Origin of the sequence: Endozoicomonas sp. Mp262 (assembly GCF_025643335.1) — a bacterium.
In the GTDB taxonomy this organism is placed as follows: Bacteria; Pseudomonadota; Gammaproteobacteria; order Pseudomonadales; family Endozoicomonadaceae; genus Endonucleibacter.
On sequence record NZ_CP092489.1, the window covers coordinates 257,501 to 314,686 of the forward strand.

The 57,186-nt window shown below is 46.7% G+C and carries 60 protein-coding genes (2 of these 60 only partly in view); 17 read left to right on the plus strand and 43 right to left on the minus strand.

Features of this window, described 5'->3' with window-relative positions:
• Positions 1–894, minus strand: the 5' portion of a protein-coding gene (locus MJ595_RS00940; RefSeq protein ID WP_263322433.1) for an IS1380 family transposase. It extends 507 nt beyond the left edge of the window; the window shows 894 of its 1,401 coding nt (coding positions 1–894); it begins with the start codon at positions 892–894; its stop codon lies beyond the left edge, outside the window.
• A gap of 738 nt (positions 895–1,632) precedes the next feature.
• On the opposite strand from MJ595_RS00940, the gene MJ595_RS00945 reads away from it, so the two are divergent.
• A complete protein-coding gene (locus MJ595_RS00945) occupies positions 1,633–3,033 on the plus strand; it encodes an IS1380 family transposase (protein ID WP_263078773.1) in 1,401 nt (466 codons plus the stop codon).
• A 338-nt stretch (positions 3,034–3,371) separates the two neighbouring features.
• Here the strand turns inward: MJ595_RS00945 and rpoH are convergent, their stop codons facing one another.
• From rpoH to ftsY, 4 genes are all read right to left on the minus strand, one after another.
• Positions 3,372–4,226: an RNA polymerase sigma factor RpoH gene (rpoH, locus tag MJ595_RS00950; protein ID WP_263080650.1), complete on the minus strand. Its 855-nt coding sequence runs from the start codon at positions 4,224–4,226 to the stop codon at positions 3,372–3,374.
• Positions 4,227–4,366: 140 nt separating this feature from the next.
• Positions 4,367–5,401 carry a permease-like cell division protein FtsX gene (gene ftsX, locus MJ595_RS00955; RefSeq protein WP_263080651.1) on the minus strand — a complete coding sequence of 345 codons (1,035 nt, stop codon included), beginning with the start codon at positions 5,399–5,401 and terminating at the stop codon, positions 4,367–4,369.
• Entirely contained in the window at positions 5,398–6,066 is a 669-nt protein-coding gene (ftsE, locus tag MJ595_RS00960; RefSeq protein ID WP_263080652.1) for a cell division ATP-binding protein FtsE, read from the minus strand. The genes ftsX and ftsE overlap by 4 nt, the downstream gene beginning before the upstream one ends.
• A gap of 58 nt (positions 6,067–6,124) precedes the next feature.
• On the minus strand, positions 6,125–7,780 hold the full coding sequence (gene ftsY / locus MJ595_RS00965; RefSeq protein WP_263080653.1) for a signal recognition particle-docking protein FtsY: 1,656 nt from the start codon (positions 7,778–7,780) through the stop codon (positions 6,125–6,127).
• Between the two features lie 738 nt (positions 7,781–8,518).
• On the opposite strand from ftsY, the gene MJ595_RS00970 reads away from it, so the two are divergent.
• Both MJ595_RS00970 and MJ595_RS00975 read left to right on the plus strand, forming a co-directional pair.
• On the plus strand, positions 8,519–9,322 hold the full coding sequence (locus tag MJ595_RS00970) for a hypothetical protein (RefSeq protein WP_263080654.1): 804 nt from the start codon (positions 8,519–8,521) through the stop codon (positions 9,320–9,322).
• Between the two features lie 185 nt (positions 9,323–9,507).
• Positions 9,508–9,726: a DUF2835 family protein gene (locus MJ595_RS00975; RefSeq protein ID WP_263080655.1), complete on the plus strand. Its 219-nt coding sequence runs from the start codon at positions 9,508–9,510 to the stop codon at positions 9,724–9,726.
• Positions 9,727–9,883: 157 nt separating this feature from the next.
• Here MJ595_RS00975 and MJ595_RS00980 read toward each other — a convergent pair whose 3' ends face one another.
• The 6 genes from MJ595_RS00980 to def all read right to left on the minus strand — a co-directional run bounded on the left by MJ595_RS00980 (position 9,884) and on the right by def (position 15,297).
• Complete coding sequence (locus MJ595_RS00980; protein ID WP_263080656.1) at positions 9,884–10,135, minus strand: YfhL family 4Fe-4S dicluster ferredoxin; 252 nt, start codon at positions 10,133–10,135, stop codon at positions 9,884–9,886.
• Between the two features lie 30 nt (positions 10,136–10,165).
• Entirely contained in the window at positions 10,166–10,642 is a 477-nt protein-coding gene (gene coaD / locus MJ595_RS00985; protein ID WP_263322434.1) for a pantetheine-phosphate adenylyltransferase, read from the minus strand.
• Between the two features lie 336 nt (positions 10,643–10,978).
• Positions 10,979–12,463, minus strand: a complete 1,485-nt coding sequence (locus tag MJ595_RS00990) for a coniferyl aldehyde dehydrogenase (RefSeq protein ID WP_263080658.1) — start codon at positions 12,461–12,463, stop codon at positions 10,979–10,981.
• A gap of 252 nt (positions 12,464–12,715) precedes the next feature.
• Entirely contained in the window at positions 12,716–13,810 is a 1,095-nt protein-coding gene (locus tag MJ595_RS00995; protein ID WP_263080659.1) for a malate dehydrogenase, read from the minus strand.
• A 145-nt stretch (positions 13,811–13,955) separates the two neighbouring features.
• Positions 13,956–14,540 (minus strand): 16S rRNA (guanine(966)-N(2))-methyltransferase RsmD, encoded by a 585-nt coding sequence (gene rsmD / locus MJ595_RS01000; protein WP_263080660.1) that lies wholly within the window; start codon positions 14,538–14,540, stop codon positions 13,956–13,958.
• A gap of 88 nt (positions 14,541–14,628) precedes the next feature.
• Positions 14,629–15,297 carry a peptide deformylase gene (gene def, locus MJ595_RS01005; protein WP_263080661.1) on the minus strand — a complete coding sequence of 223 codons (669 nt, stop codon included), beginning with the start codon at positions 15,295–15,297 and terminating at the stop codon, positions 14,629–14,631.
• A 317-nt stretch (positions 15,298–15,614) separates the two neighbouring features.
• On the opposite strand from def, the gene mscS reads away from it, so the two are divergent.
• The 3 genes from mscS to MJ595_RS01020 all read left to right on the plus strand — a co-directional run bounded on the left by mscS (position 15,615) and on the right by MJ595_RS01020 (position 19,013).
• Positions 15,615–16,505 carry a small-conductance mechanosensitive channel MscS gene (gene mscS / locus MJ595_RS01010; RefSeq protein ID WP_263080662.1) on the plus strand — a complete coding sequence of 297 codons (891 nt, stop codon included), beginning with the start codon at positions 15,615–15,617 and terminating at the stop codon, positions 16,503–16,505.
• Between the two features lie 451 nt (positions 16,506–16,956).
• Positions 16,957–18,324, plus strand: a complete 1,368-nt coding sequence (locus tag MJ595_RS01015; RefSeq protein ID WP_263078002.1) for a transposase — start codon at positions 16,957–16,959, stop codon at positions 18,322–18,324.
• A gap of 311 nt (positions 18,325–18,635) precedes the next feature.
• Positions 18,636–19,013, plus strand: coding sequence for a DUF1800 domain-containing protein (locus MJ595_RS01020; RefSeq protein WP_263080663.1), 378 nt, complete (start codon positions 18,636–18,638; stop codon positions 19,011–19,013).
• A gap of 13 nt (positions 19,014–19,026) precedes the next feature.
• On the opposite strand, the gene MJ595_RS01025 is transcribed toward MJ595_RS01020, so the two are convergent.
• Positions 19,027–20,175: an IS4 family transposase gene (locus tag MJ595_RS01025; RefSeq protein ID WP_263079026.1), complete on the minus strand. Its 1,149-nt coding sequence runs from the start codon at positions 20,173–20,175 to the stop codon at positions 19,027–19,029.
• 30 nt (positions 20,176–20,205) lie between these two features.
• Here MJ595_RS01025 and MJ595_RS01030 point away from each other — a divergent pair, with 30 nt between their 5' ends.
• Together MJ595_RS01030 and MJ595_RS01035 are read left to right on the plus strand one after the other, a co-directional pair.
• On the plus strand, positions 20,206–21,387 hold the full coding sequence (locus tag MJ595_RS01030) for a DUF1800 domain-containing protein (RefSeq protein ID WP_263322435.1): 1,182 nt from the start codon (positions 20,206–20,208) through the stop codon (positions 21,385–21,387).
• Between the two features lie 133 nt (positions 21,388–21,520).
• Positions 21,521–21,967 (plus strand): acetyltransferase, encoded by a 447-nt coding sequence (locus MJ595_RS01035; protein WP_263080664.1) that lies wholly within the window; start codon positions 21,521–21,523, stop codon positions 21,965–21,967.
• 25 nt (positions 21,968–21,992) lie between these two features.
• Here the strand turns inward: MJ595_RS01035 and MJ595_RS01040 are convergent, their stop codons facing one another.
• Together MJ595_RS01040 and MJ595_RS01045 are read right to left on the minus strand one after the other, a co-directional pair.
• Entirely contained in the window at positions 21,993–23,150 is a 1,158-nt protein-coding gene (locus tag MJ595_RS01040) for a CAP-Gly domain-containing protein (RefSeq protein WP_263080665.1), read from the minus strand.
• A 40-nt stretch (positions 23,151–23,190) separates the two neighbouring features.
• Positions 23,191–23,325 carry a hypothetical protein gene (locus MJ595_RS01045; RefSeq protein WP_263080667.1) on the minus strand — a complete coding sequence of 45 codons (135 nt, stop codon included), beginning with the start codon at positions 23,323–23,325 and terminating at the stop codon, positions 23,191–23,193.
• A 228-nt stretch (positions 23,326–23,553) separates the two neighbouring features.
• Between MJ595_RS01045 and MJ595_RS01050 the strand changes: the two genes are divergently transcribed.
• Entirely contained in the window at positions 23,554–23,823 is a 270-nt protein-coding gene (locus MJ595_RS01050; protein ID WP_263080668.1) for a hypothetical protein, read from the plus strand.
• Between the two features lie 201 nt (positions 23,824–24,024).
• Here the strand turns inward: MJ595_RS01050 and MJ595_RS01055 are convergent, their stop codons facing one another.
• The 4 genes from MJ595_RS01055 to MJ595_RS01070 all read right to left on the minus strand — a co-directional run bounded on the left by MJ595_RS01055 (position 24,025) and on the right by MJ595_RS01070 (position 27,865).
• Positions 24,025–25,158 (minus strand): ISAs1 family transposase, encoded by a 1,134-nt coding sequence (locus MJ595_RS01055; protein ID WP_263080669.1) that lies wholly within the window; start codon positions 25,156–25,158, stop codon positions 24,025–24,027.
• 277 nt (positions 25,159–25,435) lie between these two features.
• Complete coding sequence (locus MJ595_RS01060) at positions 25,436–26,170, minus strand: hypothetical protein (RefSeq protein WP_263080670.1); 735 nt, start codon at positions 26,168–26,170, stop codon at positions 25,436–25,438.
• A gap of 753 nt (positions 26,171–26,923) precedes the next feature.
• Entirely contained in the window at positions 26,924–27,118 is a 195-nt protein-coding gene (locus MJ595_RS01065) for a hypothetical protein (protein ID WP_263080671.1), read from the minus strand.
• A 147-nt stretch (positions 27,119–27,265) separates the two neighbouring features.
• On the minus strand, positions 27,266–27,865 hold the full coding sequence (locus MJ595_RS01070) for a hypothetical protein (RefSeq protein WP_263080672.1): 600 nt from the start codon (positions 27,863–27,865) through the stop codon (positions 27,266–27,268).
• A gap of 170 nt (positions 27,866–28,035) precedes the next feature.
• Between MJ595_RS01070 and MJ595_RS01075 the strand changes: the two genes are divergently transcribed.
• Both MJ595_RS01075 and MJ595_RS01080 read left to right on the plus strand, forming a co-directional pair.
• Positions 28,036–28,359: a muconolactone Delta-isomerase family protein gene (locus MJ595_RS01075; protein ID WP_263080673.1), complete on the plus strand. Its 324-nt coding sequence runs from the start codon at positions 28,036–28,038 to the stop codon at positions 28,357–28,359.
• 123 nt (positions 28,360–28,482) lie between these two features.
• Positions 28,483–28,737 carry a hypothetical protein gene (locus MJ595_RS01080; RefSeq protein ID WP_263080674.1) on the plus strand — a complete coding sequence of 85 codons (255 nt, stop codon included), beginning with the start codon at positions 28,483–28,485 and terminating at the stop codon, positions 28,735–28,737.
• A 121-nt stretch (positions 28,738–28,858) separates the two neighbouring features.
• Here the strand turns inward: MJ595_RS01080 and MJ595_RS01085 are convergent, their stop codons facing one another.
• Entirely contained in the window at positions 28,859–30,226 is a 1,368-nt protein-coding gene (locus tag MJ595_RS01085; protein ID WP_263078002.1) for a transposase, read from the minus strand.
• Positions 30,227–30,505: 279 nt separating this feature from the next.
• Here MJ595_RS01085 and MJ595_RS01090 point away from each other — a divergent pair, with 279 nt between their 5' ends.
• From MJ595_RS01090 to MJ595_RS01100, 3 genes are all read left to right on the plus strand, one after another.
• Entirely contained in the window at positions 30,506–30,856 is a 351-nt protein-coding gene (locus MJ595_RS01090; RefSeq protein ID WP_263080675.1) for a hypothetical protein, read from the plus strand.
• A 127-nt stretch (positions 30,857–30,983) separates the two neighbouring features.
• The gene (locus tag MJ595_RS01095) at positions 30,984–31,709 is read left to right on the plus strand and encodes an NYN domain-containing protein (RefSeq protein ID WP_263080676.1); all 726 of its coding nucleotides are present in this window, start codon (positions 30,984–30,986) and stop codon (positions 31,707–31,709) included.
• 3 nt (positions 31,710–31,712) lie between these two features.
• Complete coding sequence (locus MJ595_RS01100; RefSeq protein ID WP_263080677.1) at positions 31,713–31,940, plus strand: hypothetical protein; 228 nt, start codon at positions 31,713–31,715, stop codon at positions 31,938–31,940.
• 18 nt (positions 31,941–31,958) lie between these two features.
• Here MJ595_RS01100 and MJ595_RS01105 read toward each other — a convergent pair whose 3' ends face one another.
• The 18 genes from MJ595_RS01105 to MJ595_RS01190 all read right to left on the minus strand — a co-directional run bounded on the left by MJ595_RS01105 (position 31,959) and on the right by MJ595_RS01190 (position 52,476).
• Positions 31,959–32,192 (minus strand): hypothetical protein, encoded by a 234-nt coding sequence (locus tag MJ595_RS01105; protein WP_263080678.1) that lies wholly within the window; start codon positions 32,190–32,192, stop codon positions 31,959–31,961.
• A gap of 341 nt (positions 32,193–32,533) precedes the next feature.
• A complete protein-coding gene (locus MJ595_RS01110; protein ID WP_263080679.1) occupies positions 32,534–34,375 on the minus strand; it encodes a hypothetical protein in 1,842 nt (613 codons plus the stop codon).
• Between the two features lie 4 nt (positions 34,376–34,379).
• Positions 34,380–35,588 (minus strand): hypothetical protein, encoded by a 1,209-nt coding sequence (locus MJ595_RS01115; RefSeq protein ID WP_263080119.1) that lies wholly within the window; start codon positions 35,586–35,588, stop codon positions 34,380–34,382.
• On the minus strand, positions 35,588–39,109 hold the full coding sequence (locus MJ595_RS01120) for a hypothetical protein (RefSeq protein WP_263080680.1): 3,522 nt from the start codon (positions 39,107–39,109) through the stop codon (positions 35,588–35,590). Before MJ595_RS01120 ends, MJ595_RS01115 begins: the two co-directional genes overlap by 1 nt.
• A gap of 27 nt (positions 39,110–39,136) precedes the next feature.
• Positions 39,137–39,517, minus strand: coding sequence for a hypothetical protein (locus tag MJ595_RS01125; RefSeq protein ID WP_263080681.1), 381 nt, complete (start codon positions 39,515–39,517; stop codon positions 39,137–39,139).
• Positions 39,517–42,312, minus strand: a complete 2,796-nt coding sequence (locus tag MJ595_RS01130; RefSeq protein WP_263080682.1) for a tape measure protein — start codon at positions 42,310–42,312, stop codon at positions 39,517–39,519. Before MJ595_RS01130 ends, MJ595_RS01125 begins: the two co-directional genes overlap by 1 nt.
• Positions 42,313–42,317: 5 nt before the next feature.
• Positions 42,318–43,058, minus strand: coding sequence for a hypothetical protein (locus MJ595_RS01135; RefSeq protein ID WP_263080683.1), 741 nt, complete (start codon positions 43,056–43,058; stop codon positions 42,318–42,320).
• Between the two features lie 36 nt (positions 43,059–43,094).
• The gene (locus MJ595_RS01140) at positions 43,095–43,502 is read right to left on the minus strand and encodes a hypothetical protein (protein WP_263080684.1); all 408 of its coding nucleotides are present in this window, start codon (positions 43,500–43,502) and stop codon (positions 43,095–43,097) included.
• Positions 43,483–43,977: a hypothetical protein gene (locus MJ595_RS01145; protein WP_263080686.1), complete on the minus strand. Its 495-nt coding sequence runs from the start codon at positions 43,975–43,977 to the stop codon at positions 43,483–43,485. The genes MJ595_RS01140 and MJ595_RS01145 overlap by 20 nt, the downstream gene beginning before the upstream one ends.
• 284 nt (positions 43,978–44,261) lie before the next feature.
• Positions 44,262–45,599: an IS1380 family transposase gene (locus MJ595_RS01150; RefSeq protein ID WP_263078015.1), complete on the minus strand. Its 1,338-nt coding sequence runs from the start codon at positions 45,597–45,599 to the stop codon at positions 44,262–44,264.
• A gap of 148 nt (positions 45,600–45,747) precedes the next feature.
• On the minus strand, positions 45,748–46,035 hold the full coding sequence (locus MJ595_RS01155) for a hypothetical protein (protein WP_263080687.1): 288 nt from the start codon (positions 46,033–46,035) through the stop codon (positions 45,748–45,750).
• Positions 46,032–47,027, minus strand: a complete 996-nt coding sequence (locus MJ595_RS01160) for a major capsid protein (protein WP_263080688.1) — start codon at positions 47,025–47,027, stop codon at positions 46,032–46,034. The genes MJ595_RS01155 and MJ595_RS01160 overlap by 4 nt, the downstream gene beginning before the upstream one ends.
• A 62-nt stretch (positions 47,028–47,089) precedes the next feature.
• On the minus strand, positions 47,090–47,443 hold the full coding sequence (locus tag MJ595_RS01165; RefSeq protein WP_263080689.1) for a head decoration protein: 354 nt from the start codon (positions 47,441–47,443) through the stop codon (positions 47,090–47,092).
• Between the two features lie 41 nt (positions 47,444–47,484).
• A complete protein-coding gene (locus MJ595_RS01170; RefSeq protein ID WP_263080690.1) occupies positions 47,485–48,465 on the minus strand; it encodes a Clp protease ClpP in 981 nt (326 codons plus the stop codon).
• Positions 48,452–49,921: a phage portal protein gene (locus MJ595_RS01175; RefSeq protein WP_263080691.1), complete on the minus strand. Its 1,470-nt coding sequence runs from the start codon at positions 49,919–49,921 to the stop codon at positions 48,452–48,454. Before MJ595_RS01175 ends, MJ595_RS01170 begins: the two co-directional genes overlap by 14 nt.
• 3 nt (positions 49,922–49,924) lie before the next feature.
• A complete protein-coding gene (locus MJ595_RS01180) occupies positions 49,925–50,125 on the minus strand; it encodes a hypothetical protein (protein WP_263080692.1) in 201 nt (66 codons plus the stop codon).
• Between the two features lie 6 nt (positions 50,126–50,131).
• Positions 50,132–51,997, minus strand: a complete 1,866-nt coding sequence (locus tag MJ595_RS01185; protein WP_263080693.1) for a phage terminase large subunit family protein — start codon at positions 51,995–51,997, stop codon at positions 50,132–50,134.
• A complete protein-coding gene (locus tag MJ595_RS01190) occupies positions 51,985–52,476 on the minus strand; it encodes a hypothetical protein (protein ID WP_263080694.1) in 492 nt (163 codons plus the stop codon). Before MJ595_RS01190 ends, MJ595_RS01185 begins: the two co-directional genes overlap by 13 nt.
• A gap of 128 nt (positions 52,477–52,604) precedes the next feature.
• Between MJ595_RS01190 and MJ595_RS01195 the strand changes: the two genes are divergently transcribed.
• The 3 genes from MJ595_RS01195 (at position 52,605) to MJ595_RS01205 (ending at position 53,767) form a co-directional block, all read left to right on the plus strand.
• Positions 52,605–53,081, plus strand: coding sequence for a DUF3489 domain-containing protein (locus MJ595_RS01195; protein WP_263080695.1), 477 nt, complete (start codon positions 52,605–52,607; stop codon positions 53,079–53,081).
• 108 nt (positions 53,082–53,189) lie between these two features.
• A complete protein-coding gene (locus tag MJ595_RS01200) occupies positions 53,190–53,393 on the plus strand; it encodes a hypothetical protein (protein WP_263080696.1) in 204 nt (67 codons plus the stop codon).
• 20 nt (positions 53,394–53,413) lie between these two features.
• A complete protein-coding gene (locus MJ595_RS01205) occupies positions 53,414–53,767 on the plus strand; it encodes a DUF3768 domain-containing protein (RefSeq protein ID WP_263080697.1) in 354 nt (117 codons plus the stop codon).
• Positions 53,768–53,882: 115 nt separating this feature from the next.
• On the opposite strand, the gene MJ595_RS01210 is transcribed toward MJ595_RS01205, so the two are convergent.
• From MJ595_RS01210 to MJ595_RS01235, 6 genes are all read right to left on the minus strand, one after another.
• The gene (locus MJ595_RS01210) at positions 53,883–54,695 is read right to left on the minus strand and encodes a hypothetical protein (protein ID WP_263080698.1); all 813 of its coding nucleotides are present in this window, start codon (positions 54,693–54,695) and stop codon (positions 53,883–53,885) included.
• A 97-nt stretch (positions 54,696–54,792) separates the two neighbouring features.
• Positions 54,793–55,491, minus strand: coding sequence for a hypothetical protein (locus MJ595_RS01215; RefSeq protein ID WP_263080699.1), 699 nt, complete (start codon positions 55,489–55,491; stop codon positions 54,793–54,795).
• Positions 55,478–56,101, minus strand: coding sequence for a ParB/Srx family N-terminal domain-containing protein (locus MJ595_RS01220; protein WP_263080700.1), 624 nt, complete (start codon positions 56,099–56,101; stop codon positions 55,478–55,480). Before MJ595_RS01220 ends, MJ595_RS01215 begins: the two co-directional genes overlap by 14 nt.
• 1 nt (position 56,102) lies before the next feature.
• Entirely contained in the window at positions 56,103–56,471 is a 369-nt protein-coding gene (locus tag MJ595_RS01225) for a holin family protein (RefSeq protein ID WP_263080701.1), read from the minus strand.
• Entirely contained in the window at positions 56,468–56,893 is a 426-nt protein-coding gene (locus tag MJ595_RS01230) for an N-acetylmuramoyl-L-alanine amidase (protein WP_263080702.1), read from the minus strand. The genes MJ595_RS01225 and MJ595_RS01230 overlap by 4 nt, the downstream gene beginning before the upstream one ends.
• A 133-nt stretch (positions 56,894–57,026) precedes the next feature.
• Positions 57,027–57,186, minus strand: partial view of a hypothetical protein gene (locus MJ595_RS01235; protein ID WP_263080703.1) — the 3' portion only. It continues 116 nt past the right edge of the window; the window shows 160 of its 276 coding nt (coding positions 117–276); its start codon lies beyond the right edge, outside the window — the gene reads right to left on this strand; the stop codon is at positions 57,027–57,029.

Genomic DNA, 57,186 nt, shown 5'->3' on the forward strand with positions numbered 1-57,186 from the left:
TTCTGGCTCAGGCATATCGTTCAACTTGGCTAAGGCTGTTTTAACCTTGAAAGCTCGACGAGCCTCATCTAGCAACTCTTTGGCTTTAGGGCGTAAGGCCGTCTTGTGACCGGCACCTTTACCCAGCACATAATCAGCATGAGTATTAGCCTGAACAACATGCATTAACTCAGGTTGAGCAAAGTGGCTATCCCCGCGCACCAGCAAATGGGTTTTTGGCCACCGTTTACGGATAAGCTTGATGACACGCTTGATAATAGCGGCATTTTCCCTGCCTGTTGGCGTTTTGCCTGGACGGAGGATGGCAGTAATCAGCTTGCCACTGAGACCTTCAAAAATCAGCAAAGGCAGATAACAGTAGTCCTGATATTTGGCATTAAACAAATTCATTTGCTGCGATCCGTGGGTAATGGCCGGTGTGTGATCAAGATCGATCACGATAGCCATAGGTGGCAAGTCATAACTGGCGATAAAATGATGCACAAATGCTTCAGCCATTTGATAGATATCTTTGCGCCGCATGGACTTCCCGAGCCGTGTGTAGGTGGGAGATGAAGCCAGGTGGTTATCATCATCCAAAGGGTTTCGTCCGGTAGCCAGCTTTAACATGGGGTCTTTACGGAGGCGGTTGCTGTCGTTGGCATCCTCATAACCGCAAGCCATTTGCAAAATTCGCTGAACCAGGAGGTTTTGCAGAGAGTGGTCAATGTAGGATGGGTGACGCTTGTCATCAATGGCCTGGGTCAGTCTGGAAATAAGTCCGCTATGCAATATGGTTTCCCGTAACAGCAGAGCCCCAAAATCTGAAGATAACTCTCCACCATTGAAGTCCGCACGGATAGTTTTACCATTTGAAGGATGAAAGCGAAGCTGCTCTTGTGTAGATTGGGTCATGGCAAGTTCCGGTTTGCTTTTTCCGAAGCATTTTTTTGTCAATCCAATCGTACCAACAGATTGGACGGAACTTGCCTTTATTTATGAAATATCCGGGTTAGGGCGTATGCGGTATTAATCCGGATTTCTCCGGGCTATCCCCCACTACCGGGCAGATTCCTACGTGTTACGCACCCGTCCGCCGCTCGTCAGCATCTAGCAAGCTAGATCTGTTACCGCTCGACTTGCATGTGTTAGGCCTGCCGCCAGCGTTCAATCTGAGCCATGATCAAACTCTTCAGTTTAAATCGTCACATTTTTCTTACGAAAAATGTAATGCTCATTCAGTTAAACGTACATGTTAAATTAACGAGTATGTTCACTCATGAATTCGCATCAAAATATATTACAAAAAAGCGTAGCTTTTTTGTGACTGATGCCATCACACAAGCGCCCACACGAATTATCTGATACTTTATTAAAGAACTCGGTTCAATCAAGGGGTTGAACCGGCTGATTCAGCAGAGAGCCATTAGCCCGTAGAAAGTGCCGATCAGCAAGGCCGCCTATCTTAATGCGACGACTGTCGTTGTCAAGCATTCTTTTCAACACGCTTAGTTAAAAGCAAAAAGAAGCCATCCAACCCGCCAACCATGCTTAGCCCGGATATTTCATAAATAAAGGCAAGTTCCGCCCAACCACTTGATATGATTGGGTCGACCAAAAAAATGCTTCGGAAAAAGCAAACCGGAACTTGCCATGACTCAATCTACACAAGAACAGCTTCGTTTTCACCCCTCAAATGGCAAAACTGTCCGTGCCGACTTCAATGGCGGGGCGTTATCTTCAGATTTTGGTGCGCTTTTGTTACGGGAAACCCTGCTGCATAGCGGACTTATTTCCAGGCTGAGCCAGAGCATTGATGACAAGCGCCACCCAGCCTACATTGACCACTCCCTGCAAGACCTTCTGGTTCAGCGAATCTTGCAAATGGCTTGTGGTTATGAGGATGCTAACGACAGCAACCGCCTGCGCAAAGACCCAATGCTCAAGCTGGCTGTCGGAAAAAATCCTTTGGATGAGGATAACCATATGGCGTCTTCCCCCACCTACACACGACTGGGGCAGTCCATGCGGCGCAAGGATATTTATCGGATGGCCGAGGCGTTTGTTCACCATTTTATCGCCAGTTACGACGTGCCGCCCATGGCTATTGTGATTGATCTTGATCACACGCCCGCCATTACTCATGGTGGTCAGCAAATGAATCTGTTTAACGCAAAATATCAGGATTATTGTTACCTGCCTTTACTGGTTTTTGAAGGGCTCAGTGGCAAGCTGATCACGGCTATCCTGCGTCCGGGCAAGACCCCGACAGGCAAGGAAAACGCTGCTATTCTCAAGCGCATCATCACGCTCATCCGTAAACGGTGGCCGAAAACCCATTTGCTGGTACGTGGTGACAGTCATTTTGCCCAACCTGAATTAATGCATATTGTTCAGGCTAACAAGCATTCTGATTATGTGCTGGGCAAGGGTGCTGGTCATAAAACAGCCTTACGCCCCAAAGCCAAAGAGCTGCTGGGTGAGGCTCGTCAGGCTCTCAAGACCAAAACGGCGCTGGCAAAGTTGAACGATATGCCAGAGCCTGAGCGACTCAGGCTGTACGGAGAGGCCGACTATCAGGCTAAAAGCTGGAAGGGGCTGGATACCCGGATAATCTATAAGGCCGAGGTTAACCAGAAAGGCGACAATCCCCGCTTTATTGTCACATCGATCAAAGAGGCTTCCTCTGAGGTGATTTATGAAGATTTGTACTGCCCAAGGGGGCAGGATGAGAATTTCATTAAGCACCTGAAAAGCGACCTGTCCGGTGACAGGTTGTCGGATCAACGCTTTCTGGCAAATCACCTGAGGCTATTTTATGCCTGTGCGGCTTACGTCTTGCACTACGAGTTAAGAATCAAGGCTCTGAAAGGAACAGAGCTGGAGAAAGCCCAGCCATCAACGGTGATAACAAAGCTCTGCAAAGTAGCGGTCAAAGTGGTTGAGTACAAAGACCGAATCAAACTACACCTACCCCGCTGCTGCCCGTTCAAGAAGCTTTTACAGCATGTAACGGAGGTCTTTTATCTAATGCCGCTGCCTCGGCCCGGATAGTACTCTTAATAACGCCCAATCTAATCAAATGGTGACCAGACGAGAGTAGTTTGGGGTATTCATTTGTCCTGAAAAAGCCAAATTGACTGATAATTATTCAGATTGGAGCCGAGTCGGAGCCTGAAGAGCTTTTGTCACAGAAAATAAAGCAGCAGCCCCACAGCAAAGTCAAAATTGAGTGGTCTGGGGTGGTGTTTCTGCTGCTTTATGAAATATCCGGGTTAGTCAGCGGAGACGCATTATACACACTCATATAAAGAGATCAATACAAGCCTCACAAATAAAAAAAACTGCTGAAAGCGGCAGTTTTTTTACAGGCTGTGATGGTTTGAAGGTTCTTAGGCCATTATGGAACCCTTTACTTTTTTCATCGCATTTTTTTCAAGCTGCCTGATTCGTTCTGCAGAAACTCCATATTCAGCTGCAAGCTCATGCAGTGTTGCCTTGCCCTCATTTAGCCACCTCCTCTCAAGGATGTCACGGCTACGCTCATCCAATAAAGCAAGAGCCTGCCTTAACTTACTGACTGAGGATTCAGACCAGTCTGCATCTTCAAGCTGTGTGGCCGGATCAAAACGCCTGTCTTCCAGATAGTGAGACGGAGCCTGATAGGAGCTATCATCGTCATCATCGGCATAACCATCAAAGGCTGTATCCTGGCCAGCCATTCGCCCTTCCATCTCCCTGACAACTTTGGCCTCTACACCAAGATCCTTCGCTACGGCCTCAACTTCTTCATTATTAAGCCATGCCAGTCTTTTTTTAGAACTTCTCAGATTGAAAAACAGTTTGCGCTGCGCCTTGGTGGTTGCAACTTTGACTATGCGCCAGTTACGCAAAATAAATTCATGAATTTCTGCCTTAACCCAGTGAACAGCAAAGGAAACAAGCCGAACACCCACTTCAGGGTTAAAGCGCTTAACCGCTTTCATCAAGCCCACATTGCCTTCCTGGATGAGATCAGACATTGGCAACCCATAGCCTGAATAGCTTTTGGCAATATGAACAACAAAACGTAAATGAGACATAACCAGCTGTCTGGCTGCCTCCAGATCATTGTTATAGTAGAGACGCTCGGCCAGCTTGCGTTCCTGCTCAACAGACAACACAGCAATAGTGCTAACAGCCTGAACGTACGCCTCAAGATTACGCCCCGGTACTAACATATCTACTGGCTGTATACTGGTTCCCATAACTGACTCCGACAAAATACTTTCAATACTCCTGACTTGATTAAAACAGCAAAAGTTCCCTTACTCGCTTAATAGTATATCAAACTCAAAAGGGGCTAGCGTTAATGAATTTACAGGATTTTTTCATACTTTCCCGGTAATTAACAAGGCTCAAGCTTTTTTAAATGTTTGAAGCAGCTAGCCATCGCACCCAGAATACCTAATAACACGCCAGAGCCTAGCAGAGCAAAAAACATCTGCCAGCCGGGTTCAGCCAACGTAAAAGATTGACTATAAAGCCCTGCCAAAGACATGACCGAAGGAAGCAGCGCAATCAGGGTTCCCCAGGTAATCATTACAGCCAGCAAAGCACCGAGCAAACCATAGAGCATGCCGGTGTAGAGAAAAGGCAGCATAATAAATCCATCAGTTCCTCCAACCAGCTTTACCACGGTTATCTCCTGCTTCCGGGCCTCAATACTTAAACCCACTGTATTGCTAATGGCAAGCCAAACCGTTAGACCTAAAAGTAACGCCAGAGCAATTGAAACCCTCTCCAGAAACTCCGTAATAGACAGCAAACGCTGAACCCATTTTTTATCCAGCCGTACCTGCTCTACCCCTGGCAATGCCTGTAACCGGCCAACCAGCTGATCAAGGGCATTATAGGAAATACCTGCCGGAGCACTCAGCTGCAATACGCCTGGCAAGGGATTAAAACCAAGTTCAGATACAATATTGCCAATTCCCACACTCTTTTGGAAAGACAAAAGTCCTTGTTCGGGAGAAATATAAACAGGCTCATCACCGGAGATTTTCAGAACCTCCCCCTGAAGATCTTTGACTTTTGCAGCATTTATTTCAGTGGACAGGTACAACGAAATTTTAGGATTACCATCCCACCCTTCAGCCAAGACCTGAATATTATTCACCAGAAGATAAAAAAGGGCGGGCAAGGTAAAGGCCAGGGCAATCATAAGGCAATTCATAAAACTGGCAACAGGTGCCTTAATAAGACGCCTGAACGCTTCTATGGCCATATGGTAATGAAGCCCCAGAAGATACCCATAAGAAAGCAACCCTGTGGTCTGCCGTTCCGCTCCCCTTAACGACTCTTTATCAGAAGATACCGACTTATCCACTGATCGTTTTCTACCCGTTTTCTTCCTTGAATTCTTCCCAGGAAAAAGACTCATTGTACCTCCTGATCACCCACCAGGCGCCCACTATCCAATGTAAGAATACGGTGATGCATACGGGCAACCAGCGCAAGGTCATGACTGGCAATTAGCGCAGTTACACCAATTTGGTTGAAATTTTGAAATAACTTCATTATTTCGCTGGAGAGCTGCGGGTCTAAGTTACCGGTAGGTTCATCAGCAAGAATTAATGCCGGCCTGTTTACCACTGCCCTGGCCAGCCCTACCCGTTGCTGCTCCCCCCCTGACAAAGCAGAAGGAAATACTTTTTCCTTATTAAGCAAACCCACCATATCAAGAGCCGCCCTGACACGACCCGCACAATCCTTATGGGATAAGCCGGAGATAACTAAAGGTAAAGACACATTATCAAAAACAGAGCGATCAAAGAGCAACTGGTGATCCTGAAAAACAACGCCAATATTGCGCCTGAAGTAGGGAATTTGCCCCCGGCCAAGGGAGCGTACATTATGACCACCCACCCAGATATGTCCCGCAGAGGCATGCTCAAGCAACATAACCAGCTTCATCAAAGTGCTTTTACCCGCACCCGAATGACCGGTCAAAAAGGCAAGCTCACCTCTTTTCAGGTGAAAACTCACCTGTTCAAGGCCTACATGCCCACCAGGATAGCGCTTGCTAACATTATCAAACCGGATCATTCAACGCTTCGCCCTTCAATCCCTGCCAATACAATGCATTACCTGATTAATTGATTAATCACTTATTACTATCAAAGAGTGCATCCACAAACTCATTGGCAGCAAAGGGCCTGAGATCGTCGATTTGCTCACCAACACCCAAAAACCGGATCGGCAACTGCATTTGCCGTGATAGCGCAAAAATAACCCCGCCCTTGGCTGTCCCATCCAGCTTGGTCAATGCCATTCCAGTCAGGCCAACAGATTCATGGAAAAGCTTAGCCTGGCTCAAGGCATTCTGGCCTGTACCCGCATCAAGTACCAGTAGCAGTTCGTGGGGTGCCGATGCATCCAGCTTACCAAGAACCCGCTTTACTTTTTTAAGCTCTTCCATCAGGTTTTCTTTGTTATGCAGGCGCCCGGCAGTATCAGCAATCAGGACGTCCGCTCCCCGCGCCTTGGCCGCCTCAAAGGCATCAAAGACAACAGAGGCACTGTCAGCTCCGGTATGCTGGGCAATAACAGGTATACGATTCCTTTCTCCCCAAACCTGCAGCTGCTCAACTGCCGCCGCACGGAAGGTATCACCCGCAGCCAGCATCACATTCTTACCCTGCTTTTGCAGGCGGCTCGCCAGCTTGCCAATGGTGGTGGTTTTGCCCACGCCGTTAACGCCGACCACCAGAATAACATAAGGTTTTTTCTGGTCACCGATCACCAGTGGCTTATCTGCCGGTTCCAGAATACCTCTAAGCTCTGCCTTAAGGGCTTCAATCAAGGCATCAGCATCATCAAGCTCTTTATATTTGACCCTTTGCGTCAGCTTTTCGATGATCTCACTGGTTGCCTCAACACCGACATCTGCCACTAACAACTGTGTTTCCAGTTCTTCCAGCAAATCATCATCAATTTCCTTCTTGCCGATGAAAAGCTCGGTAACACCTTCCACAAGGACGCTGCGAGTCTTGCTTAACCCTTTGCGCATTCGGGCAAAAAAGCCACCACCCTCAGGTTCAGGCGCAGAATCCCGGCTATCCTCTGTCGTGATCTCTACAGGGGAAGGACGGGTTTCCAAAGAAGCCGCAACAGGCTCCTCTGGCTTAACAGATTCAGTTTCATCAACGGTTTGTTCTACCCTGGAAACAACGTCACTGGGCTCAGCTTTTTTTTCCGCCGTTTCCACAACAACGGAAGGCGCCTTTATTTCGCCTGCCTCAGGCTCTGCGGTAGCTTGTTGCTGACTGAATTCAGCACCTTTGGCAGCCTCGGGCTCCGCTATTTTTTCTTGAGCTGGCGTTTCAATTAAAGCTTCAGGTGCCTTCCCGGACAGGGTGTCTACAGCCTTTTCGACCTTCTCTCCAACCTCACTGGTACGCTGCTGTACCACAGGGTCAGCAGTGGCAGGCTGTTCACTTTCCGGGCTTTCAGCCGGCTTCTCAAACTTTTGCCTCATTCGGGCAAAAAGTCCCAGCTTACCTTCTCCCACACTGGCCGAACCTTCCACGGAAGCTTCGTTCTTGGCAATATCCTGCTTTACAGAAGAATCATCCTTACTCAAGCCATCAGCAGCCTGACTTCGCTCAACTTCAGCCGGTTTTGACAGATCGTCTTTGACCTCAGGGGTATCCTGGATCTGTTCTACAGACTCTTCAGACTGACCCTGCTCTTCACGCCGTCCCCAGGGCCAGATGCGCCGTTTGGCTGCTTTCTCATCATCGTTGCGAGAACCGAACATAAACTACTTCATTCAGAATTGTTAATAAATCCACCACCAGGTGCTGCTAAGCCATATGCAAGCCAAACAGCCCCTGAAACCAGGCTTGAGCCCATTTAGAGGGTGCAGTAAAGGAACCATACTTAACCAGGACACTATCCCGGACATTCCCGGCCTTGACCGCTTAGTTACTACACCTCTGCGGAGGAAATGACAGTCGGGGTAATCCTATCCTAATTCAAACTTTCAAGAAACGACGTTTCTCAATTCAGGGGCAACAAAATAATAATCCATTTACCGCTTACCCTAGGGGCTGTTGATGTTTTATCGCGAACTCAGTGGTTCGTAAAGCGGCCTTACGCAAGGCGAACTGGTGCAGCGCGTAGTTATTCTACGTCAAGCCAGTTTAACGCAGTCGGAAGGCCGCTTTACGAGCCACCCGGAGGGCCAAAGCCAGCGCTTCCGTGCCGTCGTTGCAGCAGCTTGAAAGGCATGAGCATTCCTGCGCTGCTACGCCTAGCCACGAAAACGCTGGCTTTGGCTGAGCACACGATAAAACATCAACAGCCCCTAACGGTAAAGGCCAAATGAAAAATTTAAATAATTAAGGCGGTTACGGATTTTTTACTATTTTTCTGAACTATATTTAATCCGTTTCGTCAAATTACTGGAAATCACCTGAAAACAGAGGGTACCCCTGAAGAGCACCCTCCACAGGAATAACCCTATCCAAAGTCCCTTCCCGAGAAGGAGGAATGAATGAAAAAAAACACTCCGGTGGTATTTCTGCCAATTATTGCCGCCATCCTGGCTCTGGCCGGAGGGTGTGGCAAACAGGACAGTTCACCAACAACGCTAGTATCCAGCGACAAAAAGCATACACAAGAAGAAGCTTACGACTGCTCATCCCTTGACCGCAGCAATCCATTAAAACAAAGCTGGTGTGAAGCTCATGCAGCCTTTGACAAAAGGGAAGACCTTAAGATTGGCAGTGATGCTTTTAAACAATACCTTAGCGGATATCGACATGGTATCAATGATGCCCGGCTTGCCCAATCAAGTCGTATCCCCAGGGTGCCCGATGCTTCCCGCAAGGAATCTTCCGAGGATGCCGGGTATCGCGATGGTTATCAGTCCGTCATTACCCAGTTAGGGCTTCTTGAGTTTGATTGCGCCATCAGTGGCGAACCCAGTGAATACCGTGAACGCTGGTGTGAAGCTGCAGACTCTTACCGGCTGGCTGGCATCGGTGGAGACAACCCCTTCCTGAGAGGGCGGTATATCGATGGCTACATGGCTGGCGGCCGGGTAGCACTGACAGTACCCACTTCCATGGAGTCTTTTTTCAGCGGGGATACCCCAGAGGGCAAACAGCCTGCCATTGTCCAGCCTGAAGGTGCGCTTGAGGGAACAGAGCTGGCGTTTTACCGCGGGTTTGATGAAGGCTATAAGGCTATGATTGCCAGCATAAGAGAGTCCATCAACCAGGTTATGGAACAAATGCAGGCACCTAACAACATGCAGTTTCCAGATGGCATGTCGCCTCCTCCACCTGAGGAATAGAAAACAGGGAATAGATAGCATGAAGGATCTCCTCTCTATTTCCCATTAACCGTCTCCATTGCCTCTATCCAAGGGGCATTATCATGATGAACCAGCGATTCGTTAGTAAAATTTTATAGCCAGGAAATCATGGTTTAAAATAGTGAAAGGAGGAAGATAATAACAATCAATAGCAAGGGGTGACTATGCCAAAAGCGGTCTTTTCCATCCACCTTAACTCAGAACAAGTACTTCAGTACTATAAAGGTCTAAAACAGCGGGTTCAGGTTACCACGACGGATGGGCAATCCATGAGCCTGCCCTATGATATTTTGCTTAACTTCGTCACCAGAGAGGGGATTTACGGAACCTTCGAAATCACCTATGGCAGTGATGGCAAACTGGGAGAGCTGAAAAGGCTATAATACCCATCTTTCTTTGCAAGGCGCCATTGGGAATTAAAAGATGAGACAGGGACAACCACTGAAGGAAACTGCGGCCTGTTCATCCTTGGAACAGCCTGCCGTACACTACGGTTCCTTCGCAAGGAACCGTTTTTCCGGCTTACCATACTACCCGGCATCAGGCGGCGGCAGTAATAATCTCGTACTTCGCCAGCAATTCTTCTGGCGTTTCCTCATGGTTCGGATCTTTGGGTATACAGTCTACAGGACACACCTGCTGGCATTGTGGCTCATCGTAATGCCCAACACATTCTGTGCACAGGTTTGGGTCAATCTCATACATCTCCTCACCAGGAGAAATCGCACTATTGGGACACTCTGGCTCACACACATCGCAGTTGATGCAATCGTCAGTAATTACCAAAGCCATATTATACCTCCAGGGCCAAGCAGTTATTGCTTACCCAAATCTGCCAGTGAGCGCTTCTTCTACGCAAGGCGCAACAAATTTTGATACATCGCCGCCAAGGGACGCTATTTCACGTACCAAAGTAGATGAAATATAGGAGTACTGCTCTGCTGGCGTCAGAAACATGCTTTCGACCTGAGGTGCCAAAACCCGGTTCATATTGGCCATCTGAAACTCATATTCAAAGTCAGATACGGCACGAAGGCCACGTAGAATAACATGAGCCTTTTGCTCCACCAGGAAATCTGCCAAAAGGGATCTGAACCCTGTTACTTCAACATTATCCAGATGAGCAGTCACTTCTTCAGCCAGCCTGATCCGTTCTGCCATATCAAACACAGGTTTTTTCTTCGGACTTTCTGCAACAGCAATAACAATCCTGTCAAACAGCTTTGCAGCCCTTTCCACCAAGTCCATATGGCCTTTAGTGATTGGGTCAAAAGTTCCCGGATAAATTACCTTAACCATCAAAAATGACTTTCCCGCCGGTGACTGGCTTGTCTGTAAAACATCAAATGAAGTTGCTCCCAAAGCCTGTTCATCATCTTTTGTGAGCAACAAACGACTGATAGTATCGAAATCAAGGGAACGGTACAAATAGGGGAAATACCAGATCATTTAGGGAGATAGGGAATCCTGGGTTCGTTCCCGAACTCTTGGGAATACCTACTTCGCCAAGCTATAACAGTTGGAGGTATCCGTATAGGCTGTCGCAAAAGAGTAAAAAGCCCTACTTTTTATCTACAAGGTTGGATTTCGCGACAGCCTCAGGATACTGGGAATGATCCGAATAGCATATCCAGGTCAGGTCAAAAATTTAACCAGTAATTTTTTCAGGAAACTGTTATAGGGTGGATAGACCATTTTGGCTGAATTAGCGCGGCCTTTGGTTAACACTGATTTTGCCTTGCTAAACGTCATAAATCCTTCATGACCATGATAGTGCCCCATTCCCGAAGGCCCAATACCGCCAAAGGGCATATCATCAACAGCCACGTGCATAACAGTGTCATTAACCGCCACGCCTCCGGAGTGAGTCTCGGCAAGAACCCGTTCCTGCCTGGCCTTGTCAGAACCAAAGTAATACAGCGCTAATGGACGGGGTTTTGACCGGATATAATCAATAGCCTCACCCAAATCATCAATAGCAATAACCGGTAATAAAGGCCCAAAAATCTCTTCCTGCATGACAGTCATTTCATCGGTAGGGTTCAGGATAAGATGAGGAACCATACGACGACTGCCGTCATTAACCACCTCGTCGGAAACCGGACGAATATCAGCCCCCTTAGCCCGGGCATCCTCAAGGTGGGCCTGAAGCCTCTGATATTGACGATCATTAATCACGGCAGAGTATTCATTATTACCACCAACCGAGGGATACATAGCCTTGAAGGCTTTTTGATAACCCTGAACAAATCCCTCAATAGTATCTCTCTGAATCAACAGGTAGTCCGGTGCAATACACGTCTGCCCGGAGTTAATGGACTTGCCAAAGCAAATACGCTGGGCGGATTCCTCTACGGGGAAATCACTTTCCACAATAACAGGAGACTTACCTCCCAGTTCCAGGGTCACAGGGGTCAGATTTTTTGCTGCGGCCGCCATTACCTGCCGGCCCACCTGGGTAGACCCTGTAAATAGCAAATGATCGAAGGGAAGTGCAGTAAATGCCACCGCAACGTCGGCTTCACCGGTTACAACACTCACCTGGTCTTCAGGAAAGGTGTTTTGAATAATTTCGGCAAAAACGGCAGATGTCCCGGGTGTATACTCAGACATCTTAATCATGGCCCTATTACCCGCAGCCAGAGCGGTTACAAGAGGAACCGCACCCAGTTGTATCGGGTAATTCCAGGGTACTACAATACCAACCACACCCAGGGGCTGATAAACCACTTTGGCAGAGGCGGGCTGTAACTGAAAGCCCACATGCCGCTTGCTGGGGCGCATCCATTTGCGAAGATTACGGATACTGTACTTAATCGCTTCAAGTACAGGCATAAACTCCGCTAACAGGGTTTCATTCCGGGCGCGTCCCCCAAAGTCTTCATGGATAGCATTGATCAGTGCTTCCTTATTATCAAGCAGTGCTTTTTGTAGCTTTTTCAACCGGGCAACCCGCTCCTCCCTCGATGGACACGGGTCTTTTAAAAATGCCTGCCGTTGTGAATCAAACAAGCCTTTCAGCTTCTCTTCCAACTGACTACCTGATGCCTCAGTGTGTATTAACGTCACTTTTGTCGCCACCGCCTGTTCACGCTGTGTCTCCAGAGCCGTATCACTCATAACCTTCAACTGCCTTATTATTCTTGTTATTTTTTGCCATTAGAGTATTTACCCTAGATTAACAGTGAGTCAAATTTTTCTTAGAGACAGCTGCACTTATTGCTTGAATCCAGCATAGCGTGGCTTTAAAGACTATTTGCTTATTTCCCTTATTTGAGAGGGCAGGCTCCCAAGATGGAGTAAGGGAGCCCACATTTCGGATAACTCAGAGACTGTTGAGTTTACTGTTAGCCAGCTCTACATGCACGACCTTCAACAAACCCGGTCAGCCTTATAGTAAGCCTTTCCTGTATCAATACCGTTATCAAACTGTGTTTGTCCGGTACGATCAGAGCGAGCCATATTTTCCAGCTTCGCGGCAGTTTCTGCAGGTAATAAGTGGTCAACAGCCGCCTTTTCTTCCAGCAATTCCTGCTCGGTTTTTTTCATCATCTGCTCACCGTATTTATTCACTGGCAGATTCTGGACAATCTGATAGCTGCCAAATTCACAGATAACCGGGAAGGAATAATAAATGCCTTTAGCCACTCCGTAGCTGCCATCAGAAATGATCCCCATACTGACCACAGTACCCTCACTACCCAAAGCCCAGTCATGCATGTGATCAAGGGCAGCCTGGGCGGCAGACGCTGCACTGGACATACCCCTGGCTTCAATAATTTCAGCACCGCGCTTCTGAATACGGGGCGTGTATTCATCCTTGTACCACTGGGGGTCAATCTGATCGATAACAGGCTCTTCACCCAAAACACGGGCATGATGAAGATCCGGATACATGGTGGGTGAGTGGTTACCCCAGATACATACCCCATCAATATCTGACGGGTTAACGCCCAGTTTATTGCCCAGGATGCCCTTGGCTCGATTATGATCCAGGCGGGTCATGGCACAAAACTGGGCCGGGCTAAGATCAGGCGCATTACGAGCCAGGATCAGGCAGTTGGTATTGGCCGGGTTACCCACCACCAGTGCTTTGACATCCCGGTTAGCCACTTCATTCAGAGCCTTACCCTGCTCTGCAAAAATTTTGGCATTGGCTTCCAGCAGGTCCGCCCGCTCCATCCCTTTAGTACGGGGACGGGCACCCACCAGCAAAGCATAGTGAACCCCTTTAAACCCTTCAAAGGGGCTATCGTGCAAGGATATACCGTGAACCAGGGGAAATGCGCAGTCTTCCAGCTCCATGGCTACGCCTCGAAGTTTATCCATGGCCTGGGGTATTTCCACCAGTTGAAGGATCACCGGTTGATCAGTACCCAGCATCTCACCGGCAGCAATCTTGAACAGCAGTGAATAGCTAATATTGCCTGCTGCACCAGTCACGGCGATACGGACAGGTTGTTTCATGGAACCGCTCCTTATTAAAGTTTTGGGCTCTAACCGGATATCCGGCTGTTATTATTTTATAGGCGGTGGACAGGTTAACCAGTCAAGCCAATGAAGTCCACCGACCAACTCAATCAAGGACAGCTTTCCGAAACACCACCCACTGTCACTGAGTAGTCCAAAGACTGTATCGAACCTGTCCAGCCACCTTCTCCTTAAACTGACACCAGTCTTGAGGGAGGGCATCCAGGGATAACTCCTTTTCCACTTCAATATAAATAATGGTTTCATTATTAAGGTAGCCATTTTCCTGCAACAAATCACAGGTTTGGTTAAGCAGCCCTTTTCTAAAGGGTGGATCCAGAAAGATGATATCAAAGGACTGACTCGCCCGCTGTGACAGCCAGCTTAAACTATCCGTATTCATTACCTGACCATGACTGGCTGATAGCAGTGCCAGATTGTCAATCAGTACCCGGGCCGCAGAAGGGGCTTTCTCAATCATTACCGCCTCTTTGGCACCCCGGGACAAGGCTTCCAGTGAAAGGGCTCCTGTACCACTAAAACAATCCAAAACCCTGGCGCCAGGGATATAAGGAGCCAGCCAGTTAAAAACAGTCTCCCTGACCCGGTCGGAGGTTGGCCGCAAACCTTCAATGTCAGCAACAGGAAGCTTTCTCCCCCGCCACTCCCCCCCAATGATTCTTAACTGCCCACAGCCACCATGGCGAGTATTGGTTTTACGACGCATTAGAGGTATCCAGGATAAAAGCATTGGATTATGCCGGATGACTCATTATTCATCAAAGCTTGATGTTAAGGCCTGGTATAATTGATCGTCAGTGTACATTTTCATTTTTTATATTTTTTTCATTATTTTGGTTTTTATCCTTCGCCAGCTTTTCACGCAACAGGGCTTCCAGCTTCCGCCGTTCTTCCATAACCTGCGACTGTAGCATAAGGCCATGCAGTTCCGGATCATTTTTATCTTTAAGCCGATCAATATACAAAATACCGTTCAGATGGTCGGTTTCATGCTGAAAAACCTGGGCAAATAAACCGGTTGCCTTTCCCTCAACCCGCTTGCCTTCCAGGGTATAGTAACGGTAATTGATTGAGGGGTATCTCGGCACACACTTGCTATAGAAATGGGGTACAGAAAAACAGCCTTCCGGCATTAACACTTTTTTATCTTCGGTGGGCGTATACTCAGGGTTTACTACCACAGTCCAGGGTATACTTCGCTGTCCAGGAGTTGCCGGTACCTGAAATACAAACACCCGTTCACTAATACCAATCTGGGGCGCAGCCAGCCCCACTGCATCGGTTCCCGTTTTTGCACTAACCAACAGTTTATTAGCAGTATCCCTGGTTTCTTTCGCAAGGGGGTCAACGGGTTCCGCTTTTTTTCTTAACAGCGGTCCGATATAAGCTGTTTCATTAATGTAAATGGTTTGTAATGAGTGATATTCTACGTCCTCTCCATCTCCATAAGAAAAATCTGTCATAACAGCTGCGGGAATAATTAAACTGTACAGACATGATTTAATTATTACCCGCCTTATTTTATAACCCAGCATTATATAAACTACCTTTCCCAGCTACCCCATCAGACATATTTATTATTTAAAGTAGATAATAAAAACAGAAATAGAGAATATAGCAAACATCTGATTAAATCTTAGAATTTTATTAACTGTCCAGCTTTTCAATTAGGAAAACCCATACATTCTCCCCCTTGCATTTCACTACGCCTATTGATAAAAACTACAGCGTCAGTCTATTTATATTTTTGCAGTCATTCTGGGAGTTTTAATAGAAGACAATGAACGAAAATAATGCAGTAGAAAACGTAACTAATGGGGCTGTGCATTGGTTTGTCAGTCATCAGGAACTATTAATTCGCTACAGCGAGGGTATTATTACTGCGATTCTGATCCTGATTGTCGGTAACTGGGTCGCAAAAAAAATTGCCCGATCTGTGGGCAGGCTTATGCAGAAAAAACAACTTGATGGCACCGTCGTTGATTTTGTTCAACATCTGTTACGTTATATCTTGCTTCTTATCGTACTGATTGCAGCGCTGGGCCGTATAGGTGTGGAAACCGCCTCCATCGTTGCTGTTGTGGGTGCTGCGGGTCTGGCCATTGGTCTGGCGCTACAGGGATCACTATCCAACTTTGCAGCAGGCGTATTGATTGTGACATTCCGCCCATTCAAGTCCGGTGACTATGTTGATATTGGCGGCGTAGCCGGTTCAGTAACATCCATCCAGATATTTTCTACGGTGCTGACAACCCCTGACAATAAAATGGTTGTTGTGCCGAACGGCACTGTAATCTCAAGCCCTATAACCAACTACTCTAAATATGACACCCGTCGTATCGATTATGTTATTGGCGTTTCCTATAATGCAGATCTGCAAAAAACAAAGACCACTTTAACCCGGGCCGTTAAAGCTGATTCCCGTGTTCTTAAAGAGCCAGGGGTTACTGTTGGTGTCCACGCCCTGGCCGACTCATCAGTAAATTTTGTAGTACGTCCCTGGGTAAAAACCAGCGATTACTGGGATGTCTATTTCGATTTACTTCAGGCCATCAAGGAAGAACTGGATAAAGAGGGTATTGAAATACCCTTCCCACAGATGGATGTTCACTTCAATTCTTCAACGGCCGTTGCACCTACTTCTAAGGTTGAAATGCGAAATATTGCTTAAACAAGCTAAGCGTCTCGCTCCCAGCGTCCCGAGAGTGTCGCAAAACTAAATGCAGCGTGAACAAAACGAGATTGATTCTCTTTTTTTTAACCACAGCACCCTAAAGGGCATAATAAAGACACGGAGGCACAGAGTTTTTATATCTTTAAACTATAAATCTCCGTGCCTTTCTGTCTTTATTATGCCCTTTAGGGTGCCGTGGTTAATAAAAATAACTTTTGCGACAGCCTAAATGCATACGAATGTTTCAACCTACCCAATAGCTGTATGAGCTGTATGGATATTCACACGTCCCTGCACTAAGAAGGCACAAAGGGATAACCAACAGCTATTCCCGTGACATCAATTAAATCACTGCAACAGCAAGGCTTACAGTAAATTCCAAATGGAGTGATTTCGCACAAAATAACGTCTACTTTTGATAGGGATACTTTATCAATGGCTGTCTCTCATGGCTTATCCATTCCAAAAAAGTCGTAAGCATCTTTGTGCAAACAGTTTAATTACTACGATTTCTGAAAGTTATGAGCAAATTCCAGATGTCCGACCAAACAAGGATTCCAGAAAAATAACAATACATGATGCCTCCATGTCCGCTTTTGCCATGATGCATCTCAAGTACCCATCGCTCCTCTCGTTTGAGCGTGATAAAACAGAGCAAGAAGTAAGGCATAACCTTGAGCACCTGTATCAGATAAAAAAACGTGCTCCCTGTGATACCAGTATGCGGGAAATCCTGGATCCAATAGATCCCGTAGAGTTCAAAAAGCCTTTTAAGACATTGCTGTCTAACGTCCAAAGGGGCGGATTACTGAAGGCATTCGAATTTCACTGCGGGAACTTGAAAAATCACTACTTGCTCCCGATCGATGGAACTGGGCTATTTTACTCCTGCAATAATAAAAAACCTTGTCAGGAGTGCTGTACTAAAAATAAGGGAAAGGCCAACGAAGCTCACTACCACCAGTTAATGGCAGCATGCATTGCTCACCCGGATCAAAAAACAGTCTTGCCATTGGCACCGGAAGCCATAGTTTGCCAGGACGGTTCGACCAAAAATGACTGTGAAAAAAATGCCATTAAACGGTTGTTTGCCACCATACGAGAGCATCACCCACGTCTAAAGTTCGTTATTCTTCTGGACAGTCTTTATGCTGACAACCCCACTGTCCAACTGATTAAGAGTTATGGCTGGCATTACATCATTGTCGCGAAAGATGGCAACCATGCCTCGCTGGTTGAAGCGATGGATGAGCTGGATAAAGAAGGAAAAGTTCACCGTGCTGAAAAAGTTAATGAAGAGACTGGAATTAAGTGGTGGTTTCGCTATGCCAATGACGTCAGGCTGAACAAGGCAAAATATGCAGAACAGGTTAATGTGCTTGATTTTGTCGAAACCGATAAAAAAGGTAAACAGCATATCTGGTGCTGGGTGACTGATATTCCGCTTAACGAAGAAACCATAGAACCCGTCATGAAAGGAGGGCGCTGCCGATGGCATATTGAGAACCAGACGTTTAACACCCTGAAAAATCAAGGCTACGATCTCGAACATAACTACGGTCACGGTGAGAAGCACTTAGCCACAAATCTGGCCTATCTGACGATGCTTGCTTTTCTCGTAGATCAAATACAGGAACTGTGCTGTCCCCAGTTTCAGGAAGCTTTAAGAACCCGCTCAAAAGGAGTCCGTATAGCATTATGGAAATGGATACAGGGCTATTTTTTGCATTGGCTGATAAAAACGTGGGAGGGGCTTTTTTACACAGTAACTCATGGTATTGAAGAGAAAAGGGTGATTCCATTCGATACATCATAACCGGCCATATCGTAGCTACGTTCAGGGGTGACATTTTTTCTTTAAAGCTCCGCTTTGTTAATTGGCGGCTCAGTTTTGATCGGCTTCATTATTTTTGCTGCCTTATTGTCAATACCAACGATCATCGACGTTCATCATGCGGGAATAGCTGGATAACCAATGCTCATAAAAATTAGAATACTTTAACCTTATATTGCATGCATCAATAGATCCACACTCCAGTCTCTGTATAATCGCCTCCTTTTTAATTGTGGGACTTTTCTAACATTGTAATAATACACGACATTAATCACTCATGATGGAGTTGAATTTTGGCAGTCACACTAGACAATCAGGCACAGGCTGCAAAGTTTCTTTATCGGGCTACCTTTGGCCCAAAAGGTAGTGATGTAGCTGACCTGCTTGAGACTGGAGTAGACAACTGGTTAGAACAACAATTCAATATCCCCCCTCAACTACACCTGAATCTGGCAAGAGAATATGCAAAAGTAAATAACACGGTTACCAATAAACAGTCCAGAAGAGGAGCCTGGTGGTATCGTACCCTTTATGCTGAGGACCAGTTAAGACAAAGGGTTGCCTATGCACTTAGTGAAATTTTTGTCCTCTCAACCTTCAACGGAGGACCCAGAGATGATGAAGCGCTCATTGCCTATTACGACCTCTTGCTAAACCATGCCTCTCTGTAGGGGACAATTATCCCTAACTCTTACTGTCGCAATGAGTGGCTGGCCTTACAGGCTGGCCAAACATCTCAATATGAAACATTAATTCTGTACTGGATGAAGTACGGTCAAACAGAAGGCTTGCCAGCCACTCCAGTCCATATCGAAAAATACTATTGGCAAGGCGTCCATGTTTTAGCCTTTTGATGGGCTTAATTTCAGCACGCCATTCTCCTGTGCAGTAAGCCCAACAATAGGCAAGGGTTACAATTCCCAGCAGGCGCTCAATACGCTCTCTGTCTGACAGGTGTGTACTCTCCAGATCGAAACCTCTACCCTTTAAAGCTTGGAATAGTGTCTCAATTTCCCATCGCCTCATGTAGTCACCCAGCGCCTCCTGACCTGCTTCATTGCTGATAATGATGACGCGTTCCTGCTCTGAGCGATAACAGGAAAGAAATACACGAACACCCCAGAGTTCCCGTGCATGATTCAGATGCATGCTTTCTCCCACTTTCAGACTGAAAAATCGATACGCTTTCAATTTTTCCGTTCGATGGCGGTTCATTGTGCGGGTGTCGTTTGGAATGCGGATACGGAAAGGAATTTTCTGCGCTATCAGCCACTTTAACCATTTTTCACCCCGAAACTCACGGTCTGCGGTTAAATACTGTATACGCTCTGTACCCAGTAAGTTGATAAAACGCTTCAGCAGCGTGATTCGTTCCTCCATGCTGGACATGCCCTTTTTGGGAAGGAGCGTCCAGACAATAGGAATGGCAGTGCCTTTATAAGCAATTGCCACCATCATGATATTGATTTTGAACTTTCCAAACTGCCAGTTGGAGCGATCCAGGCACACAATCCAGTTGCCTTCAGGCACCATCCAGTCAACAACCATTCGTGCCACACAATCCAGCTCGAAGCCTTTCCACATCAGGAAACGTTTGAGGCGCTTACGTCTGGAGTCTATTTCAGTGTGGTGCCCCATCGTTTGAGCTATACGGGACAAACTGACCGTGCCAACCTGTATAAGGCCAAAGATGGCGAGAGCCATAAGGTTAATACGGGATTGATGCCAGTTAAAAGAAGCTTTAAGCTGTTTTTCCAGAGAATGAGTATGCTGCACAAAAAGTAAACTGCTTGAGGTAAAGGACTTGCAGAATACTGATTGAAAGCAGCTCATTCTCCCTCATAGATCAACGTTTACCTCAGAATTGTCCCCTACAGAGACCATGCCTTTGGTAATTTTCGTCAACTCCTGGAGCAAGTGACGCTCAGCCCGGCAATGGGCAAGTTTCTATCCCTGAATAAAAGTAAAAAAGCAAATCCCAAAAAAAATAGCTATCCCGACGAAAACTATGCCCGGGAAGTCATGCAGTTATTTACTATTGGCTTATGGGAACTGGATAGTGACGGGCAATCCGTTCTGGACTCAGATGGAAAACCCAAACCTACCTACTCCCAGCAAGATGTTGAGGAGATGGCCAGGGTTTTGACCGGATGGACCAGTAGCAATGCTATTGATCCTATGCATTCTGTTTCTCACAATCATGATATGGGACAAAAGAAAGTCCTCCATGCAATATTCCCTGAAGGACAAAGTCCAGAACAGGACTTATCCCAAGCCATGGATTTATTATTTAATCATCCTAATACGCCCACCTATTTCTCAACATTATTGATTAAAAGACTAACGACCAGTAATCCTCACAGGGCCTACATAAAAAGAGTTTCAGATGTATTTAGGGATAATGGTTATGGTGTCAGGGGTGACCTTAAAGCCGTGATTAAGGCTGTTTTACTGGATAGTGATGTCCTGGAAGGCAAAGCCATGTCTGATTACCAGAATACAGGAAATTCTTCCAATAACTTTGGCAAAGTGAAAGAGCCGGTGGTGGCCATGGCTAACCTCGCTCGGGCTCTTGAGGTAACAAGCAATCGTCCACACTGTTGGTCAGACTTTCCTGGCCTGGGCAATAATAATTTTGGACAGGCACCGTTGGAAGCACCCAGTGTTTTTAATTTTTATGAAGCTGAGTATTCACCAAAGGGGGAAATCTTTGATAAAAAACTGGTTGCTCCTGAATTTAACATTCTGAATATGTGCACATTAAGAGCCATTAGTAATCGTATGTGGGCCGTAATTGAAGGTACTGGTCACCGCAGGGGATGGAACTGGGATCGCAGTGAGTTTAAACGGGCAATCGATAACCCGGATCGCTATCTTGATCTGCTAAACCTTCGTTTTTTTGGTGGTAATATGCCATCAGATTTATCAAACTTCTTAAAAAACATGCTGTTAGAAAATCGTCAAAACGGTCAATCTGCTGACCAGCAAATCAATGACACTCTCTTTGCCATTCAATGCTCACCCGAATTCCGCTGCCAGTACTAAAGGGTATGAGATTATCACGCAGAACGTTAACAAAATTAATAGAAACCATTAAGTCTTTGATTTGAACTCGCTCCCAGGCTCCCGAGGGGATCGCAAAACCCTCAGGAGCCTGGGAACGAGAGGAAATTCTCACATGAAAATCGATAATGCCTCAAAAGCTGACTACCCTGCCTTAATTGAAATCTGGGAAAGCTCCGTTCGGGCCACTCATCACTTTTTACCTGAAGAAAATATAAAAACCTTAAAACCTCTCATTCTAGAGCACTATTTTGATGCTGTTGATTTAAGAGTCGCCAAAAATAAACCTGATAATATTGTTGGCTTTATTGGTGTCGCTGATCAAAATATAGAAATGTTATTTATATCACCAAATTACCACAATCGTGGCATCGGCTCTCTGTTATTAAAAAATGCAATTCAGTACCAATCAGCAATTAAGGTTGATGTCAATGAACAAAATCCTGATGCTATTGGTTTTTATCTGCACCAAGGCTTTGAAATTGTTAATCGCTCTCCATTAGATGATCAAGGCAACCCTTTTCCATTGTTGCATATGGAATTAAGTAACATAAGGGGTTAGGTCTTTTGTCTAGCATTGAACCAATTTATTTTGCTTCATAAACATTTTTATCTTTTAGGATTAGGATAATAACTTTTGCAATTCTCTCAATATTTTCCTCGGTATTTGTTGCCATAGGGTTGTATTTATTTATATGACTAAATTTGGTTCTAATATCTTGATCAGAAAAGTTATACCCTTTCCTCTTTATACAGTTTTTTACTTGAGATATAACTTTTTCCTTATCTGTTTCATTTGTGAGAGGCATACTTTGAGCTTGCCGCACATGCTGGTCTGGACTTGATTTTGGGGAGGGTGTGTATGAGTGCATGATGGCTGCATATTTATTAGGTTTTCCATAGCTTGTTAAAAATGAATAAAACCCATCAGTCTCTACTTCATCCATACGTCCTGTTTCTTTGAATTTTTGTTGCTGAACATCACTAACTGTCTTTCCTGCAAAATGTTTTTTTACGTCAGGGGGTAATGAGGGTAGGGCACTATCTATAGATCTCTGAGCGTTCTCTTTATTGATGCTTTCAAATTGAGTTCCTTTTCCGATAAGCCCTAGAGGAGGCATAAGTGAAGCGTGACCTTGCTTGGCATGAAATAACCTTTGTTCGTTATATTTACCAGTTCCACTGCCAACCCGGTTATCAAATTCAACACCAATAGTAATCTCTAAACTTTTATTAGGTTCCAGCATGCCAAGCCACTTTATCGTACCATTTTCTTCGCCATGATCTGAATGCCACACTACTTTTGCTCCGGGTAATATATGTGGGTCATGCATGTTGTACCAATAAACGATCCCTTTATGGGAACCATATAAAACGATATCTCTTACCATTTTATCTAACTCTGATTCGCTAAATATCTCATCGCTATTAAGTAAGGTATCTTCCTTTATACATAAAAATACAAAGCCTAAAAAGCAATCAAATGTATCGCAGTCAGGATGTTTTTTTTGTTTGTGGTATGCTCTAAGATGTTCGGGTATTTCAAGTGCCGAGCAATCGTATGCTGCGTGGATATCTTCCATATAACGTGGAAGCTTGAATTTTTTCACTCCTTGGAAGGCTATGTGTGGATACAGAGTTTGACATTGTGCAGGGTCTATTTCTATTTCAGCATAAATTTTACTAAAAAAGACTAAAGGCAACGTTAAAAAAACTATTTTTTCAAGGAAGCTAAATAAGATCATGACAGCTTACCTCCTGTTGCTTAAAGGTAGTGAGGGTACTTTATCTCTTGATCGTAGCAGCTAGCTTTTCAACACCCTGGCTGGTAATATAGCCACCGATGCCCTGCTGCACGATAGCCCTCAGTTTCAGCTCAATATCTTCTGACAGATTAGGCGCAGCCCATCTATCGGGCAACTATCAGTCCGGTAAAAACCAGCATCACCAGTTTGAAGCGGTTATAATTTTCCGAACACACAAACAAGGATAATCTTGGAACCCTACTAAGGTGTGTAGCATAATCCAATCGCTCTTTTCTCATGACTGGTATTAATCCTTGGCTCCATACCTCTTGGCGGGATAGGTCTTCACAAGCTTTGGTGCTGTGTATTATTTACAACAAAATGTAAGTTTCGATAAACCACAATGTCACAAAAGATAAAATCTCTCGATCATCTAGCCAAAGGCTTATTTTTTGCCTTTATCGCTGCCATTATCTTTGCCATGAAGCATGATCCTGAGCATACCCTTGCTGTATTCTCAGCCGATTTCTTGCAGCCGCTATTGAATTACTTCAAGGAAAGCAGGTTATTGTGGAACTCCACCATGGTGTTCTTTTTTGCTTTCTGCGCCTGTTTGAAGTTTACTTTGGCAACGCTTGAGTATATCACCAATAACAGAAGGGAAGTGTCATAGGAAAATACATGTGGTTGATTGCGAAAGAGATAAAAGTAACCTTAGGTTAAAAGCCAAAACTCTGATGAAAAGCTAAGTTATCAGCAAATTTTTATTTCTGCAGAATGAAATAAAGGTTAGTTTATGTGTTGGTTTTTTTATTCTTATATATAAAAAATATGCAATTTATTAAAAGCCTCTTTTCCCAGGGCAAAAACATGATCACAAATCAACCAGTTTAAGCACTTGCATCATGTAGTCTTCATTCCAGCCACAGGTTTTGCGCTTATTCTTGATACCGGCTTTCACCGTAGTGTCCAACTTAAGAAGATTGAGTGTCACCTGCCGGGCAACAGCTAGATTTTCTGCTGCGAACCCTTCTCTTGTCCTACAGCGGTCTTCATCAAACGCCACATCAAGCACCCAGTGTAATTGGTTTTCTATTAGCCAATGCTTCCTGGTAGCTTGAAGTACCTCGGCAGCTGATAACTGGCAGCTGCATATAAAGTAACGGATGAGTGTTTTCCCTTTACCCTTTTTGCTACTGTCTAACTGGATTGCGGCTATGGTTTTGGCTCTCCATGAGGCAGCATTGGAGTCCTCAGTAACATCATTGATAACCCAGCACCGGCGGTGCTCCATACGACCATGCTCTTTACCTTCCTGTTCCGCAAAGTAATGGTCAGGAGCATCTTCCAGATTATCTTGCCAGTATTGGTCGAAGAGTCGAGTCACTTCTCCATAGAGTTTTTTCTGGTTGCCTTTCACCGCCAGCAAGTAGTCTGCCTCTTTTTTCAGGATTGCAGTAGCAATTTTTTTCTGGCAGCCCATTGCATCGATAGTGACAAGGCTGCCACTGAGTTCAAGCAGCTTGAGCAGCTCAGGAATGGCCGTAATTTCGTTGGATTTTTCATCAACTTTATACTGACCCAGCGACAGTCCAGCCTCTGTGCACCAAGCGTTAAGCATGTGTATTGCATCTTTGCCTTTATTCCAGGCCGAACCTTTAACAGTCTTGCCATCAAGAGCAACTATCTTGCTATCAGAGAGCTCCAGTCCGGAAAGAACATCCCTAATCCACTGGATGAAGATTTTGCGAAACTCTTCCGGGTCAAGAGTGGCGAAAATACGATTGAATGTAACCGCTACTGGAATACCGCCAGGCAAGGTTAAGTGCTTACGGAGCCAGCCTTCCTTGTGCTCAGCAAACAAGCGAATGCCATTCCAATCATCTGCGCCACAGAGAATGGCACAAACTGAGATGAACATAACCTCTGCAAGAATATGTGTTGACTTCTTCGGGTCTCGTTTGTCGGTAAGCGATGTAAACTTGGAAAAAAGGGCTTTGGCAGACATCAGGCAACAGAAAAAGCATGGGATTCTACAGCTTTTGAAATCAATTTTCTGTTCAAATTCTGATCATATTTTTGCCCTGTCATATTACTCTGCATTTTAATCACTAATAGGGTTTTTATAGTTAGCCAATAAAATAGTGATGCTGTTAGATGGACATACAGGCAATATTATAGTCAGGTAATTATGATTCGGCATTAAAAACTTTTGCTTGTGAGTATGATTTTTGTTTATAGTGTCGGTAATCCTGAATGCTGGAAGACAAAGGATAAACCTCTAATCATAATTGCATAAAAGAAGCTTGTGTGGGTACTAGCTGTGAATCATCATCTATAGTCGTTATACCTTGATAGTTTTGTTGTAAACTCTGGATGTATTGAATTTTACGATCTGCTTGTGCCTGATCTGGAAGACCATGAGTTTTGGCTAACTCAATGAGTTCAATCGCCTTGTGTAAGTTTTGTTCATAAAAAAACCCTTGAGCATACATTAATCCGAGATTAAATAGAGCAGTTGGATGATTTTTACCTACCGCAAACATAAATACACTTTGTACCTCAGAAAACTTTTTTTCTCCTTCTTTTTTATTTTGTATTTTTGTGCAAACTGATGCAAGTTGAGTACAGGCTCCTAAATGTTGATTCTTAGCTGCCAAGGTATAGCATTTCACTGCATCTACAAATTGACCGCTGGAAGAGTAAATTATGCCACACTGATAGTAAGCATCTTGATAGCCTAGTTGACCAGATTTCATTAGGGTTTGAAGAGCTGTTTTTCGTTGGTTGCGCACTTTATTAATTAAACCTATATAGTAGAGAGCCTCCGCGTTTCCCTCGCCTTCAGTCATGTAATTTGCCGCTTGAAAATAGGCTAAGGCCAGCTGGTAGTTATTTAGTAAATAGGCTTCTTTGCCCCATTGTAATTGCTCTTGTATATTTCCACCAGCCCACAAACAGATGCTAAAAATAGAGACAAAGGGACAAAGTATCCAGTGGGTAGCTTTAAATAATCGCACCGTTAAGCCTCTTTTAACTGGTTCTGGAATAGAGAGTTAATAAGCTAATGCTGAGCATAGCACTTTGTGGAAGCTTATTTTATAACTTATATAAATTATAGAAGCGACAATATGAGCTAATAAAAAGACAGCCCTGACCGCCATTAAAGCAATACAGGCCATAGAACGTTACTTTAGCAGAGTGGTCGGGAGAGTCAGAAGATACCCAAAAGCGTTTCCCTTTTTCAGACCAACCATAACCATGGTCTGTGGCTTGGGGAGTGTGTGCTTCATCAATGTATATCAGCAACTTTTTTGCTGGGCGGCCTGATCAAGCAGTGGCTTTAAAGTATTTAAATATTCCTGTCGTTTTTTTCGGATAAGCACGATTGAAAAGCTGCACTTTCATGAAAGGCTATTAATTGGATTAGCTTTTGGTTAACTGTTTGATATTTAGGGTTATTTGGGTGTGAAAGGAGAATATAAGAAGGGATGAAAAAGTCCCCCCACCCTGCCGCTGTCAAGGGTTGCCCGTGGCCGTAAGGATACGGCATATTAATTCTATCTATTTGAATTATTAGGCAAGAAAACTTGGCGCTAGTCTATTTGGGCAGTGTTTTGGGCAAGGTGAAAATGCTTCTAATTTTTATTTTCCTGTGTATACGAGTTTACCATTGATGTAGTTTTTTTCGATCTGACCTGGCTGTTCTAAATAGAGCTGAACTGATTAGCCAGATACAGCGAACACCCTGCTGTATCTGCTCGATGAAATAACTATTTGCTTGTTCGCCTGGTGGCAAGTTTGAAATCTGTCATCAGACCTTTGAGGGCAGGAGAGATTGAGCCGTCAATCGCCTGCTGTATCTCTTTTTTCCAGTAATCTGTCTCCAAGGATTGTGGCTGATTTTCCAGCCAAAGTTTTACACTTTTCAAGAGCGTGATCTTGTCTGATTGGATTGACATCATCATAGTACCTTAATCCTTTAGGCTATAGTGTCTTCTGTGACACCCTATAACTTCAGCCAGAAAAATATCATCATACGTCTATTATTTAATCTGGCTATTAGCATGTGATGAGTCAACATTACATTTGTAACCTTGAACTGGGGCTGTTGGTTACAGGTTGTGCAGGTAATTGTGTTTTTCCAAAGTACAGGCAACATTCGTAATCTTTAGCTGGTCTAATAACTCTTTCAGCTCAGGTAGGTGTGTTACCTGGAAAAGAGCAATAAGTTCCTTTTTAAAGCGGCACTTGGCTTGCCTGCTTTTTCCAAGCTTCTCCTTCGTGTGGTCGTCTGGCCAGCAGTTAGCAATAGCTGCAATTGTCATAAGATATTTCGGCTTTAAGTATTGGCTGATGTAGTCAATATATACGCCTTGTCCAGAAGAAAATGTTGCTAACATTTTTGACTCTACTGAGTTTTGAATAACTGTCATGCTGCCTTTTAGACACTCTTTTGTTGTACGCTCTTTCAGGATATTAAACTTCAGCCAGCCCTGAGTTGTTGGAAGGTTTTCTGTTGACTCATAAAAGCCATTTTTCAAAGCATATCGGTCTGTTGTACTACATATTCCCCCGCCATTTTTCCCCCAAATACAATCCTGATCTGTTTTTCCAATGATGTTGCTTGGTGCCGGGAAACCTGCAAGTTCAGCAAACAACAGGTTACAGCCGGTATATCTGAGATTAGACGACTTTTCAAAATGATATTTCATAGGCACTCATGCTGACTCAATTGATACTAGCAACGCTAAGCCAGCTCGACGGGGGAGTAAAGTACAGAACGGTTATAGTTAAGTTTTGTTGTAGTTCAGTTTTTAGATAGTCACAAGCTGGGGTTTTTGTAATATGCTGTGTGCAAATAAAAACAATGCAGAGGATGGTTATGCTCTACTTTCTTGACTTTAAAGTCGATTATTCATCTGAAATGTCACAACGGGCTCTGTTTGAAATCTGGGCAGAGGAGGCTGATGCTGCTCTCTCGGCTAAAGCGGCTGGAATTGTTGTCGATTTGTGGAAGTGTGTGGGGGAAAGAAGGGTTGTATGTGTGGTTAATGTTGATAGTCCTGATGACCTGGATCGAATACTTTTTGACCTTCCGATTATGAAAAAGAATGGGCAGCATGTGCAGGTTCATGTAACTGCTCTTAGACGCTATGAAGGGTTTGCTTCTGATATTAAAGATCGGGTCAATGGTATAGCTGGATAATGTCGTTTTTTTGTAAGGAAAAACTCAAGATGGGCTTCTGATCTGGCAGTTTAATTGTGCGTCTGGTATCTATGTGTAGGGCTTGGGGCATAGTTATTGACAGCCGCCCAAAAGAAGGTGTTTATGATTGAGAGAGATATGATTCGCCGCTATATTTCAACAAACGCCAACCTTGATATCAGCTTTTCTAATCTTTTTTCCGATCGCCAGTTCCAGTGCTTTTATCTTTACTGCTTGTTAGGTGCCACAGCAGAGCAGACAGGCGAGATAATGGGGGTTACCAGTGGCACCATTGAGCAATATAGACAAAGAATAAAAAAGGTATTGAAACAGGAGGGGCTGCACCAGCAGCTATTCCCGCATGATGAACGTCGATGATCGTTGGTATTGACAATAAGGCAGCAAAAATAATGAAGCCGATCAAAACTGAGCCGCCAATTAACAAAGCGGAGCTTTAAAGAAAAAATGTCACCCCTGAACGTAGCTACGATATGGCCGGTTATGATGTATCGAATGGAATCACCCTTTTCTCTTCAATACCATGAGTTACTGTGTAAAAAAGCCCCTCCCACGTTTTTATCAGCCAATGCAAAAAATAGCCCTGTATCCATTTCCATAATGCTATACGGACTCCTTTTGAGCGGGTTCTTAAAGCTTCCTGAAACTGGGGACAGCACAGTTCCTGTATTTGATCTACGAGAAAAGCAAGCATCGTCAGATAGGCCAGATTTGTGGCTAAGTGCTTCTCACCGTGACCGTAGTTATGTTCGAGATCGTAGCCTTGATTTTTCAGGGTGTTAAACGTCTGGTTCTCAATATGCCATCGGCAGCGCCCTCCTTTCATGACGGGTTCTATGGTTTCTTCGTTAAGCGGAATATCAGTCACCCAGCACCAGATATGCTGTTTACCTTTTTTATCGGTTTCGACAAAATCAAGCACATTAACCTGTTCTGCATATTTTGCCTTGTTCAGCCTGACGTCATTGGCATAGCGAAACCACCACTTAATTCCAGTCTCTTCATTAACTTTTTCAGCACGGTGAACTTTTCCTTCTTTATCCAGCTCATCCATCGCTTCAACCAGCGAGGCATGGTTGCCATCTTTCGCGACAATGATGTAATGCCAGCCATAACTCTTAATCAGTTGGACAGTGGGGTTGTCAGCATAAAGACTGTCCAGAAGAATAACGAACTTTAGACGTGGGTGATGCTCTCGTATGGTGGCAAACAACCGTTTAATGGCATTTTTTTCACAGTCATTTTTGGTCGAACCGTCCTGGCAAACTATGGCTTCCGGTGCCAATGGCAAGACTGTTTTTTGATCCGGGTGAGCAATGCATGCTGCCATTAACTGGTGGTAGTGAGCTTCGTTGGCCTTTCCCTTATTTTTAGTACAGCACTCCTGACAAGGTTTTTTATTATTGCAGGAGTAAAATAGCCCAGTTCCATCGATCGGGAGCAAGTAGTGATTTTTCAAGTTCCCGCAGTGAAATTCGAATGCCTTCAGTAATCCGCCCCTTTGGACGTTAGACAGCAATGTCTTAAAAGGCTTTTTGAACTCTACGGGATCTATTGGATCCAGGATTTCCCGCATACTGGTATCACAGGGAGCACGTTTTTTTATCTGATACAGGTGCTCAAGGTTATGCCTTACTTCTTGCTCTGTTTTATCACGCTCAAACGAGAGGAGCGATGGGTACTTGAGATGCATCATGGCAAAAGCGGACATGGAGGCATCATGTATTGTTATTTTTCTGGAATCCTTGTTTGGTCGGACATCTGGAATTTGCTCATAACTTTCAGAAATCGTAGTAATTAAACTGTTTGCACAAAGATGCTTACGACTTTTTTGGAATGGATAAGCCATGAGAGACAGCCATTGATAAAGTATCCCTATCAAAAGTAGACGTTATTTTGTGCGAAATCACTCCATTTGGAATTTACTGTAAGCCTTGCTGTTGCAGTGATTTAATTGATGTCACGGGAATAGCTGCTGCACCAGCTTAACAATTTTGAACTATGGCGGGAGGTATACCAGCGTAATGTAATACGCCAGTACGTTGCTCCTTCCTCATCTTGTTTAACAACAAATTTTATTGATATCAGAAGTGAGTCACAGAAGCGCGACGACCCTGAGCTACTGGCTTTGTCTGATTTTTTGATTCCTGACCAGTCTCTGGATAGTAGCCTGGCTGATGTAATGACTGTACGTCAGCAACAATGCGGTTATTTATACATGATTGGTGCAACATATGATCAGATAGGGGAGCTGCTTGGCTTTAGCAGAAGTAATGCTGTTGAGCATGTGGCCCATGTCAGGGAAGGGCTTGAAGGATTTGGGATGCTGAAAGCATCAAGATTGGTAGGGTGGCTTTTCTTTTTTGCGCACAACTATATCCGGCAGGAAGTGCATCCTGAATCCCCCCTGTTAAGGCTAAACTTCAAGGATATTCGAGGGCTGCTTGGGATGAATAAAGAGCAGTTTTGTAACTGGTAATAGTCTGAAAGGGCATCAGGCACTGTGCCAAGAGTGGCAGAGTGTCTCGGATTCCTTACATGCTGTTGTATTTGATATAGTTATTGGGCATAAGAGAATAAATGATCTGCATTATAAGGATGTTTCAGTGCTCAATAACAAAAACTTTGCTGTTCTTGTCGATGGAGAAAACTGCGGCCCCAAGCAATTTTCAGGGATATTGAGGGAAGTTCAGAGGTTAGGCGTAATTGCTGTAAAGAGAGTGTATGCAGACTGGACCAACCCCGTAAGATCCTCATGGAAAGAGGTGTTGCATGCTAATGGTGCCAGGCCTGTTCAGCAGTTTGATTATGGGCATGATGCGGCTGACCATGCTTTAATCATGGATGCAATAGAAATTTTGATGAGGTCTCCAGAAATCAATGCTGTGTGTATTGCATCATCAGATAATGGATTTCAGTTTCTGGCTCAGCGCATCCGGGAAATGGGTAAATATGTTTTGGGTATCGGCAGGCGAGAACCTCCCGCGAAACACTTGATAGCGGCCTGCCATAGTTATGTGTATTACGATAACTTGCCAGATGCGAGTAACAGTGAGAGCAAGGCAGATACTCTGCCAGAGTATGATTCAAGTGTATTTTCCTTAGAGCAGTTATTTTTTAAGGCATTTTCAAATTGCTCTGAGGCGGATGATGAAATTTATCTGGGTGATCTGGGCAAGTCCCTTAAAGATATTGATCCCGCTTTTGACCCGCGCAGTTATGGCTCACAGACCTTAAAAAAGTTGATCAAAAATCACCCTGAGCTGGTAGCTATTACTGAGGAAACCAATGACCGCTGTTTCGTAAAACTAAAAAAAAAAGATAGCAAATAAAGTATGCAACTTTCAGGGAGATTAAAACGTTGGTGCGGCACTTACGGGTTTATAGAGGCGAAGGATGGATTTGATTACTTCTTCTGCAAAAGCAATATTGCTACTCATCAGCGCGAACTGCATTTCAGGCCCGGTCAGGGTTTGGTTTTTACTGTTAATAAAGTACCTGATCCTGGAGCAGAGGACTCTGCTGCAAGGTATGGAAAGGCTGGGGTAGTGACTGCTGTATGAAATGGTCAAGCAGATGAGTCATACTTCTACCTCATACTGCGCCAAATCCAGCGCAGTACCTTTTATCTCCCCACCTTGCACAAACGCTTTCAGCCCTGCCTGAACTGACTCACCTTTCACTGTCACCACAGAACCATCTCTCAACTGTGCCTGACTGGTGCCATTGCCATTGTTGGCGGTAATGGTGACTATGGTTCGGCTGCCTTCCGGGATCAGTGCCTTGAATTTTTGCCAGATGTTGGTGGTGGCCATTCTGCCTGCCTCTTCTCTATAATCCAAAACTCAGTCAGTTTTGGAGTCGTTGGTATGCTTAACTATACCGTGCTGGTAATTTTCATATTGATTAACCTATGGCTATGGTTGGGCTGTATTATGCAGGCACGAAACTCACGCATGGTAATGCCGCCGTTGGTAGCTTTAGCTATAAGTATGACCTTGATCCTAACAATCGTTCTGATTTCAGGCATTACATATCTCCACTTACTTTGGCTATCACTACTAACTATTCCTTTTTGCTTATTGCTGCTTACCACAAAGCCGGGAATCTCTTTACTGCTAGTCCTACCCGCCCTCTTCATGAAAAAATAATGACATTAATAATGCCGCTCAAGCTCAACAGTCTGAGTGACTTTCGCCACTTTGGCTTTTATCCGGGTACTGAGGCAGAGGGCTTGCCAGTTGCCCGTTATATCCTGAACCTCTACCAACTTGCCCGGTTCTATCAGGCCGGGAGCTGTTTCTGTGTCGGTTAGAGGAAGTTCGATGGTGGTGATGCTCTGGTTGCCGCCTTTGCTCAGTTCGTTTCTGCCACGTTCGGTGTTGACCTGGGTTTCGGTTAGCCAATCCTCGAATATATCGGGTGCGGGGTTATCGGCTGCGGTGCCTTGGCGTTTGACGTTGACGGATACGCCTTCATAAATACCGGATACGTAGACGGCATTGTATTCTGCTTCAGGTTGCCAGCTGGCGCTCAGGCTTATGACCATGCTGGCGGGGACGATCTTGTCCATTGTGGTTTCTGGCCAGTTCCATGGGCTTTCCGGGTAACGGGGCTGGATGGTGAGGGTGTCTGTGTTTTTATCGGGGATGATAACGGCTCCGGCAGTGCTGGCGATTCTGGCGATGACCTGCATGGCGGTCTGGTTCTGGTAGCTGAAGGTGTTGCCGGGGATGATCCAGTCTGGGGTGGTGTAGTTTCCTGTGGTTGGCCAGTTGAGGGTAAAGCCGGTATTGGTGAGTTCTTCGGTGGCGGCCTGTTTGGCGTTGATACTGGTTGTGCTGCTTTTGCTTCTCAGTGGTGCGTAGGGGGCTGCTAAAAGACTGGTTCGACTGGTGCCGTGAATAGTGTAGCGTTCCCGGTTAAATGCCCGGTCAGTGTCATAACGCTCAATCATAAACAGCCACTGCCAGCCATTAATATTCACTTCTATTTGCTTCATGCCATTACTGTCTGGCTCCACCTGTGCCAGGCTGCTTGCTCCCCATATTTCGCCCCTTAACGACCATGCAAAACTATCAATATCGAGGCTTATATCCAGTTCCCGCATTTCCAAAGGTATACGGTCGGGTAAAGTCACGACGCTGATAGTGTTCATAAGCAGGTAGGTTTCTCTAATATCGGGCTGTTGGGGTTCGGGCTTATCGGGTTGGGGTTCTGTCTCGCCGCCGTATTCACTGGTGATATGCTCATCCGTAATTTTCTGACCGAAACCCCACGGGATTTTGACCGGCTGATCCTGTGCCTGATGACTATCAAAGCGCTGGTTTAAACGGGCGTCTTTTGGGCGAATTGCCTGCTTTTCAGGGCGGACGCTAAAACGGAAGTAAACGGCAGGCGTTGATAATGGGCTATAGCGGCGATGGCTAAAGTAAAAATCAAGAAGGATTGAAGCGGCTGGCTGATAGCCTTGATATTCATCCTCTGTTTTTTCTGTAAATTCATCCACCCGGTAAAAGGATTCCGTCTGCTGTTTATCCTTTCTTGGCGGAATCTGCCAGTGGTGGTTTTTTTGTTGATCCTGATTCTGAACACTTTGATCCCATAGGCTTTGTCTATGGCTATCCATGGCCGTTAACTGAACCCACTGGTCTGCTTTTTTATTATCTTTAGGCTGAGCCGGTTTAAAGCTGGATGATACAGTGACTTCCTTATAGGCTAACCTGCCCCAGTTAAGCTGAAACAGTGCGCTGCTTGCTGTGGCGTCTTGATAATTAACTTTGTGCTCACTGTATTGTCTGCTGGCATTTAAAAACAGGCTTTCCTTGTTGATTTCACAGCCACGACCTTGACTCCATTGTGACTGGTACTGACTGACCACTGAAGGCGGTGGCAGAAAGATAACGCCAGGCTCGGGGTAAAAGGTAAAACTGGATTTAGGAAGATAAAATTCAGAAGGAAAAGCAAAGTCAGCCCTGACCGGAGGTTGGTAAGCCATAGTCTTATGATGGAGTAATTTCTGGCAGCAGTGGACCGTGGGCTAGAGGGCGGGTATAAGGCTTGGCCTTGAATTGTGCGGTGCCTATGGCTTGGTTGTTCTCGATATCAAACCACCACTGAGGCTCGGTGCTGTCACCGGTTCCGGCTACGGTGCAAATATAAATATAGCCCTGAAACTGGGCAGGGCGGATAACGTCACCTACCTGATAATCCGTGTCCGGTTGCCATAGCTGGCCATAGTTATCCATCGCTAATACCAGCACCTCCCCTTCATAGGGACTGGTATCCAGCGCATAGTCACCAGTGGCCGGATCGCTCAGGGTGCTATCCAGGACCGCGTGCCGGGTTTGCTCACTGCCTGCCACTTCCAGTAAGGACTGGGTAATGGCAAAGACCCGCCGTGATACCGGAATACCGTCTTCTGTCACTGTTCCCTGAATGGTGGTGGTGTTGCCATTGCCGGGAATAATAATCCCACCCGCTCCTCCTGTGTCATCTGGGAGACCACTGCCCTCAATCCAACTAACCCCGGAGTTAATCAGGGTTAATGGCGCATCGCCATCATAATTGGTTCGGGTACACACCAGTTTAAGGTCAGTGGCAGCACTAAAGTCTGCCTGCCATTTTCCGATGCTTAAGTGGAAGTTATCGGGAGTAGGAGAACCAGAAACAGTTTCAGGCAGAATAGCCAGGTCTTTGATAAACACATTTTTTGCCACATCAATAGTCGCATCGCCCCTGCCAATGTCTACCTTAATATATGTGTCAAAAATAGTGTCTGAAGTACTGGGATAGTAGCCCGCTGTTGTCACTGCGACAGAAGTGCCATTGATATAAATTTTTAAATTACCGTTATCGGCATATTTGCCGGGGTAATCAAAAATAGCCGCTATTTCTATAAGCTCATCAAGGGGCAAAGGATCGACGGTGGTAAACTGAAAATAGCGGGATGGATTATTATATATCTGAATTTTGCAATCCAGCTTGCCATCTGTAAGCCGAACATAGAGAGCGGTATTGCCTTCATTAGTCACTATATTCACCAAGGGGGAGTTATCAGAACCTTCCCCGCGCTCCAGCAGCATCCAGATTTTATGGCTATAACCATCATGGCTAAAATAAGGAACCCCAACATGAAAGCCAAAGGGGCTATACTGGTTTGTCTCCAGATAGCCGTCTATATTATCCTTATCAAAAAATACCCCCGCCATCAGTCTGCGTCTCCCCGAATCTGCAAGGTAAACCTGTCGTTTTTTTCTGTTCCCTGACCGGCCAGTACGGTTCGACAAATCCACAAAGGTGCCAGACAGCCATCGGTATTAAAGCGTATGGCATTACCCGCAGACCAGCCTGTACCCCAGCCTTCTTTTTTTAGAGTGAAGTAAGGGGCATTGGTTTCCGGGTTTATGGGAGCCATATCGGTGTCGGTATTGCCGGAGGCGATAATCCCCAGTTTTTCTTCCACCACCTGAAAGCTATTGGTACTGGTAAAGAGCATGGCCCACCGGCCATCGATAGCCCCTTTATTGGTGACCTCTACCGGGTAGTTAATGGTGTTGTATTGTGCGGTGGTCTGGTCGCCAATGCGTTCATCACTCCAGTTGGGAGTGCCGTTATCCCACACCTTTTGGCTATAAAAATGGTGAACCCTGGCCTGTAAATCACCATAAACCACCGCACTGCTGACCGTGGTTTCCCCGGCAGGCAAGTCCCAGGGGACAGGGGCGATAATGGACAGCTCACCGTTAATCTGCACATCACTCACCACGCTCATATGTTCCACCCGGTCTTTTGCGGTAAAAGGTGCGGTGAGTGGATTGCCTTCACCATCAATCAGGCTTAACGGATCGGCAAAAGTGATCTGTCCCGCCTCCCGGTCAACGGTATACTGATTGGTATCCAGCAAGGTGCCGTCACTATCTTCAATGATGATCTCTGCCTGATGGTTACGGCTGAGGTTAACTGCCTGACCGGCAGTAGGCGTAGCCAAATCTGTGCTACCGGTGTGATTAATCACCACAATATCGCCGGGACGAAATACCGGCACTTGGCCGTCGGGTGGTAAACGCACCGGGTCCAGTCCAATTAATCCGGCATCCAGCGGCAGACTGGTTTCCACCACACAGTTATAGCGAATGCTTTGGGGAATCACATAAATAGACTCAGCCCCATCGGTAAACTGAAGTTCACACCAGCCGGTGGCTGTATCAATTTTTCCCTGGACCTCTGCCGTATTAAACGCGCCATTAAAATCTGCGGTGGCGGTAATGATCTCCGCGTTATCTGCCCGAATCGCAGTGAGCTGCAAACTGCCAATACGAATGGGAGCGCCCGGTGTTCTGAATGAAACCGCATCGGTTTTAAAGCCCGATCGAATGGTAGCTGCGGCTTCAATAGTGACAGTGCCAGGGACTCCATCGGGATAGCTGGCTAAGGTGGCCATCCCGCCGGTGTAATCAATGGTGCCCACATTGATTCCGGCATTGGTAGCGGTGCTGACTGATTTATAAAGCAAACCATCCCGGTCAAAATAAGTATCTCCCTGCCAGCTAAAAATCAAACTACCCGGTAACAATGGGTCGGCTATTAATGGCAGCAGATCAATGGTGAGTTCAGGATTATTGATGGTTTCTATGTAAGGGCTATGGCTGAGGCTATTATCCTGGGCTTTGGCGATGACCGTTGAACCTGTAAACAGTTCTGTTTTAGTCACCGTGGTACTGGCCAGGCTAGCACCGCCAAGAGTGCCACCTCCTGTTACTGTGTATTCCGTATAGTCATAATCCTCAATAGCCTGCACACTGAAGGCACCGGTCTGGTAATCCAGGGTGCCGGTTAAGCCTTGCCAGCCTCCGGCGGTATCGTCATACAGGGTTTTGGTTTTCTGATGGGTGGTGGTATAACTCTGGAAATCTTTGGTATTGGCGGTATTGGGTACATTGCTGTCACGCTCCACCATAAACTGAAGACTGACCGAGCCGGGTAACAAAGGCGCGCCAGAAATAGTGCCGGTCATCATCCCGGCACCGTCAACAGCTACAGAAATATTCCCTCCTGCCACCTCACCTTGCTCATAACTGATCTCGATCTCAGTACCACTATCCGGCATGGCCTCCAGCTTAAAGCCCAATTCTCCCGACACATAATAAACGGTTCCTTGCCCATCCCCGGACAGCACACCATTCCCCTGATCGGTCAGGGTTTTAGTTTCAGTGCTGCTAATATACGTCACCGTCAAACTGCCGGGTTTAATACCAGGCTTTTCCGTGACATGGATAAAAGAGGGAGCATCGGCTACAGCGTCCCCGGTATGAATAGCGGTTTCATCATCATTTTGTGCCACATAGTTAAAGACTATGGCACTGTCCGGGTCTGGCATAGCATCAAGGGTGAGAGAGACACTGCCGGTGGCAAAATCCATAGTGCCGGTGCCGCTCCCTTCCAGCAGGCCATTACCGGGATCAACCAAATCCTGCCACTTGTTCAAGGCAATATAACTGATGGCAAGCGTCCCCGGTTTAGGTTTGGCCTCGGCCAGATTAAGGGTGTAGTTAAAGCCCCGGTTTTGGTTGGTAATTTCAAGGGAGTCACTAATGGCTGCCCCTACCACCGCTGTGGCCGGAGTATAGGTGACCGAAGCCTGGCCGGTGCTATAACTGCTATTGCGCCAGATATTCAACTCCCCGGTTTCATAATCCAGGGTGATACTGGCAAAGCCGTTAACACCGCTGCTATGGATAAAGCCGCCCTTGTTGTCATCCTGCCAGGTGCCACCTTCAAGGGATAATGTCACACTACCGGGTAAAGCACCGGTTTGCAGAAAGGTACGGCTCTGGTTGCCGGTGATATGAATCAACTGACAGGATACTAAACGGCTGCTTTCACTGGCTGGCACCAAATTTTTAGCCGTGTATATACCTGACTGATCCAGCAGGGGGCTTTCCACCCGAGCCGATGGCACTAAAGGCGCATACACCGAGCGCACCTTAACGCTTAAATCCCCCTGGGCAATGTCCGCCTTGGTAGGCTGGATACTGTAATACTTGGCTGCATCAGCCACCTGTGTGGCATTAATAATACTTTTCGGTGTAGTGGTGCCAGAGGGCGTTACCCGACCGCCAGGGAAATTAAAGGCCAGTGCCGAGCCGATTTCCATATCCACCTTGCGGCGAACCAGGTCAATATAACTGCCGGTGGCGTATTCATAGGTAAAGGTTTCCAGGGTATGCTCAACCGCTGTGACCCGGATAAACTGCTCATTGCCAGTATCCTCATCCAATAGCCGATACACCTCACCCACCTCCGGCAGCTTCTGTTCTTCCCGCTGAACTGCACTAATGCTTCTCTGCCCGGCCATCTGATTACCCAATAACTCAAAACTGGCAATGGTGCTCGGCACCACATAGGCCTCTATCCGGTTACGGGCATCCTTGCGTTCATCGGTCTGGTCATCGGTATTAAACAACAGGACGGAGACATTAGGATCGTTTGGTGGGTCGGTGAGGATGATGTGGCTACCCAGATAAACGTCGTTATTGTCGGTATCAATACCAACAAATGCCTTACGTAATGCCACATCACCAATGGTTCGGTCTATTCTGGAAATATCCTGAAATAGATTATTGACGTTACCATCTATGACTTCTGTTCCTGTTATACGACCACCACCATCGTCCTCATCGGTTAGACGCTGGCTTTCAAGCAGCTTCACATTTTCATTATTAATTGCCATGTTTTTTCCGAGAGCTAATTCAGTTATTTAAATAACAGTTAGAAGTCGAATTGTTATTGAGTAGTAATCATCTAAGGCAGGATTAGAACTATAAAATAATGGCTGTGCCGTTATTGAGCCATTTGCCCGGTCAAAGATAACAGATAGAACCCTGCTATCTGGCAGGGTTAGAGAAAGTGTAGAATTAGCGGATTCGGACAGTGTGACTACCTGATTAACTGTTGCCCTTGTTACCCAGCCAGAATTATTTTCTCCTGATAAAGTAACAGGTCTGCCGTATAGCTTGGGTTGCTCCTGAATTATTAAGCCGCCAGTTAATGTTCGATCAATTTCCTGAGCTACAGGATTCCAGTCAAATTCATCTATCCATAACAAATCATCAGGCAGCTCTATTGTGCCAAGCAACATTAAATCGACCTCATTCCTGTATATTTCAGCATATCAAGTAGTTTGGTTTCATCCCGTGGGTTAATGCCCACATTGATATTGCCGCCGGGGTAGTCCAGGCGAATCACTTTATCTGGTGTTGTTTTCTGTCTTGGTGGTTGCTGTGGTGCCTGAATAGCAGGCTGTGCTTTTCGTTCTTCCCGCTTTTGCTGTGCCGACTGCCTGCGTCGTTCATCATAAATCTGGCTGTTCAGGCTCAGGGCTTTTTGCAGATTTTGCTGTGCGGTGCTGTCACCGCTGGTTTTTGCTTCTTCCAGTTCTGTCTGTAGCTGGCGCTGTCTGGCCTGATACTGGCGTTGTTCTATCTGCTCATTTTTACCTTGCAACCGATCCAGTTCATTTTGCAGGTTTTCCAGTGTGCTTCGGCTGCTATCTGCTAATCGCTCCATTCCTGCTTCGGCCTGTTCAATAGAACGGTTGAGCTGATCGAGGCTTTGCTGATCCAGCAGGTTCATGGTACTGGCGACAGTTTTGCCCTGGCTGACAAAGGCTTCCATACTAACTTTGCCCTGCTCATAGGCATCCATCAGCTCCATTAACGCTATCTTCTGTTCAAGAAATTGAGCCTTGATATAAGCGGCATTGGCTCCGGTTTTTATCAGCCAGCTATCAATACCCGTAGGGTCGGCTGAAATAGTTTCGGATAGTCGCTGTGCTTCTGCCTGTGCCGCTTCAAGCTGGTCTTTCAGGGTGGCAATATCATCCTGTGCCTTGTCGGTGGTGCTCTGGTCTACGCCCTGCATAGACTCAAATGCCTGTACTGCGGCACTACTCATCTGGGCGAGTTCACTGGTGACATTGCTGTAATAACTGGCAAGGGTTTCTGTGACGGATTCTGTGGCCTTGCCTATTTCTTCCTGTTTGCTGGCTGCTTCTTTTGTGGCTTTGCCAAGCTTTTCTGTTTCTTTTGCGGTTTCACCTGTTTCTTCTTTCAGCCCGGTCATGGCTTGTTGGGTAGCAGTCAGGTTTTCCTGTAGCTGTGACTGGTCGGTTGCAACGGTGTCTGCCGTTTTTTGGCTTTCCGCACGAATCGTCTGCTGGGCTTTTTGGTTACTGTCTGAAAAGCCCTCAATAATGCCCTTGAAAGCCGCCTGAATATCATCGGCATCCTGTTTTATCTGTGCGGCATAGCCTTTGCTGGCTGCCTGTAGGGATTTTTGAATCAGGGCTGTTTTTGCTGCCAGCTCATCGGCATTGACGAAAGAAAATAGCTCGCCCGCACCGCTGGCAATCTGGCTAAATACCGAACTGACTGCCAGGCCAAAGGCTTTAACGGAAATAGTGAAGCCATTAAAAAATAGCTTTAAGCTATTGCCGGTTAACGTGAAGGTCTGGTTTAAACCGGATAGCGTAGCACTGATAGAATCACTGGCACCTTTAACTCTGGCTACCACTTCATCGAAGGTAATCCCGGCAAAGTTGGCCTTGATGGCCTCGCCCATTTGCACAAAGGCATCACTGATAGATTGTGCCAGCCTGGACAGACGACCATCTTCGCCCATCCGGGCTATCTGTTCACTGATGGCCTTTAACTGAGCCTTGGCATAATCCAGCGCACCACTTTGGGCAATTTCATCCAGAAAGTTTTGCCAGCTATCTTTCAGATTGCTTACATAGCCGGATAACAGGCTCATATTCTCTGCGGCAGCACCAGAGGCACTTTTGCCAATTTCATCAATCAGCAGTTTGATAGTTTCCTGGCCGAGCTTACCTGCGGTGGATAGCTTCTGTAATTCCTGTACGTTTTTGCCAGTGGCCTTTTCCAGCAGTGACCAGACCGGCACACCCCGTTCCACTAACTGCAAGATTTCCTCACCTTGCAACTTTTGTTTCGCCCAGGCCTGACCGACAGCCAGGGTGATACCATTCAGCCGTTCCATCCCACCGCCGAGCTTGGACGCCTGATCGACAATGGCCTGCATAGTGCCATCCATCGGGTCAAGGCCAAAGGCTTTCAGGCGGACAAAGGATTCTGCCACTTGCTCGAGCTGATAGGGAGTGTCCCGTGTAAACTGTTTAATCCACTGAACCGCCGCTTCACCCTGCTCGACGGAACCCATCACCGCATTAAGCTGTACCCGCAAGCGCTCAAACTGATCGCCGGTATTCAGTATCCCTGTCATCGCTCGCTTTAAGCCATAAAGGCCAACGGTCGCACCGACCAGTGCCGCAAAGCGCCCTGATAACCGTTGCAGACTGCCCGATGCCCGGTCTGCATCTTTTGATAATTTGCTGAATGACTGGTTTTTGATATTACGGGCTGTGCTTTTTACCCGACTGTTTAGGGTTTCAAAAGCAGTGCTGGTTTGTTTGAGTTCCTTCTGTAATTTATTCTGTTGTGCCGTCAGATTACGATTAGAAAGACCAGCGTCTTTTAAACCACTTCGTAACTGACTCAGTTTCTCCCGTTGCTTCTGATAGGACTGATTAGCCGCAATAACTGACTTTCTGGCTGCCTCCAATGACTGCTGCATCTGGCGAGAGGGTTTATCAGCATTGCCATACTCCCTCGCCAGTTGCTCAACCTTTTCCTCCGCCTCCCGATAGGCTTTGCCAGCATCCCGCACCGCCTGAGTCTGGGCTTTAAAGGACGATAACAGCTTGTCCTGTTGTTGCAGGTCAGACAGTCTGGTTTTTAGCTGGCGAGCTTCTTCCCTGAGCTTTTCAAGGGATGAGGCCGACTGGCTAACCGGGCGAGAGAGGGCATCCCTCGCCTTTAAAACCAGCCGGATTGCAGATTGTTTGATTGAAGCCATAGTTTTTACTGGGCAAGGTCAAGTTGCATGAAAGGGCTTAAACCGTTTCCGGTGATTGAGGTATCTGCCAGAACATCAATCTGCAAAGGAATACTGGCAAAGTCATCGGAGATAAAGCCGAGGTTTTGCACTGGTGAGAACTTCACCCGATGCACCCGGATATTGAAGGGTAAGCCTTCCTGTGCATCATTCAGCCCTTCCATAAACAGGATAAATTCACGACCCGACTCCACCAATGCCTGCACCATATTGGCCTGAACAGGGGTATAGCTAACTTTTACACCCTGATTATCAATACCACCGCCATCAAGCACCTTAATACCGGATTTCACCCGTTCATAATCATCCCCTTCCGTAAGCACTGTATCCAGACTGTCTTTCACTGTAAGGAATTGGCTGTTATCAGGCAGGCTATTGAACGGAATCAGCTCATCTGCTACACCATAGCTAACCAGTTCTTCGTCAACCACGGCTGTTGTGGAGATGGCTGCCACACTGCCACGTAAAGCCAGGGAAATATTATCAGCAGTGAAGTCATGAGCAACAACACTGGCTGTAATACCGGACACCCGGCTGATAACATTACGGTTGCCGCCACCGCCCAGATAGTTCTTCAGCTCTTTCCGGTCTTCCTCAAAACTGAAGGTAAACTCACTGACGTTACCCAATGGCAGCAGGGGAGCGGATTTATCATAGGGCTGGATATGAATCTGGCCTGCACCGATAAAGCTGCGTTCTGTAGACATGATACGTTCCTTGTAAGGTAGGGGTTAAAGGAAGTGTTAAAGGACGGCTTCCACTGTCAGTGCCATATCCGCAAAGGAAAGCTGGCCATGACCGGGAGCTATATCAAACTGGGTTTCTTCCAGGGAGTGTTTTCTGGCTTGGCTGCAAATGCGTTCATCGCTGTCTAATGCCTGTCGAATAGCGCAGGTATAAATCAGTAATTCCTGGGTGGTGTTATCTGTGGTTTTGACGGCAGTGCTGATATTGAACCGGAATTGATACCGGGCTTTATTGCCTTGCCGTCCCAATTCATCGAGGGACTCCAACTGCACCATAATAAACGGGGCATTGTCCCTGTCCTGCACCCCTGTGGCTGAATAGCCCAGCAGGACATTCTCTGTCACCGTCTCTAACCGGCTAACTACAGCATTCAAAATAGCAGTTTCATTCGATGCCAAGGGCATAATGCAGCTCCTGTTGCATCAGGGTATTAAGCCGTTCTTGTAGTTTGGGCAGCAGGGTATTCAGTGCGGCAACAGCGTCTTGATGGATACTGTTTTTTTGCATCTTGATCGGCAACCCCATCCACATCCATCGGCCTGAGCGACGGGAGCGAACATATTTGTGTTCCCAGTTGTCAGTTCGCTTGAATACCAGTTCTTTATCATTGTTTTTTGAGGGGAGGGTAAAAGCGCCCTGCCAGAATTTTCTGCCGGTTTTAACGCCTTTCGCCATTTGCCGGGGTTTGCCGTAATAGTGTGCGGCTATTTCATTGGTGCCGATAAAGACATCCAAAGCGTAATTATTAACAGCATTATTAGGCGTAAAGACTTTGATTCTCACCCGCCCCAAGGCTTTCAACTGCTTCTGGGTAATGGGATGCACACGGCTTATTTCACGAAAAACCTGACGTTCGGTAAAACGGCTCAGTTTGCTCATGGCTCGCCGGACTGCCTTATCTACTTTATCCGGGGCATCCTGAAATTCGTTAAACAGTTCCTGAATCCGTGATTTCTTGATTTGCCCGGCAGTTTTGAAAATGTGCTGATTAATTTTTTCCTTTGAAAATAACTCGGGTTATTGATTGAAGTGTTTTTATGTCGTTTTTAAGCATAAATGCTGATCAAAATATCATCAAACTTGAAGACAGGTTGAAAGAAGCCCTACCGTTATCAATACAGTACTTTCTCATTTATGGCATTTTTTTCTATCTCGCTATTCAATCAACAAAGTGCATGCTGGCTTATTAATTGATGGAAAGACCTGAAACCAGGACAGTAACGACCAAAGCGTAGCCGGTATTGATGTCCTTTTTTCAGAAGACGGGCAGCCAGGTAGATGAGTTCCTGTATCACGGTTTTTAACCGGCGTCGTTTGGCTTTATGACGTACCGGCGCATCTGGCCCGAGCAAGCAACTCTGCCCCATGTAGCGCAGAATGTTATAGACCAGTGCACCCAAACACATCACCAGGTCGTTGGTGTCAAACTTGCCTGAAGGCAGGCGCTCTAAATCCATATCAGTCTTCAACTCACTGTGAAACTGCTCGCTGGTCGCATGATCCTCATAAAGATTAATGATCTGATCATCGCTGTAGTCAGCTTCGCTGAGTGTTGTCCACCATCCTTCCAGCTCATAATCGGGTGTCAGAAATCTCTGCCCTACAGTATCAGTGGTACGCTTGATAATGCGAATAATCAGACGCTGGTTACCATAGTTGGTTTCATAGACGGTTGAGAGTGTCGCATAACTCTTTCCTGGACGCGACTCCTCCCATTTGACTTGCTTTTCTTCAAAAATGGGGAGCCAGTGTTCCTTGGTGTGATACTTTCTTGGGTTGAGCTTGATAATGTGATTCACACCTTTGAACCCGGCGATTTCCCGGCGCGATTCCTCAGCATCGTGGCCACTATCAAGGCGAACCAGAATAGGCGCTCGGGTCAAACGTCGGCTGCGGTGCAGCACTGCTTGTAAAAAGCCAATAAAATCATTCTGGGAGTGCTGAGAGCCTGGGCGTAATTCACATCCCAGGCACCAGCCTTCGCAGCCAAAGTAAGCGGCAATAGGGGCATAACCAAAGAATTTTTTATACGTGTACTCGACCCCCTCCTTTTTGGTATTGCTGTTATCCATAGGGAATACGTCGATATCCAGTGGTATGTGCTGCTTCTTATCGAGTTTTTTCGGAAGGGGTGTGACGGGCACCTGAAGATTAACCAGGACATCGGTAAGGCTGTCCTCGATGAAAGGAATCAGTTGGGCGGCATCTTCATTGAAACGCTGTCTTAAGCGGCTGGCTGAAGGCATTTGTTTAATGCCCATTGCCAACCGGAACCAGTCGTTATCCCGGTTATTATCAACATTATCAAAATCACTTTTACCCTGAGCCAGTTGGCCGCAGTAAGCTCTGATCAGGTCGATATGAGTGATACGGTGCCTTTTTTTTATTTTGCGCAGGGATTTGCTTAACGCTGTCTTTTTGTTGAGTGCATGACCAACGAAATAAAGCCCTGCGACCGGTGTATAAAATTCCGTCTGTGATTGTTCAATTTTCAGTTTCACAAAAATGCACCCAGGTGGTGAAAATTAGAGTGGGTGCATTTTAACTTGGAACTTACGTTTTGTGGTTGATCCAGAGGAGTTGGGCTACAGTGAACTCACGGATTCAGGCAGTTGCTCAAGATCGGCGCTGATATCGATACTGTAGAAGCTACTGCTCATATAAATTCCATGTGACCAGATAGCCGTCTTCTTTCAGCTTGCGGTCAACCCGCCATTTATCACCAATCCGGTCACCCCGGTTAAGTGTGAGGCGGGCATCGACGCTGATAACGGTCACTTGCTCAACCATGCCCTCCACTTGACCGTTCTCCATCAGCTCTGTGGAAAAAATCCCGCTGGCTTCGATGGTTTCTCCATCTGTGCGGGTTATGGTGATCGGCAGGCCAAAGGTGGCCTGCACTATATCACCGAGCCGTTTTAGCTCATCGTCTATCACGACATCTTCAGCTTGATAACAGCACGAGGCTTGAGGTTGATGGGCAGGGGGTTACTCTGGGTATGGATTTGAACACCCTTATCAAAGTCCATCACCTTCTGCTTGGCATAGCGGGGAAGGCCAACGGTGTTTACGGTTTCCATAAAGTCTGCCGGAGCAAACCATGTCTGGAAAATATCGGCACCTTCCGGGAACAGGAACGCTTCATCAGCCGGAACAAACAACTGACCGCCGACGCTGCCCCGGTATTCTTCCCAGAACACATCAGCAAACTGAAAGCCGCCCTTGGGGTCATTGCGGAGCATGGCACCATCCTGATAACGCTGGTAGGCATCCTTGACGGAATCGTGACCGACGTAGGCATCATAGAAGTCGGCACCACAAACCGCCCGCAGGCCAGTGTAAGGCTGTGCGCCCAGTGCCTTATCTACCTTACGGCGGGCTTTGACGGTTTCAATGCGTACATCAGTGGTCGCAGTACTTAATGCGAAGGTATGGCTCTGCTGGGTAACACCGAACTCGCTGAACAGGTCATAAATAACACTGGTGCCATCAGCATCCAGAATCTTACCCTTGAGCGCACCCATTCTCAGGTGCTCCAACGTCACTTCATGGTTAGCGTTCATCTGGGACAGACGACCATTAACCACTGACTGCACACCCTGTAAGGTGTCATCAGTACCAAAGGCACGAATGCCGGAAACCTCAGCAGCCAGGATAGTACTGTCATAAGGAATATGAGGAACCACAAAGCTGCGAACCTTGCGCTTTTGCCCGGTTGCCTGTGGTGCAGGTGCGCCACGCAGGGCAGTGGGCAGCAGCTTTAGCTCACCGTTAATGCTTTCCACCACGGCAGTAGACGTGGTGATACCGCTTTCACGGAACAGCCCCAGCTCCCCCAGACGACCCGGCTTCAGTTCCTGATCGTTAATGGTGGCGGTCAAGCTGGTCAGGCTGAACGCATCATCGTTAAAAATATCCAGCAATGCCATGTGCTATCTCCCTGATAACTAAATATTAAAATCCGTTTTGTGGTCTAACAAAGCAGAATGGATTAGCTGCGAACAACAATGTCATGTGCCGCTAGTTCATCAATGGCTTTGTCTATATCATCTTCCGAAAGATTTTCAGGCCATACCAATAAAGCAGCCTTGACTTCTGCCAGGCGAACAATAGCCAAACCTTGTCCATCATTATCCCCAGATTCAACATCCGCAAAAATCACACCTGCGGCTCCGCTAGATGTAAGATCGTAAGCTTTGTAATAGCCGTCGCTGGTTTTGGTTAATACCTCTCCAACAACATAAGACTTATTTGCAAGAAGTTTTACGTTTTCACGGCTTATACTGTTGTTTCCTTCGGATATCAAAAACTCGCCAGTGTGAACGGACTCAGTTTTAACAGTCATGGGAAAATCCTTTTATTGAGGGATTGAGGGATTGAGAGGGGTTAGGCGTTGCGCCTGTTATAGATTGCCTGAGTATCAATAGCGGGCTGCTCTTTGCTTTCCTGCTGTTGCTCAGGGGTTAGGGTGTTGATGATGGGCGTGTCATTCTTGGTTAGCAGATTAAACAGTTCATCTTTTACCGCCTGTGGGCTTTTATTGGCCTTGATAAATTCATCAGCCATATCTTTCCTGGCCGCAGCGCACAGGTTCTTAATGGCAGTAAAGTCGTCCAGCTTATCTTTTACCTGTTGCTCGGTTAGCTTGGCGGTTAGAAATTCGCTGGTTTTTTCTGGATAGCCAGCGTCATTGCATAGGGTTGCAACAGTAATAGCTTCCCCGGCTTTATTTTCCGGTTCTTGTTCCTGCTCTGGCTCTGGTTTCAGACCGATACCTTCTGGCGTATTTTTAAAGCTGGTCAGATCAAAGCTGGCCGCTGCTTTAATGGGTTCATCAATCTGGTCGATAAAACCGGCTGCCAATGCTTCATCGGCATTGAACCACGTCTCATCGTTCATTATGGCTTTCATTTCATCCAGCGACTTGCCGGTTCTGGCAGTGTAAGACACGGCGATACTGTCAGTTATCTTGTCCATCACATCGGCTGTTTTACGCATAGCCTCAGCATCACCACTGGCCCAGCCGAACGGGTTATGAACCATCATCAGGGCATTGTCTGCCATCGTGACGGTATCCCCGGCCATAGCGATAACGCTGGCAATGCTGGCCGCCAACCCTTCGATGGTGACATGGATATTAGCCTTGTGTGCTCTCAAAGCGTTATAAATGGCAATGCCTTCAAACACCATGCCTCCGGGACTGTTAATGCGAACATTAATATCCGTTGCATCAATATCCTTAATTTGATCGACAACATTCTGAGCACTGATACCAAACCAGTCGTCGATATAATCAAAGATATACAACTCTGGCGTTTTATCGGCTTCATTTTTGATAGAAAACCATTGTTTGCTATTCCTGGGCATCGTCCTTGTCCTCAATTATTTCCTGTTCTTTTGGAATATCCCGGCTGTCACTGTCATATTTCAGGTCATAGTTATCCGCTCGCCGGTTATCGGCTGCTACCTCATCATCTATCTGCTCGCTATCATAACCCTGCTCTGAAACCACCTCAGAACGTGACTTAAACCCACTTCTCACCGCCATTTTCTGAGCCTGCATATCCTGTACTGGGTGCATATAAGGCCAGCCGTGAGGAATCCATTTCACCTTGGCCGTTTTGCGTTTATTGGTAGCGTAGTCAGGGGCAGAAACAGCGCCATCGAGCACAGCCATATCCAGCCAACGGCTCCATACAGGCCGACAAAGTTGAAAGATAATCTGGTTCTGCTGTATTTGCTGAATACGACGGCGGAACTCGTTAAGCATTAATCGCAGCGCCCGGTCACTGACTCCCTTCATATCACCAGATAGCAATTCAAAAGGCAGGCCAATCCCGGCACTGATAGCCATCAGCTGCTGGCGCATAAAGTTGGGATAATCGCTACTGGTGCCGGGAGGGGTGTTAAATGCCACTTCCTCACCGGGGGCTAGTTCCTGCATAGTGCCGGGTTCCATAGCCACCATTGGCAGATCACCATTGCTATAATCCAACGGCTTCCCGGTTAATGGGTCAACGGCTCCCGCCTCCGGGCTGGGCTTGGTAATAAAGCCTGTGAATAAGTTGGCGATTTCCTGCCTAAGCAAAGTGGCATCATCGAACTTATCCAGGTGAAACATTCTCAGCAGCACTTGGGTTAACAATGGCTGCCCTCGTAACTGTCCCGGTCTTAATGGTTCGTAGATATGCAATACATCGTCTGCGGGAACCCGGACTAATTTTGAGCTGTCAAAGCTGGTTTCTGCCGGATGTTCTTTGTGCATCCAGTAAGCCACACGCCGACCCACCTTATCGAACTCAATACCGGCCTTGATAATGTTGCCGCTGCTAATTGTGTCGTTGTAATGAAGGGGAACATACTCAGCCTCTACAATTTGAAGCTGTAGGGGAACAATTAAATTATCCTCTGGCCGCCGATTTCTCATCCGTACAAAGCATTCACCGGCCTCAAACATGCTTCGGGCTGCAATAGACTGCTGGCCATAAAAACTTAAAACACCGTCCGGGTCGCTGACTTCTGACCACTGCAAGAACAAATCCTGTAGCAGCTCTCTCAATCCGTCATCCTGTGCCAGTGATTTTGGGGTAATACCACGGCCAACCACATTGCTGACCAGCTTCTCAAGACCACTGCTTGCCCACGGGTCATTGCGTATAGCAGCCCTTGACCGGCTGATAAGTTTAGGCAGGTCAGCCTGTAGCTGGCGAGTGGGGCCTGTCACCGGGGCATACCAACTGGCTGCCCGTCGCCCGGTTCCCGCCCCGGTATATGCCGAGTTCTTTGGCATAATCATCCGGGCTAGTCTTTCCCTGAATCCCATGTATTAAATTCCCTTGGATGAATACACGCCATACTGACGGGGACGTTTATTCTGCCTGGCTAACTCTCGCTCTATAGCGTTTAACCTGCGTTCCATCTCACCAAAGCTGCTGTACTCTACCTTCCGCCCTTCAAACTCTACGGTCTTGGTTTCACGCAGTAGCACAGCCCGTTTTAGGGCTTCGTATTCGGCTTGGGTAATCATGATTCTCTATCCGTTGAGGTATGCGCTTCTGGTGACTCTGCGAGCCGCTTGCTTTGCAGGAGAGGTTTGTTCTGATTGTTCCTGCTCTGCCATTTCCTCCGGCCCAGGCCGTTCCAGTGCCAGCCGGTCAAGGTTGATGCCTTTGTGCTGTTGCAGAATACGGACGGCTGTGAGTGAATAAACCCGGCAATCCAGTGCCTCATTTCTTCGGCCTTTGGCATCCCAGTAGAAATAGGGAATGCCATTTTTAAACTTCTTGAGCTTTTCTTCTGCGGTGGCCTGCCTGAAATAATCTTCATCAAAGCAGTCTTTAACCGGCCAGTGACAATAACCGCCACCCGGCTCAGTAATCCGGTATCGCTGATAAACCAGTTCTTTAGCGGTATCCGTACCGACCAATGTCAGATACACGCCTTTTTTATTCTTGGTTTTGGGAAAGGTAGCGATAGGCTTGCCAGCCTGTGAAGCCCCCTTGATGGGGATAGCCCATTCAGCCCCTTGCTTGCGGCAGAAAGCATATACTTCATCAGTAAAGTGGCCACCACTGTCTATACAGCACTGCGCCACGTTCATTAAGGTGCCATCTTGCCGGGTAAAGATTTTTCTCAGCATGTCACCCAAAGCATCCCAGATAGGTTGCCGGGAAAGATCCCCGTATAAACGACCATAATCAATCGACCAGCTTTCCTCGCCAGCGCCCCAGCCGGTTATTTCAAACTCAAAGCGGTCATCCTGAACGTCTACACCCACGGTTAGCACTTCTACCCACCACGGCACCTCTGCCGGGTAATGCTCTCGGCGGTTATATAACAGCTCATGTTCGACGGTTTCCCCTTTGTCCTGCCATGTCTGGCCGAGCACTGTATTAGTAAATTCTTTCAGCTTGAGGGGATTTTTGCGGGCTGCCAGAAAATCTTCTACCGCCTGGCTCCAGCTATACCACCCGTGTGGACTGTATAAGGCAGAGAGGTGATAGCTTCTTATTTTGTCTTTTTGCTGCGGGTTTTCCGGTATCCATTCACCGGCTGGCAGTAGTTTTAATTTATCCCGGTCATAATGGGCATGGCCGCACTTCTTGCATTCAAACCGGGCTGTGTCCGGGTCATGGTTATCGAATTTAATCTGCGCCCAGTCAATAACCTGCCTATGGCCACAGCCTAGGCAAGGCACATAATAACGACGTTGATCGCCTTGTTCAAAAGCATTCTCTATTTTACTGGTTCCGGCAATATTGGGCGTGGATACCATGAAGATTTTTTTATTATTGCTGAACGTGGCGGTTCGCTTGATCGCCAGATTGATCGGCTCACCTTCACCATCAACATCTTCTTCATAAGCATCCACTTCATCCAGAAACAAATACCGGCAAGGCATTGAGCGCAGACCGGCAGCACTGTTTGCCCCGGTCAATATAAGCACCCCGTTCGGGTATTCCTTGCTCATCAGGGTATTACCACTGTCACGGCTTCTGGGGTCACGCACCTTATCCCGCAGGGCTGGGGTTTCCTCAATCATCGGAGCAATACGCTGCTTACTGGTTCGCTTGGCCATGTCCAGCGTGGGCAGTACATACATCATGGGACCCGGCACATGGTCTATGACATAGCCCAGAAAGTTATTGCCACACTCGGTTCCGCCTGTCTGTACGCCTTTCATGAAAGCGACTTGCTGTACTGGCGATGTGGGGGAGAGACAATCCATTATTTCCCGCAGGTAAGGGGTTCGCTCCGTTCGCCAGCGACCCGCTTCTTTTGATGACTTGGCAGTCAGTACCCGTTTCTGATCAGCCCATTCAGACACCGTTAGCCTGGCATCCGGTTTTAGTCCCTGAAAAAAGCCCTGCAGGTAAGGTGATGGATTTAATTCTCGCATGATCGGTTAAGGGCTGATTCCAGTTCTTCCAGCAACAGGTTTTTAATCGTGAGCGGGTTATCCTCAGCACTTAACAGGTCGGCTATCCGATCCGGTATGCCTAACAGCTCATCCCTTAATATCCGGCCTGCCTTGAAGGCGTCGTCTTTTACTTTTGAGGCATCGGTCAGCTTCCCGGCTTTTTCCTCATATTCCAGCTTGGTCAGTTTTGCCTTGAAGGCCTCCCGCATGGTGCGGGCATCTACATAACTGATCCCCTGTCCGGGTTTGGCCGGTAATGGCAAGCCGTTATCGGAGGAGGCATTAATGTCCCGGATGGCAGTGGAAGGGTCTGCATGTTTTGCCATGGATGCCAGTGCCTCCCGAGAATCAATCCTGCCATTTCTGAGCGTGATAATTCCCTTTTTTACCAGCTTGTGAATATAAGGCTTGGAGACTCCCTGCTGCCGGGCAAATTCAGCCTGTGTCACTAATGCCATGAGGAACAAACGCCCCTTTGAATCGGCAAAATAAAGGCCGTTTTGGGCTTGCACTGCCACTGTCGTGAGCCAAGCTGAGGTCAGGCGGAGGGAAAACCGAAGCCGGAAAGGAAAACAGCATAAGGAGAATGATGATGAAAATTAAATTAACCCCAAAACAAAAGAAAGTAATGATGGCTGCGAATAAAAACGGCAAATTGCCCAAGAAAGTAACCCAGGACTCCCCGAAGGTTGTAGAAAACCTGAAGGAGAAAGGCCTTGTAAAACAGAAAAAAGCCGCTAACGGCAAGAAAGAAACCACCCTGACCAAAAAAGGCGAGCAGGCGGTAAAAGCCACCCAGACGCCCAAGGCGGAAAAGCCGGAAAAGGCCAAAAAGCCCGCCGTTCGCAAGGATACCAAGCAATACAAGATCCTTCAGATGCTCGCCCGTAAAAGCGGAGCCACCATAAAGCAACTGGCCGAGGCCACCGGCTGGAAGGAAACCACGCTACGGGGCACTCCCGGCGCACTGAAAATCAAACTGGGCGTCGAGATAGAGTCCGAGAAGCGGGAGGGCAAAGACACCGTCTACCGCATAACCGGCGGATTAGACGGCCTGCTATAAGGCCTGCCGCAAGCCCCAAACGGGGCTTTTTTTTTCGCCTTTTATCTTGCTGAGCCACCGTAGTGCGCCAGACTCACTCAGACAATACCAACGGACAGGAGAACAACAATGAACAGAAGACCCACCAGACAACAGGCCAACCATATAAAGCAGGTGATTAAGCAAATAGCCCGCACCAGTCTGGAGCTGGAAGCCTTTGAAGCTCTGGGCAGGAGCAATGGCGACTTTATTGCCGAGCCGGTTGTCCAGATAGCCGAGGCGCTGCTTAAGGCCTATGAAGCCGGATACCGGGATGCCCGGAATGAAAAGTAAACGTACAGGGAGCAGTAACCATGAATACCATAACCCACTATAACGACCTGATTAGAAAATCCCTCGCCTTTCCTGAATTCAGAATCACCCTTGATAAAGCCGGTTGCCACTTTCATGTGGTGCTGACACAGGGCGTTCGGCATACCGTTGAAGATATGTTTGACTTATTTTGCAAGATCGCCCTGTTTAATGATTTCAACGAAAATAACGATCCCTACGGGGAGCACGATTTCCTGATAATTCAGCATGAAGGCGAGACGATTTACGCCAAGTTCGACTACTACGACCGCCAGCTGGAATACGGCTCTCCCAACCCTTCCGACCTTGCAAAAACCTGCCGGGTGTTAACCATTATGCTGGCTCATGAATACTAAACGCTGCCCTGCCAAAAGGCCGAAAGGCCTTTTTTTCTCGGCACTTACCTATGCAGCCTCATCACTACGAGCCAAAAAAGTTAACCAAGAGTTAACCCCGTTTTCGGCCCTGACGCTAACGAAACACCGCGCCCCCCGTCCCCCGCAGGGTTTGGTTTGGTGTAGGGACCCCAAGGGGAAATATTGTTCCTTCTAACTGTGGAGGCATGTGCTTCGGAGCTTGTTGATTAACATATTGCAACTGCAGTATTGCGGAAATGTACTGTTGCATTTGAAGCTGCTGCATTTGAAGCTGTTGCATTTGAAACTGTTGCATTTGAAACTGTTGGAGTATTAATTGAACATTCCTGTTTTCTAATACTATTGGGATACAAGAAGAAATAGCAGTTGTATATGTAAACGTTCGATCGATAGCTTGTAGATTTAGAGTCAGAATAATATCCGTAGTTGATAATAGATCATGTTCTAAAGCGTTATATAAAAAAAGGGGGCTTTTCTTAAGTAGTAAGGTATTCATCTGCAAGAATCGTGGATCACTTGCAAGGGTAAGGTTTTGAAAATGTGAATTAAATCCCTCTTCAAATGGTGATGTCTCATGCAGACCGATCTGGCTGGGTCTTTTAAGGCGAAACCGGTCAACACACTTTGTTTTTTTGAATAGAACTAAATCAAAGTCCATGTAAGGTACACTTGTTTGAGGACGATCTTTTGGTAAGAAAAAATGTTTGCCGATATAAACAAAATTCATTTCATCTACACAAATATTTGTAGGGAATAGTTTTGTTTCTCCTCCTTCTTTAGATACTATGAGTTCTATAGTTCTCCAATCGTTATCAACTCCTAATAGGTATCCGGCAGCATAGGTGTTCGAATAGATAATCAATGATACAAGGAGTATATAAAAGGTTTTTTGATAATAATAAAACATATCTAATCACTCAAGAATAAAGTGATAAAAGTGTAGTAAATCCTCCCGGTTTTATTGAAATTTGGAGCGTCCGGGTCGGTATCGCACCGCCGCTGTGTCACTGGTCGTGACCATCGCCTGCTTCGGACGCATGTAAACCTTGCTGGCCTTTGTACATCGTGGCCCCGGCCTCTGCGATGGCAGAGAACGGAATGATGGGAACGGTCAGCCTTTCCCTTGCCGCTGGCTGGATAAAGTAGATATACCGCAGTTGAAAGCCGTCGAGATACTCAGCCCCTTCCGGCAGGGTAGCAGCACCGCCCATCTTTAAAATATTCTTGCCTGCTGTATAGGTAATGCTGGCGGTTACCGTACCGTCAGGCAGCTTGATTATGGAGCTGTTCCTGTTGATCTGGGTGAGTACAAACCCTGCGGCACGATAGATAGTGCCATCACCGCAGCGGGTGGCATCAGAAAACGACAGCACCCATTCAATATTGGGATAATGCTTCTTGATCAGTTTGAAACAGATAGAAATAGCCCGGCTTTCACTATTCCTGGGCAGCCGTTCAGAAAAGGCCATCCGGTTCAGTTCGATAAAATCGTGCCATTGGGTATCTCGTACCAGACCAATGACTTTCCTGCGGTCAATAGGCGGCCCGAACTGCAAGGCACCTTCCAGCCTGCCCTGATAAAAGACACCGAAATTAAGCTGGGAATTATTGCAGACCTTGCCACTGTAATGATTGCGTTTGACGATACGGTCAGCATCTTTCTTGGCGATAAACTTCACCACCAAATCCTTAGCCTTGCCCATTGAATGCCTCGCAGACTCGAGCCAAACCATTCCCGTTTTTATTGCCGTTGCCAGTATCAACAAACTCACCCTGGGCGATGGCGGCCTTGATAGCTGCCATTACACCTTCATACTGGCTCTCGGTCAGGGTAAACGTACACTGCCGCAGGTTATCTTTATCGCCGGAGGCCATGTCTGGTGGTGCTATTTCATCACCATCCAGCGATAGCTCTGCCAACTCTTCATCAGAAAAACCAAGCACATCCAGATCAAAATCCATATCGCCCAGATCAGCTACTTCAACGGCCAGCAAGTCCATATTCCAGTCAGACTTGAGTGCAATGGCATTATCGGCAATAACATACGCCTTCTTCTGCGCCTCGGATAATCCTGCCAGCACCAAACAAGGCACCGTCTTCATACCCAGCTTTTTAGCCGCCATTATTCGCCCGTGGCCTGCGATAACACCACTTTCCTCATCAATCAGGACGGGATTGGTAAAGCCGAACTCTTTAATGCTGGAGCAGATTTGTATGACCTGTTCCTCACTATGTACCCGGCTGTTGTTCACGTAAGGGATAAGGTCGGAGACTTTCTTATTGATCAGCTTGTCGTGTTTTTTAACGGGCATATTATCGTTTTATTTTATCCACAATCTTTTCAACCCCCCGGCTGGCAATATAGCCACCGATGCCCAGCTGGACGATAGCCAACAATTTCAGCTCCACATCTTCTGACAGGTTAGGTGCAGCCCAACCCATCCAACGGACAACAATCAGCCCGGTAAACACCAGCATCACCAGCGGTCGCCAGGAACGTTGTAGCCAACCATCACCCTTGGCTTCTGTTTTGATAACACCAGCCTGCTCAGCCAGCGTATCCAGCTCACCTTTCAGCATCATCTCCGCCAGTACCACTTTTACCTGCTCAGCGTTTTCAGCATCCGGGAAGACCTTATCGATCACCTTGCCCAGAATGGGGATGGCTGCTGCCCAGCTCATTTTATATCGTCCATCCAGTCTTCAACGCTAAAGCAGGGGCAGGCCTTGTAGGGATTGAAATAATCATGGCCATGTACCATTGTGCCCGGATACCGGAGCTGCAAGGTGTCCACCAGCACTTCCAATGCCAGCATCTGATCCGGGGTGAAATTATCTTCCGGCAGGCCGTGGCGACCCAACCCGCCCACCAGACAAATACCAATACTGCAATGGTTATAGCCCAGGGTATGGGCACCGGCCAGATGAGCCTCCCGGCCTTTCTGAATATCGCCGTTCCGCTCAATCACCCAGTGGTAGCCAATATCAGACCAGCCCCTGTCCTGCACATGCCAACGACGGATATCGTCTATGGTGCAGGGCTGGTTAGCGCGGGTAGCCGAGCAGTGGATAATAATATAGAGAGTAGCCATCCGTGGCGTCATAACAGGTTCCTGAATCTGACGAGAGGAGAGTTTTTTTCACCACAGAGGCGCAGAGGACACAGAGTTTTTTTCAGTTTAAACAGACCAGCACCTCTGTGCTCTCTGTGTCTCTGTGGTGAACAATTCAAAGTGGTTATTTTCTAAAAAAGTAGGCAAGCACACCGATAGTGGCCGTGACGACAATCCAGCCAAACCGTTCTACGTAACCCAGCACCACACCACGGGTACTGGTCTGGAACTCCAGCTCGCGGATACGTTTCTCCATATCATCCAGCCGCTTATCCAGCTGGGTC

Bases quoted from the DNA above. Each gene is read 5' to 3' on its own strand.
- MJ595_RS00945 (WP_263078773.1), top strand. From the start codon at position 1,633: ATGACTCAATCTACACAAGAACAGCTTCGTTTTCACCCCTCAAATGGC.
- rpoH (WP_263080650.1), bottom strand. From the start codon at position 4,226: ATGGGAACCAGTATACAGCCAGTAGATATGTTAGTACCGGGGCGTAAT.
- ftsX (WP_263080651.1), bottom strand. From the start codon at position 5,401: ATGAGTCTTTTTCCTGGGAAGAATTCAAGGAAGAAAACGGGTAGAAAA.
- ftsE (WP_263080652.1), bottom strand. From the start codon at position 6,066: ATGATCCGGTTTGATAATGTTAGCAAGCGCTATCCTGGTGGGCATGTA.
- ftsY (WP_263080653.1), bottom strand. From the start codon at position 7,780: ATGTTCGGTTCTCGCAACGATGATGAGAAAGCAGCCAAACGGCGCATC.
- MJ595_RS00970 (WP_263080654.1), top strand. From the start codon at position 8,519: ATGAAAAAAAACACTCCGGTGGTATTTCTGCCAATTATTGCCGCCATC.
- MJ595_RS00975 (WP_263080655.1), top strand. From the start codon at position 9,508: ATGCCAAAAGCGGTCTTTTCCATCCACCTTAACTCAGAACAAGTACTT.
- MJ595_RS00980 (WP_263080656.1), bottom strand. From the start codon at position 10,135: ATGGCTTTGGTAATTACTGACGATTGCATCAACTGCGATGTGTGTGAG.
- coaD (WP_263322434.1), bottom strand. From the start codon at position 10,642: ATGGTTAAGGTAATTTATCCGGGAACTTTTGACCCAATCACTAAAGGC.
- MJ595_RS00990 (WP_263080658.1), bottom strand. From the start codon at position 12,463: ATGAGTGATACGGCTCTGGAGACACAGCGTGAACAGGCGGTGGCGACA.
- MJ595_RS00995 (WP_263080659.1), bottom strand. From the start codon at position 13,810: ATGAAACAACCTGTCCGTATCGCCGTGACTGGTGCAGCAGGCAATATT.
- rsmD (WP_263080660.1), bottom strand. From the start codon at position 14,540: ATGCGTCGTAAAACCAATACTCGCCATGGTGGCTGTGGGCAGTTAAGA.
- def (WP_263080661.1), bottom strand. From the start codon at position 15,297: ATGACAGATTTTTCTTATGGAGATGGAGAGGACGTAGAATATCACTCA.
- mscS (WP_263080662.1), top strand. From the start codon at position 15,615: ATGAACGAAAATAATGCAGTAGAAAACGTAACTAATGGGGCTGTGCAT.
- MJ595_RS01015 (WP_263078002.1), top strand. From the start codon at position 16,957: ATGGCTTATCCATTCCAAAAAAGTCGTAAGCATCTTTGTGCAAACAGT.
- MJ595_RS01025 (WP_263079026.1), bottom strand. From the start codon at position 20,175: ATGAGCTGCTTTCAATCAGTATTCTGCAAGTCCTTTACCTCAAGCAGT.
- MJ595_RS01035 (WP_263080664.1), top strand. From the start codon at position 21,521: ATGAAAATCGATAATGCCTCAAAAGCTGACTACCCTGCCTTAATTGAA.
- MJ595_RS01040 (WP_263080665.1), bottom strand. From the start codon at position 23,150: ATGATCTTATTTAGCTTCCTTGAAAAAATAGTTTTTTTAACGTTGCCT.
- MJ595_RS01050 (WP_263080668.1), top strand. From the start codon at position 23,554: ATGTCACAAAAGATAAAATCTCTCGATCATCTAGCCAAAGGCTTATTT.
- MJ595_RS01055 (WP_263080669.1), bottom strand. From the start codon at position 25,158: ATGTCTGCCAAAGCCCTTTTTTCCAAGTTTACATCGCTTACCGACAAA.
- MJ595_RS01065 (WP_263080671.1), bottom strand. From the start codon at position 27,118: ATGATGATGTCAATCCAATCAGACAAGATCACGCTCTTGAAAAGTGTA.
- MJ595_RS01070 (WP_263080672.1), bottom strand. From the start codon at position 27,865: ATGAAATATCATTTTGAAAAGTCGTCTAATCTCAGATATACCGGCTGT.
- MJ595_RS01075 (WP_263080673.1), top strand. From the start codon at position 28,036: ATGCTCTACTTTCTTGACTTTAAAGTCGATTATTCATCTGAAATGTCA.
- MJ595_RS01080 (WP_263080674.1), top strand. From the start codon at position 28,483: ATGATTGAGAGAGATATGATTCGCCGCTATATTTCAACAAACGCCAAC.
- MJ595_RS01085 (WP_263078002.1), bottom strand. From the start codon at position 30,226: ATGGCTTATCCATTCCAAAAAAGTCGTAAGCATCTTTGTGCAAACAGT.
- MJ595_RS01100 (WP_263080677.1), top strand. From the start codon at position 31,713: ATGCAACTTTCAGGGAGATTAAAACGTTGGTGCGGCACTTACGGGTTT.
- MJ595_RS01105 (WP_263080678.1), bottom strand. From the start codon at position 32,192: ATGGCCACCACCAACATCTGGCAAAAATTCAAGGCACTGATCCCGGAA.
- MJ595_RS01110 (WP_263080679.1), bottom strand. From the start codon at position 34,375: ATGGCTTACCAACCTCCGGTCAGGGCTGACTTTGCTTTTCCTTCTGAA.
- MJ595_RS01115 (WP_263080119.1), bottom strand. From the start codon at position 35,588: ATGGCGGGGGTATTTTTTGATAAGGATAATATAGACGGCTATCTGGAG.
- MJ595_RS01120 (WP_263080680.1), bottom strand. From the start codon at position 39,109: ATGGCAATTAATAATGAAAATGTGAAGCTGCTTGAAAGCCAGCGTCTA.
- MJ595_RS01125 (WP_263080681.1), bottom strand. From the start codon at position 39,517: ATGTTGCTTGGCACAATAGAGCTGCCTGATGATTTGTTATGGATAGAT.
- MJ595_RS01130 (WP_263080682.1), bottom strand. From the start codon at position 42,312: ATGGCTTCAATCAAACAATCTGCAATCCGGCTGGTTTTAAAGGCGAGG.
- MJ595_RS01135 (WP_263080683.1), bottom strand. From the start codon at position 43,058: ATGTCTACAGAACGCAGCTTTATCGGTGCAGGCCAGATTCATATCCAG.
- MJ595_RS01140 (WP_263080684.1), bottom strand. From the start codon at position 43,502: ATGCCCTTGGCATCGAATGAAACTGCTATTTTGAATGCTGTAGTTAGC.
- MJ595_RS01145 (WP_263080686.1), bottom strand. From the start codon at position 43,977: ATGAGCAAACTGAGCCGTTTTACCGAACGTCAGGTTTTTCGTGAAATA.
- MJ595_RS01160 (WP_263080688.1), bottom strand. From the start codon at position 47,027: ATGGCATTGCTGGATATTTTTAACGATGATGCGTTCAGCCTGACCAGC.
- MJ595_RS01165 (WP_263080689.1), bottom strand. From the start codon at position 47,443: ATGACTGTTAAAACTGAGTCCGTTCACACTGGCGAGTTTTTGATATCC.
- MJ595_RS01170 (WP_263080690.1), bottom strand. From the start codon at position 48,465: ATGCCCAGGAATAGCAAACAATGGTTTTCTATCAAAAATGAAGCCGAT.
- MJ595_RS01175 (WP_263080691.1), bottom strand. From the start codon at position 49,921: ATGGGATTCAGGGAAAGACTAGCCCGGATGATTATGCCAAAGAACTCG.
- MJ595_RS01180 (WP_263080692.1), bottom strand. From the start codon at position 50,125: ATGATTACCCAAGCCGAATACGAAGCCCTAAAACGGGCTGTGCTACTG.
- MJ595_RS01185 (WP_263080693.1), bottom strand. From the start codon at position 51,997: ATGCGAGAATTAAATCCATCACCTTACCTGCAGGGCTTTTTTCAGGGA.
- MJ595_RS01190 (WP_263080694.1), bottom strand. From the start codon at position 52,476: ATGGCATTAGTGACACAGGCTGAATTTGCCCGGCAGCAGGGAGTCTCC.
- MJ595_RS01195 (WP_263080695.1), top strand. From the start codon at position 52,605: ATGATGATGAAAATTAAATTAACCCCAAAACAAAAGAAAGTAATGATG.
- MJ595_RS01200 (WP_263080696.1), top strand. From the start codon at position 53,190: ATGAACAGAAGACCCACCAGACAACAGGCCAACCATATAAAGCAGGTG.
- MJ595_RS01205 (WP_263080697.1), top strand. From the start codon at position 53,414: ATGAATACCATAACCCACTATAACGACCTGATTAGAAAATCCCTCGCC.
- MJ595_RS01210 (WP_263080698.1), bottom strand. From the start codon at position 54,695: ATGTTTTATTATTATCAAAAAACCTTTTATATACTCCTTGTATCATTG.
- MJ595_RS01215 (WP_263080699.1), bottom strand. From the start codon at position 55,491: ATGGGCAAGGCTAAGGATTTGGTGGTGAAGTTTATCGCCAAGAAAGAT.
- MJ595_RS01220 (WP_263080700.1), bottom strand. From the start codon at position 56,101: ATGCCCGTTAAAAAACACGACAAGCTGATCAATAAGAAAGTCTCCGAC.
- MJ595_RS01225 (WP_263080701.1), bottom strand. From the start codon at position 56,471: ATGAGCTGGGCAGCAGCCATCCCCATTCTGGGCAAGGTGATCGATAAG.
- MJ595_RS01230 (WP_263080702.1), bottom strand. From the start codon at position 56,893: ATGACGCCACGGATGGCTACTCTCTATATTATTATCCACTGCTCGGCT.